Origin of the sequence: Streptomyces dengpaensis (genome assembly GCF_002946835.1) — a bacterium.
Classification (GTDB): Bacteria; Actinomycetota; Actinomycetes; order Streptomycetales; family Streptomycetaceae; genus Streptomyces; species Streptomyces dengpaensis.
The window spans coordinates 7,753,892-7,810,129 of the sequence record NZ_CP026652.1 but is presented as its reverse complement, the minus strand read 5'-3'; the positions used below and the strand labels follow the sequence as shown (position 1 = coordinate 7,810,129).

General features: G+C 71.1%; 52 protein-coding genes (2 of these 52 only partly in view). 26 read left to right on the top strand and 26 right to left on the bottom strand.

Annotated features, from left to right (window positions below; translation table 11 throughout):
• Both C4B68_RS36410 and C4B68_RS44885 read right to left on the bottom strand, forming a co-directional pair.
• Positions 1 to 1,586, bottom strand: the 5' portion of a protein-coding gene (locus C4B68_RS36410; RefSeq protein ID WP_099503204.1) for an SMI1/KNR4 family protein. It extends 331 nt beyond the left edge of the window; only the first 1,586 of its 1,917 coding nucleotides appear in the window; its start codon is at positions 1,584 to 1,586; the stop codon falls past the left edge of the window.
• Positions 1,587 to 1,774: 188 nt separating this feature from the next.
• Positions 1,775 to 2,215 (bottom strand): aldo/keto reductase, encoded by a 441-nt coding sequence (locus C4B68_RS44885; protein WP_206337100.1) that lies wholly within the window; start codon positions 2,213 to 2,215, stop codon positions 1,775 to 1,777.
• A 66-nt stretch (positions 2,216 to 2,281) separates the two neighbouring features.
• Here C4B68_RS44885 and C4B68_RS36400 point away from each other — a divergent pair, with 66 nt between their 5' ends.
• Together C4B68_RS36400 and C4B68_RS36395 are read left to right on the top strand one after the other, a co-directional pair.
• A complete protein-coding gene (locus C4B68_RS36400) occupies positions 2,282 to 2,863 on the top strand; it encodes a TetR/AcrR family transcriptional regulator (protein ID WP_099503206.1) in 582 nt (193 codons plus the stop codon).
• A gap of 146 nt (positions 2,864 to 3,009) precedes the next feature.
• Positions 3,010 to 3,441, top strand: a complete 432-nt coding sequence (locus C4B68_RS36395) for an SRPBCC family protein (RefSeq protein WP_099503208.1) — start codon at positions 3,010 to 3,012, stop codon at positions 3,439 to 3,441.
• Between the two features lie 172 nt (positions 3,442 to 3,613).
• Here C4B68_RS36395 and C4B68_RS43730 read toward each other — a convergent pair whose 3' ends face one another.
• Positions 3,614 to 3,805, bottom strand: coding sequence for a hypothetical protein (locus C4B68_RS43730; protein WP_030190387.1), 192 nt, complete (start codon positions 3,803 to 3,805; stop codon positions 3,614 to 3,616).
• A 170-nt stretch (positions 3,806 to 3,975) separates the two neighbouring features.
• Between C4B68_RS43730 and C4B68_RS36385 the strand changes: the two genes are divergently transcribed.
• The gene (locus C4B68_RS36385) at positions 3,976 to 5,109 is read left to right on the top strand and encodes a glutathione-independent formaldehyde dehydrogenase (protein WP_099503210.1); all 1,134 of its coding nucleotides are present in this window, start codon (positions 3,976 to 3,978) and stop codon (positions 5,107 to 5,109) included.
• A gap of 223 nt (positions 5,110 to 5,332) precedes the next feature.
• Positions 5,333 to 6,451 carry a PP2C family protein-serine/threonine phosphatase gene (locus C4B68_RS36380; protein WP_420824030.1) on the top strand — a complete coding sequence of 373 codons (1,119 nt, stop codon included), beginning with the start codon at positions 5,333 to 5,335 and terminating at the stop codon, positions 6,449 to 6,451.
• A gap of 159 nt (positions 6,452 to 6,610) precedes the next feature.
• Here C4B68_RS36380 and C4B68_RS36375 read toward each other — a convergent pair whose 3' ends face one another.
• On the bottom strand, positions 6,611 to 8,590 hold the full coding sequence (locus C4B68_RS36375) for an ATP-binding protein (protein ID WP_206337099.1): 1,980 nt from the start codon (positions 8,588 to 8,590) through the stop codon (positions 6,611 to 6,613).
• A 364-nt stretch (positions 8,591 to 8,954) separates the two neighbouring features.
• Between C4B68_RS36375 and C4B68_RS36370 the strand changes: the two genes are divergently transcribed.
• The 4 genes from C4B68_RS36370 (at position 8,955) to C4B68_RS36355 (ending at position 13,364) form a co-directional block, all read left to right on the top strand.
• Positions 8,955 to 9,665, top strand: coding sequence for an ATP-binding protein (locus tag C4B68_RS36370; protein WP_099503216.1), 711 nt, complete (start codon positions 8,955 to 8,957; stop codon positions 9,663 to 9,665).
• Positions 9,666 to 9,709: 44 nt separating this feature from the next.
• Positions 9,710 to 11,224 carry a LuxR C-terminal-related transcriptional regulator gene (locus C4B68_RS36365; protein WP_099503218.1) on the top strand — a complete coding sequence of 505 codons (1,515 nt, stop codon included), beginning with the start codon at positions 9,710 to 9,712 and terminating at the stop codon, positions 11,222 to 11,224.
• A 163-nt stretch (positions 11,225 to 11,387) separates the two neighbouring features.
• Positions 11,388 to 11,765 (top strand): NUDIX hydrolase, encoded by a 378-nt coding sequence (locus C4B68_RS36360; protein WP_099503220.1) that lies wholly within the window; start codon positions 11,388 to 11,390, stop codon positions 11,763 to 11,765.
• Positions 11,766 to 11,969: 204 nt separating this feature from the next.
• The gene (locus C4B68_RS36355; RefSeq protein ID WP_099503222.1) at positions 11,970 to 13,364 is read left to right on the top strand and encodes an MFS transporter; all 1,395 of its coding nucleotides are present in this window, start codon (positions 11,970 to 11,972) and stop codon (positions 13,362 to 13,364) included.
• Positions 13,365 to 13,416: 52 nt separating this feature from the next.
• Here the strand turns inward: C4B68_RS36355 and C4B68_RS36350 are convergent, their stop codons facing one another.
• The 4 genes from C4B68_RS36350 to lnt all read right to left on the bottom strand — a co-directional run bounded on the left by C4B68_RS36350 (position 13,417) and on the right by lnt (position 18,507).
• On the bottom strand, positions 13,417 to 15,342 hold the full coding sequence (locus C4B68_RS36350) for a helix-turn-helix domain-containing protein (RefSeq protein ID WP_099503223.1): 1,926 nt from the start codon (positions 15,340 to 15,342) through the stop codon (positions 13,417 to 13,419).
• A 156-nt stretch (positions 15,343 to 15,498) separates the two neighbouring features.
• Entirely contained in the window at positions 15,499 to 16,299 is an 801-nt protein-coding gene (locus C4B68_RS36345; RefSeq protein WP_099503225.1) for a 3-hydroxybutyrate dehydrogenase, read from the bottom strand.
• A gap of 61 nt (positions 16,300 to 16,360) precedes the next feature.
• The gene (locus C4B68_RS36340; RefSeq protein ID WP_099503227.1) at positions 16,361 to 16,834 is read right to left on the bottom strand and encodes an NUDIX hydrolase; all 474 of its coding nucleotides are present in this window, start codon (positions 16,832 to 16,834) and stop codon (positions 16,361 to 16,363) included.
• Positions 16,835 to 16,860: 26 nt separating this feature from the next.
• Positions 16,861 to 18,507, bottom strand: a complete 1,647-nt coding sequence (gene lnt / locus C4B68_RS36335; RefSeq protein ID WP_099503229.1) for an apolipoprotein N-acyltransferase — start codon at positions 18,505 to 18,507, stop codon at positions 16,861 to 16,863.
• A 238-nt stretch (positions 18,508 to 18,745) separates the two neighbouring features.
• Between lnt and C4B68_RS36330 the strand changes: the two genes are divergently transcribed.
• Positions 18,746 to 19,804, top strand: a complete 1,059-nt coding sequence (locus tag C4B68_RS36330; protein WP_240634580.1) for an O-antigen ligase family protein — start codon at positions 18,746 to 18,748, stop codon at positions 19,802 to 19,804.
• A gap of 29 nt (positions 19,805 to 19,833) precedes the next feature.
• Here the strand turns inward: C4B68_RS36330 and C4B68_RS36325 are convergent, their stop codons facing one another.
• Both C4B68_RS36325 and C4B68_RS36320 read right to left on the bottom strand, forming a co-directional pair.
• Positions 19,834 to 20,379 (bottom strand): hypothetical protein, encoded by a 546-nt coding sequence (locus C4B68_RS36325; protein WP_099503231.1) that lies wholly within the window; start codon positions 20,377 to 20,379, stop codon positions 19,834 to 19,836.
• A gap of 105 nt (positions 20,380 to 20,484) precedes the next feature.
• Positions 20,485 to 21,270, bottom strand: a complete 786-nt coding sequence (locus tag C4B68_RS36320; RefSeq protein WP_099503233.1) for a glutamate racemase — start codon at positions 21,268 to 21,270, stop codon at positions 20,485 to 20,487.
• Positions 21,271 to 21,328: 58 nt separating this feature from the next.
• Between C4B68_RS36320 and C4B68_RS36315 the strand changes: the two genes are divergently transcribed.
• On the top strand, positions 21,329 to 22,504 hold the full coding sequence (locus C4B68_RS36315; RefSeq protein ID WP_180289305.1) for a glycosyltransferase: 1,176 nt from the start codon (positions 21,329 to 21,331) through the stop codon (positions 22,502 to 22,504).
• Positions 22,505 to 22,508: 4 nt separating this feature from the next.
• Here the strand turns inward: C4B68_RS36315 and C4B68_RS36310 are convergent, their stop codons facing one another.
• Positions 22,509 to 23,831, bottom strand: coding sequence for a TerD family protein (locus tag C4B68_RS36310; RefSeq protein WP_099503456.1), 1,323 nt, complete (start codon positions 23,829 to 23,831; stop codon positions 22,509 to 22,511).
• Positions 23,832 to 24,132: 301 nt separating this feature from the next.
• On the opposite strand from C4B68_RS36310, the gene C4B68_RS36305 reads away from it, so the two are divergent.
• From C4B68_RS36305 to C4B68_RS36290, 4 genes are all read left to right on the top strand, one after another.
• Positions 24,133 to 24,567, top strand: a complete 435-nt coding sequence (locus C4B68_RS36305; RefSeq protein ID WP_099503237.1) for a DUF6643 family protein — start codon at positions 24,133 to 24,135, stop codon at positions 24,565 to 24,567.
• Positions 24,568 to 24,612: 45 nt separating this feature from the next.
• Positions 24,613 to 25,437, top strand: a complete 825-nt coding sequence (locus C4B68_RS36300) for an MOSC domain-containing protein (protein WP_099503238.1) — start codon at positions 24,613 to 24,615, stop codon at positions 25,435 to 25,437.
• Positions 25,438 to 25,633: 196 nt separating this feature from the next.
• Positions 25,634 to 26,239: an Rv1733c family protein gene (locus tag C4B68_RS36295; RefSeq protein ID WP_180289306.1), complete on the top strand. Its 606-nt coding sequence runs from the start codon at positions 25,634 to 25,636 to the stop codon at positions 26,237 to 26,239.
• Between the two features lie 158 nt (positions 26,240 to 26,397).
• Complete coding sequence (locus C4B68_RS36290; RefSeq protein ID WP_099503242.1) at positions 26,398 to 28,830, top strand: right-handed parallel beta-helix repeat-containing protein; 2,433 nt, start codon at positions 26,398 to 26,400, stop codon at positions 28,828 to 28,830.
• On the opposite strand, the gene C4B68_RS36285 is transcribed toward C4B68_RS36290, so the two are convergent.
• On the bottom strand, positions 28,800 to 31,163 hold the full coding sequence (locus C4B68_RS36285; protein ID WP_099503244.1) for an alpha/beta hydrolase family protein: 2,364 nt from the start codon (positions 31,161 to 31,163) through the stop codon (positions 28,800 to 28,802). The genes C4B68_RS36290 and C4B68_RS36285 overlap by 31 nt on opposite strands.
• A 280-nt stretch (positions 31,164 to 31,443) precedes the next feature.
• On the opposite strand from C4B68_RS36285, the gene C4B68_RS36280 reads away from it, so the two are divergent.
• Both C4B68_RS36280 and C4B68_RS36275 read left to right on the top strand, forming a co-directional pair.
• Positions 31,444 to 32,274: a DeoR/GlpR family DNA-binding transcription regulator gene (locus tag C4B68_RS36280; RefSeq protein WP_099503246.1), complete on the top strand. Its 831-nt coding sequence runs from the start codon at positions 31,444 to 31,446 to the stop codon at positions 32,272 to 32,274.
• 118 nt (positions 32,275 to 32,392) lie between these two features.
• On the top strand, positions 32,393 to 32,872 hold the full coding sequence (locus C4B68_RS36275) for an SRPBCC family protein (RefSeq protein WP_099503248.1): 480 nt from the start codon (positions 32,393 to 32,395) through the stop codon (positions 32,870 to 32,872).
• Between the two features lie 62 nt (positions 32,873 to 32,934).
• On the opposite strand, the gene C4B68_RS36270 is transcribed toward C4B68_RS36275, so the two are convergent.
• Positions 32,935 to 34,086, bottom strand: a complete 1,152-nt coding sequence (locus C4B68_RS36270; protein WP_180289307.1) for a PLP-dependent cysteine synthase family protein — start codon at positions 34,084 to 34,086, stop codon at positions 32,935 to 32,937.
• Positions 34,087 to 34,427: 341 nt separating this feature from the next.
• Between C4B68_RS36270 and C4B68_RS36265 the strand changes: the two genes are divergently transcribed.
• Both C4B68_RS36265 and C4B68_RS36260 read left to right on the top strand, forming a co-directional pair.
• Positions 34,428 to 34,751: a hypothetical protein gene (locus tag C4B68_RS36265; RefSeq protein WP_099503252.1), complete on the top strand. Its 324-nt coding sequence runs from the start codon at positions 34,428 to 34,430 to the stop codon at positions 34,749 to 34,751.
• A gap of 419 nt (positions 34,752 to 35,170) precedes the next feature.
• A complete protein-coding gene (locus C4B68_RS36260; protein ID WP_099503254.1) occupies positions 35,171 to 35,686 on the top strand; it encodes an ATP-binding protein in 516 nt (171 codons plus the stop codon).
• A gap of 104 nt (positions 35,687 to 35,790) precedes the next feature.
• Here C4B68_RS36260 and C4B68_RS36255 read toward each other — a convergent pair whose 3' ends face one another.
• From C4B68_RS36255 to C4B68_RS36245, 3 genes are read right to left on the bottom strand one after another with little or no spacing between them, the layout of a single operon-like run.
• Positions 35,791 to 38,352 carry an ABC transporter permease gene (locus C4B68_RS36255; protein ID WP_099503256.1) on the bottom strand — a complete coding sequence of 854 codons (2,562 nt, stop codon included), beginning with the start codon at positions 38,350 to 38,352 and terminating at the stop codon, positions 35,791 to 35,793.
• Entirely contained in the window at positions 38,349 to 39,098 is a 750-nt protein-coding gene (locus C4B68_RS36250; protein ID WP_099503257.1) for an ABC transporter ATP-binding protein, read from the bottom strand. Before C4B68_RS36250 ends, C4B68_RS36255 begins: the two co-directional genes overlap by 4 nt.
• Positions 39,095 to 39,388 carry an SHOCT domain-containing protein gene (locus tag C4B68_RS36245; protein WP_099503259.1) on the bottom strand — a complete coding sequence of 98 codons (294 nt, stop codon included), beginning with the start codon at positions 39,386 to 39,388 and terminating at the stop codon, positions 39,095 to 39,097. Before C4B68_RS36245 ends, C4B68_RS36250 begins: the two co-directional genes overlap by 4 nt.
• A gap of 221 nt (positions 39,389 to 39,609) precedes the next feature.
• Between C4B68_RS36245 and C4B68_RS36240 the strand changes: the two genes are divergently transcribed.
• From C4B68_RS36240 to C4B68_RS36230, 3 genes are read left to right on the top strand one after another with little or no spacing between them, the layout of a single operon-like run.
• On the top strand, positions 39,610 to 40,167 hold the full coding sequence (locus tag C4B68_RS36240) for a TetR/AcrR family transcriptional regulator (protein ID WP_099503261.1): 558 nt from the start codon (positions 39,610 to 39,612) through the stop codon (positions 40,165 to 40,167).
• 9 nt (positions 40,168 to 40,176) lie between these two features.
• Entirely contained in the window at positions 40,177 to 40,761 is a 585-nt protein-coding gene (locus C4B68_RS36235) for a DUF4865 family protein (protein ID WP_099503263.1), read from the top strand.
• A gap of 11 nt (positions 40,762 to 40,772) precedes the next feature.
• A complete protein-coding gene (locus C4B68_RS36230; RefSeq protein WP_099503458.1) occupies positions 40,773 to 41,705 on the top strand; it encodes a phosphotriesterase family protein in 933 nt (310 codons plus the stop codon).
• 254 nt (positions 41,706 to 41,959) lie between these two features.
• Here the strand turns inward: C4B68_RS36230 and C4B68_RS36225 are convergent, their stop codons facing one another.
• Complete coding sequence (locus tag C4B68_RS36225; RefSeq protein WP_099503265.1) at positions 41,960 to 43,201, bottom strand: ROK family protein; 1,242 nt, start codon at positions 43,199 to 43,201, stop codon at positions 41,960 to 41,962.
• An 81-nt stretch (positions 43,202 to 43,282) separates the two neighbouring features.
• On the bottom strand, positions 43,283 to 43,933 hold the full coding sequence (locus tag C4B68_RS36220; protein WP_099503267.1) for an alpha-ketoglutarate-dependent dioxygenase AlkB family protein: 651 nt from the start codon (positions 43,931 to 43,933) through the stop codon (positions 43,283 to 43,285).
• A gap of 113 nt (positions 43,934 to 44,046) precedes the next feature.
• Between C4B68_RS36220 and C4B68_RS36215 the strand changes: the two genes are divergently transcribed.
• Positions 44,047 to 45,177, top strand: coding sequence for a methyltransferase (locus tag C4B68_RS36215; protein ID WP_099503460.1), 1,131 nt, complete (start codon positions 44,047 to 44,049; stop codon positions 45,175 to 45,177).
• Positions 45,178 to 45,244: 67 nt separating this feature from the next.
• Here the strand turns inward: C4B68_RS36215 and C4B68_RS36210 are convergent, their stop codons facing one another.
• Entirely contained in the window at positions 45,245 to 46,120 is an 876-nt protein-coding gene (locus C4B68_RS36210; protein ID WP_099503269.1) for a class II fructose-bisphosphate aldolase, read from the bottom strand.
• 33 nt (positions 46,121 to 46,153) lie between these two features.
• Positions 46,154 to 47,035 carry an SIS domain-containing protein gene (locus C4B68_RS36205; protein ID WP_099503462.1) on the bottom strand — a complete coding sequence of 294 codons (882 nt, stop codon included), beginning with the start codon at positions 47,033 to 47,035 and terminating at the stop codon, positions 46,154 to 46,156.
• Positions 47,036 to 47,157: 122 nt separating this feature from the next.
• Here C4B68_RS36205 and C4B68_RS36200 point away from each other — a divergent pair, with 122 nt between their 5' ends.
• A complete protein-coding gene (locus C4B68_RS36200) occupies positions 47,158 to 47,943 on the top strand; it encodes a DeoR/GlpR family DNA-binding transcription regulator (protein WP_099503271.1) in 786 nt (261 codons plus the stop codon).
• Between the two features lie 147 nt (positions 47,944 to 48,090).
• Here the strand turns inward: C4B68_RS36200 and C4B68_RS36195 are convergent, their stop codons facing one another.
• From C4B68_RS36195 to C4B68_RS36185, 3 genes are all read right to left on the bottom strand, one after another.
• A complete protein-coding gene (locus C4B68_RS36195; protein WP_099503273.1) occupies positions 48,091 to 48,921 on the bottom strand; it encodes an alpha/beta fold hydrolase in 831 nt (276 codons plus the stop codon).
• A gap of 248 nt (positions 48,922 to 49,169) precedes the next feature.
• A complete protein-coding gene (locus C4B68_RS36190) occupies positions 49,170 to 50,456 on the bottom strand; it encodes a DegT/DnrJ/EryC1/StrS family aminotransferase (RefSeq protein WP_099503464.1) in 1,287 nt (428 codons plus the stop codon).
• 234 nt (positions 50,457 to 50,690) lie between these two features.
• Positions 50,691 to 51,806: a GNAT family N-acetyltransferase gene (locus tag C4B68_RS36185; protein WP_099503275.1), complete on the bottom strand. Its 1,116-nt coding sequence runs from the start codon at positions 51,804 to 51,806 to the stop codon at positions 50,691 to 50,693.
• A gap of 496 nt (positions 51,807 to 52,302) precedes the next feature.
• Between C4B68_RS36185 and C4B68_RS36180 the strand changes: the two genes are divergently transcribed.
• A complete protein-coding gene (locus C4B68_RS36180) occupies positions 52,303 to 53,046 on the top strand; it encodes a maleylpyruvate isomerase family mycothiol-dependent enzyme (RefSeq protein ID WP_099503277.1) in 744 nt (247 codons plus the stop codon).
• A gap of 15 nt (positions 53,047 to 53,061) precedes the next feature.
• Here C4B68_RS36180 and C4B68_RS36175 read toward each other — a convergent pair whose 3' ends face one another.
• Positions 53,062 to 53,481: a MarR family winged helix-turn-helix transcriptional regulator gene (locus tag C4B68_RS36175; RefSeq protein WP_099503278.1), complete on the bottom strand. Its 420-nt coding sequence runs from the start codon at positions 53,479 to 53,481 to the stop codon at positions 53,062 to 53,064.
• Positions 53,482 to 53,566: 85 nt separating this feature from the next.
• Between C4B68_RS36175 and C4B68_RS36170 the strand changes: the two genes are divergently transcribed.
• Both C4B68_RS36170 and C4B68_RS36165 read left to right on the top strand, forming a co-directional pair.
• Positions 53,567 to 55,048 carry an MFS transporter gene (locus C4B68_RS36170; RefSeq protein ID WP_099503280.1) on the top strand — a complete coding sequence of 494 codons (1,482 nt, stop codon included), beginning with the start codon at positions 53,567 to 53,569 and terminating at the stop codon, positions 55,046 to 55,048.
• A gap of 71 nt (positions 55,049 to 55,119) precedes the next feature.
• Complete coding sequence (locus C4B68_RS36165) at positions 55,120 to 55,350, top strand: hypothetical protein (protein WP_099503282.1); 231 nt, start codon at positions 55,120 to 55,122, stop codon at positions 55,348 to 55,350.
• Here C4B68_RS36165 and C4B68_RS36160 read toward each other — a convergent pair.
• Together C4B68_RS36160 and C4B68_RS36155 are read right to left on the bottom strand one after the other, a co-directional pair.
• On the bottom strand, positions 55,311 to 55,976 hold the full coding sequence (locus C4B68_RS36160) for a response regulator (RefSeq protein WP_099503284.1): 666 nt from the start codon (positions 55,974 to 55,976) through the stop codon (positions 55,311 to 55,313). The genes C4B68_RS36165 and C4B68_RS36160 overlap by 40 nt on opposite strands.
• Positions 55,973 to 56,238, bottom strand: partial view of a sensor histidine kinase gene (locus C4B68_RS36155; protein ID WP_099503286.1) — the 3' portion only. The gene runs 982 nt beyond the window's last position; 266 of the gene's 1,248 nt are visible here — the last part of the coding sequence; its start codon lies beyond the right edge, outside the window; it ends in the stop codon at positions 55,973 to 55,975. The genes C4B68_RS36160 and C4B68_RS36155 overlap by 4 nt, the downstream gene beginning before the upstream one ends.

The window sequence follows — 56,238 nt, the reverse complement described above, 5'->3', positions numbered from 1 at the left end:
TCGAAGGGCTCGCTCCACACCGTCACCGCACGGGTGCCCCGGGAAGCGGCGATGCCCGGGGAGACGAACCGCTGCTCGTCGAAGCTCCCGCCCGGTCGCGGCTCGAAGGCGAAGCTCCAGCCGGGACCCGCCCGGCCGACGGCGGTCAGCGCCTCGTCCTCCCACGTCGAGACGTTCCGGTTGCTGCGGAAACGCGTACGCGAGTCCCACAAGGTCATCGGTTCGTTCAGGACGGCGGTGTCGTCGGCGCCGATACGGCCGGGCAGCTCGGCCGGCTCCACTGACTCCACGAGGAGGAAGCGGTACGACACCAGGAAGTTGCCGGGATCTCCTTCCGCCAGCCACGCCAGGCCCGGCGGATCCGGGTCGGCCGCGGGAGCCGGGGCGTCCCCCCGCTGTCCGGCCCGCGGCGTGGCCAGCAGTTCCCGGCCCCGCTCCGGGGTGATCAGGGGGCCGAGGAGCGGGTCGCCGCACAGACCGAACGGGGCGAGGTGGTCCGGACCGACCGGCCGCCACTCGGGCAGCGCGGCGCGCAGCGTGTGCCAGGCCGCGTCCGTGTCGCCCCAGCGTGCCTGTTCCCGCGCCTCCTCCACGGCACGGCCGAAGTCGCCTTCGGCGGTGTAGCGGAAGGCGCCTTCCGTCACCTGCCGCAGGACCTCGTCCGCCGTCTCGCGGACCTCGTCGGAGGCGCCTCCCAGGTGGTGGGCCAACGACGTGCGGTCCCGGTGGTGCCGCACGTGCTCCGCCGCCAGCACGGGCAGAACCTCCGGCGCGTACAACGGATCGGCCGTGAGCCCGTGGAAGTACACCATGTAGGTCTCCCCGAGCAGCCGGCGGATCTGGTCGCGCAGCCCTGTCGCCCGGGGCCTGCCGTACGAGATCGCCTCGGCCAAAGCCGCCGAGGCCTGCTCGTACCGCCCGCCCAGCGCGTCCAGCCGGGCGGCGTCGACGGACGCGTCCAGTGCCCGCGTCGTCGCGTTGACGAACACCGCCCCCGCACGCTCCGAGCGGCTCACCTGCAGGCTGTGGAACTCCCGGTACATCGCCTCCATGAACGCGTGGAACGACGCGTACCGTTCAGGAGGACTCGCGCGCCACGACGCGTAGCAGTACACGGCCCACTCACCGGCGTCGTCCACGTCCCCCGGGTCCAGCAGGACGTAGACCATGTCCGACTCCACGTCCAGTTGCAGCGCCCGCTCCCACATCCCGGCGAGCAACTCCTCCTCGGGCGTGGGGTCGTCGTCCAGTTCGCCGGGGAAGAACTCGGCCAGGCCCGCCGCGTCCTCGTGCCACCGGACCTGGTCGGTACCGGCGAGCAGCCACACGAAGCCGCCCGCGTGCCGCCAGCCGTCGCTCACCGTCAGAAACGAGCGGTACGAGGGCGGCAGCCGGTGCCCGAGCCGCTCCTCCAGGGCCCGGATCCGCTCCTCGGACGCGGGCGGGAACCCCAGCCAACGCGTACGCAGGGGCTCCTCGTCCGGTCCGTACCGCTCGTCCGCCGGTGCGTCCGGGTGCTGCGCGTCCGCCCACTCCTGGCTCCAGCGCACCAGGAAGGGCCGCCAGTCCTCGATCGTGTCTGTCATACCGCCGATCGTGCCAGCCGCCACTGACAACGCCGCCGCCCTGTATGGTCGTTGGGGCCGTCTCGGCAGGTGTCGGGTCCTCAGCGCGGGGCGATGTCCCTGACGGACGCGACACCGTTGGTGCCGAACTCAGCGTTCGCGCGCCCGGTGTCGCCGGCGTCCGCGGTGGCCGGCCCGGCCGGGTTGGTCTACCGGCGGCGGAACGCGGCGTCGAGCGCGGACGTACTGGTGTGCCACATGTTGTCGGCGACGTTGACGGTGTGTCCGGGGGGCACGATCTCGTCGATGCGGTCGAGCAGGTCGCTGGACAGGTCGACGCCGTCGGCTGCCAGGTAGGACTCGAGGTGCTCCATGGTGCGCGGGCCGACGATCGCGGAGGTGACCGCGGGGTGCCGGGTGACGAACGCGATCGCCATCTGGATGAGCGTCATCCCGGCCTCGTCGGCGAGCGCCCCGAGGGCGTCGGCGGCGAGTCGTCGTGGTCGGGGTTTCCGAACGCGCCGAACATCATCGCGCCGAGGCACAGCCGGCTGACGGAGACGTCGGTACGTCCAAGAGGCCGGTAGTCCATGGAAGCTCCTCCAGTCACCGCGAACCCGTCGCGGCAGGTGGGTAGAATCAGGCCCCATGAGGAATCGGATAGCCTGTCCGGTTACCGTTCCACCGTACCGGATAACCTCTCCAGTTAGGAAGTCATGACCTCGGACCAGCCGCCTTCACCGTCGAGACGCGCCGACGCCGAGCGCAATCGCGACAAGATCCTCGCGGCCGCTCGCGCCGCGTTCGCCGAACCCGGCGCCCAGGTGTCGATGGCCGAGATCTCACGGCGCGCCGGGGTCGGCATGGCGACCCTCTACCGCAACTTCCCCGGCCGCCGAGAGCTCCTGGAGGCCCTCTACACCGACGAGGTCGACGCCGTCTGCGCGGCAGCGAAGACGGTCGACGGCGAGTCACCGGGAGCGGTACTCGCGGCCTGGCTGCACCGGTTCTCCGCCTTCTTCACCAGCAAGCACGACATCGCCTCCGAGTTGCTGACGCACTCCGACAGCGACGACCCCGTCTTCAGCGAGAACCGCACCCGGGTGCTGGCCGCCGGCCGACCGCTCCTCGTCGCCGCACAGGCGGCTCACGAAGTCCGAGATGACCTCACCCTGGAACAGATCTGCGACATGATCATCGCCATCGCCACGATTCACGGCGACCCCAGCTACGTCGAGCCGATCCTGCGGGCCGCGCTCGACGGCCTGCGCCCGGCGGGCGACGTGGAACCTGCCTAGGACCGCCGCACGGGCGATGAAGCGCGGGCCTCACGGCCGGTCACATGGTGGTCAGCCCCGTCTCGCGTTCCGGTCGACCCCGCTGGTGCTGGGCGCACACTGGAAGCAGAAGGTCATGCGTCATGAGCCGAACCTGGAGGTCAGCCATGAGCACCCTCGAAGAACACGTCGACGTCGGGGTTCCGATCGACAAGGCCTGGGACAGCCTTCACCAGGTGGAGAACTATCCGAGCTTCGTGGAAGGAGTGCGCGACGCCCGTACGGAAGCGGATGGGCGAGCGCATCTGGACGTCGAGGCCCGCGGCCGGACTCGAGAACTCGACGCCGAACTCTCCGACCGCGGAGGAGAACGCGTGATGGAGTGGCGCACCACGGGCGCCCCCGAACTGAAGGGCTCCCTCTCGCTGCAGCCGATCGACCGGGAACACACCCGGGTCCAGGCACGGGTCGAGTACGACCCCGACACCATCAGGGAGACCTTCGGCGGACCGAAGGGATTCGCTCAGGCGAACGCGGTCGAGCGGCTCGTCCGAAGCGACCTGGAGCACTTCAAGGAGCACGTGGAACACAGGCCGTGAGCGGCCGGTGAAATCAGCGGGAAGCCCGCTCTGGCGACGGGCCGCGGATACGTTCGTGGCCACGCGTCGCTCACGCTCCCGCGCACAAACGTCGGCTGCAACGACCGGACAGCGAGAGCCAGTTCGGACACGCACGGCATCCGATGCGGAGCCATGGGCGCCGCGGGAGATGTCAGCGGTCGGCGATGTCCTCGCGGAGACCGTCGGAGAATTCCCACCACGACAGAGGAAGCCAGTCTCCGTTGACGAAGGCATCGACAGTCGCGCCTCGACCGCGAACAGTCACGGTCGTCCCTGGCGGGTAGGTGGTGCCGGAGAGCCCCGGTACGGGAACAAGCAGGGTTCCCAGTCGCTGTGCTGACACGTTTCGCCTCCCTCTCCAATTTCTTGGTGCGGCGCAGGACAGTTATTCACCCGAGGTTACCGGGTTGTTCTATCGAGCAGGCCGGAGAATCATGAGACATAGGTCACGCGGAGAAAGCGGGGCGGGGGCGTGGCAACGAGAAAGCGCGTTGCCGAGTGGAGGTGGCAGCCATGAAGGCCGTCGTTTACAAGGGACCGTTCACCGTTGCGGTCGAAGAGGTTGAAAAGCCCAGCATCCAGCATCCGAACGATGTGATCGTACGGATCACCTCGACCGCGATATGCGGCTCCGATCTGCACATGTACGAGGGCCGCACCGCTGCCGAACCCGGCATCGTGTTCGGCCACGAGAACATGGGAATCATCGAGGAACTCGGCGAGGGCATCACCTCGCTCAAGGAGGGCGACCGCGTGGTCATGCCCTTCAATGTCGCCTGCGGGTTCTGCACCAACTGCGTCGACGGATTCACCGGATACTGTCTGACCGTCAATCCCGGTTTCGCGGGCGGAGCTTATGGTTACGTCGCCATGGGGCCCTGGATGGGCGGCCAGGCCGAATACCTGCGCGTCCCCTTCGCGGACTTCAACTGCCTGAAGATGCCGCCGGGAAACGAGCACGAGAGCGATTTCATATTGCTCGCCGACATCTTCCCCACCGGCTACCACGGCTGTGAACTCGCCCAGGTCCGTCCTGGCGAGAGCGTAGCGGTGTACGGCGGAGGGCCAGTTGGGCTCATGGCCGCCTACTCGGCTCTGATCCGCGGCGCGGGAAAGGTGTTCGTCGTGGACCGAGTCGCCGAGCGGCTGCAGAAGGCCGAGGAGATAGGCGCGATTCCGATCAACTTCGCCGAGGGTGACCCGATCGAGCAGATCAAGGAGCAGACCGAGGGCGTCGGTACGGACAAGGGCATTGACGCCGTCGGCTACCAGGCGATGGCACGCGGCGCGGATCGCGAGGAACCGGCGACCGTCCTGAACTCGCTCGTCGGCACGGTCCGGGCCACCGGAGCGCTCGGCGTGCCCGGCCTCTATGTCCCGGCCGACCCTGGAGGCCCGGACGATCAGGCCAAACACGGCATGCTCCTCGTCGGAATCGGCAAGCTCTTCGAGAAGGGCCTGCGGGTGGGTACGGGACAGTGCAACGTGAAGCGCTACAACCGGTACCTGCGCGACCTGATCATCGACGGGCGGGCGAAGCCAAGCTTTGTCGTCTCCCACGAAATGACTCTGGATGAGGCGCCGTCGGCCTACGACAAGTTCGACAAGCGGATCGAGGGATACACGAAGGTGGTGCTGCACCCGTAGCCCTGTCGACCGGAACCGTCGGCTGCGTCGGGGAGCCTCCCCGACGCAGCCGACTGCGCGTCGCCGCGGAAGCGTGACCCCGCCCACCGCCGGAACGCAGAACCAGGGCCGCAGGATGGCGAGTGCCGATCCGTTCCCGCGTTCAAGATCTCTGCCGTACCGCACGCCCAGGGTCTTACCCCACCAGAGAGGAATGCCCGCTTTAACCGATATGATGCGGTTTGTGATCATGTCCGGACGGCTGCGGCGCCGTCGTCCCCCCTACGGCGGCCGGTGGGAAGTTGCCCTGCTGGCACCGGTGATCCTCACCGCCCTGATCGTCGGCCTGGCGTTCTCCACGCCGAGGGAGATCGCCATCAGCCGCCTTCTGCCCGCCGCCCCCGCCCTCGCCGCAGCGATGTGGCCCGTGATCCCCACGATCCTTCTGGGCCTGTTCTGCCTGCTGGCCATGATCGGTCTCGGCCTCGTCAACACCGACCTGGGAACGCAGTACACGGCTGCCGCGATCGTCGCGGTCACCTTGGCGGCCGCGTACGCAAGCCATGTCCGACTCCAGCGGGAGGAGATGCTCCTCCAGGTCCGGCTCGTCGCCGACGCGGCCCAGCAGGTGCTCCTGCGCCCCCTCCCGCGCCGCATCGCGGACGTCGAGATCGAGTCGCTGTATCTGGCGGCCCAGGAGCAGGCCCGGATCGGCGGCGACTTCTACGAGGCGGTCGGCACACCGTACGGGGTGCGGCTGCTCATCGGCGACGTTCGGGGCAAGGGCCTGTCCGCGGTGGGGTCGGCCTCGGCGGTGATCAGCTGCTTCAGGGAGGCCGCGTACGACGAGCCGGACCTGAGGGGCATCATCGATCGCCTGGAGACCAGTATCGCCCGCCACAGCGCTGCGTTTCCCGGCCAGGATCTGCCGGAGCGCTTCGCCACCGCTCTCATCGCGGAGATCCCGCACGGCGGCGGTCACGTCAGACTTCTCAACTGCGGGCACCCCCCGCCGCTGCTTGCCCATCACGGGAAGATCCGAGTTCTGGAGCCCACGATCCCCTCGCCGCCCCTCAACCTCGCGGCGCTCATGGGTGGCCAGTACTGCGTCGACACCCGCACCTTCGCCCCGGGCGACCAGTTGCTGCTCTACACCGACGGCGTATCGGAGACCCGGGACCGCACCGGCGAGTTCTTCCCGCTGCCGGACTGGATGCGGAGGCAGAGCCTGGATTCGCCGCGCGAGCTGCTCGACCGGCTTCACCAGGACCTGTTCCACTTCAGCGGCGGAAGGCTCGACGACGACATCGCGGCCCTCGCGGTGAGGTGCCCGAACAGCCAGGGCCAGGAGCAGCCCGCGTAAGCTCCGCGTCCGGCCCCGCGCGGGCGCGAGATGTCGCGGTGCGCCACCTGAGTGGTGCACCGCCACACTCCCCGCCCTTCAACGTCTACGGCCACGCCCTGACGCACACGCCCGAGCGGCGGGCCACGCCCGCACGAGGCTGCACGGCGCACCTGGTCATCATGCCGCGCCGGTTGCGGCGGAGACCGGCGAGGACGCCACCATGCGGGGCTGCGGTACGTACGGCGTGCACAGGTGGCCGGGCGCGAGGTGGCCGGGCGTGCCGGTTTCGATGTCGGCGATCAGCTGTCGCAAAGCGGCGGCACCGTACGGGTCCGGCACGTTGGTGTCCAGGGCGGCGAGCGTCCGCTGTGCCCGGTGCCAGGCTCGGCCGCTGTGACCGTGCCGGTGATCGACGAACGCTTTGGCGTAGCGGGCGAGGACGCATGCCCAGGCGTCGCCGCGGATGTCGGTCTGGGCCAGGGCGCGGCGTGCGGTGCGGCGCGCGGCGCGCGGCGCGAAGTCGGCCTGGGCCACGGCCAGGGCGGCCAGGCTCGCGGCCGGCGAGGGGCCGCCGGATGCCCGGGCCGGGATGGTGCGTGCGGCTTCCTGGAAGTGCTCGGAGGCGGCCACCGGGTCGCCCTCACACAGGGCGATGGTGCCCTGGACATGGGCGATCCGGCCGATCGTGGCGTCGTCGCCGGCCAGCACGGCCGCCGGCCAGGCCCGGCCCAGCAGCGTTCGGGCGGTTCGCGCGTCGCTGCACGCGGTGAGCCATGCCGCCAGCCATCTGGCACGCATCACCACCGGACTGTCAGCCGGGCACAACGGCAGTAACCGCAACAGGTACCCGCGCCCTTCCTCGCCCCCTTCGCACACCGCCCACCAAAACCACAGGAGGACGACCGTCTCCAGGGCCACGGCCGCGTGTTCGGCATGGCTCAGCGCGTGTCGCAACATCGCCCTGAGGTCATCCTGTTCGTCCCGCACGAGGTGTACGGCCTCCGACTGGCAGCCGGTGCTCCACAGGTTCTCGGCGACCGCCGCCGCTTGCCGGCAGTAGGCCGCACGGCGTTCCGCGGCCACCGCGAACTCCCCCGCTTCCTGCAGCCGTTCGGCGCCGAAGTCCCGTGCGGCCCGCACCATCCGGTACCGAGGCTGGCGGGGCCCTCCCGGGTCGCGCACCGGCTCCAGCATGCCCACGGCCACGAGTTGGGCCAGGCAGGCGGGTACCTGACACGGTTCGATACCGCCACCGGCGCACAGGAACACGGCGGTTGACTCGTTGAATGCTCCGGTGAAGAAGCTGGCCCGGCCCCATACGATCCGCACCGTCCGGTCACAAAGCACGTAACTGGCACCGATGGCGTCCCGCAGAGACCGGTGCCGCCGCAGGGCCGGGCGCTGACTGCCCAGCCAGCACTGGTGGCGCTCCAGAAGTTCCGCGAGATCGCTCAACCCATGGCGGGCCACCTGCTCCGCGGCCAGCTCGATCGCGAGGGGAAATCCCTCCAGCGACCGGCAGATCCCGGCCACCGCCCGCAGGCCCGCGTCATCGGCGCGGAACCCCTCTACCGCAGCGCGCGCCCGGTCCAGGAACAGCTCCACCGCAGGCGAGGGACCGCTCGGCCTGTCCGCCGTTTCCGTGCTGAGCGGCGGCAGCGGCAGCACGCGCTCCTCGCCCAACCCCAGGGCCCGCCGCGCCGTCACCAGAACCCGGAGTCTCGGTGCGGCCATCAGCAGACGCTGCACCACTCCCACGCATTCCCGGTGGACTGGGTCGATGTCATCGAGGAAGAGCAGGATGTCCGTGGCAGGCAGGCACCGCTCCAGGCTGCCGGCATCCGAAGTCTCGGGGCGCGTGCGCGTACCCGTCAGAGCCTGGCGGACCGCGGCGGTCAGTGCGCCCGGAGCGGCGGCCCGGCCGCCGCTCCAGCGCAGCTGGACCACGCGCCGCGACGGTCCCTTCCGCATCCCGGCCGCCGCGTCGGCCGCTAGCCGGCTCTTCCCCACACCGGCACCGCCGGCCACCGTCACGAGACGGTGCCGCGCCAGCATCTCCTGGAGGTCGGCCGCCTCCCGTTCCCGGCCGACCAGCCCACCAGGCGCTTCACCGTTGACGGAAGAGGACATCTCTGGCTTGCCGACATGTTTCCGCACTCGTCTCAACCTTCACATAGTTTCGCGGCAACTCTGATCGGTGGCGCCGCGGCCCGGGGGTCGGCGAACCCGGGCGCAGAACCGTCACTCCTGCGGCGCCACGGCAATTCCAACGCGACACCCGCATCAAAGTGGCGGCGGCGTACGCCGGATCACCCAGGGCAGCGACCGTTCGACCTTCCGCACGGATAACCGGCGGGAGCAGGGCCGCTGCCCCGGCGCCCGGGACTCGGCGGAGCGGGGCTGACGAAAGGGTCCCTGTACAGGCCCAACGGGCCGCTACTCTCGGATACCGTGCACGCACGGAAGGTGACTGCGGCGGGTTCACATGGAGTTGGGGTTCTCATGGCGGCGCCCGGGACAGATGCCGGCCGAACTGACCAGCTTTGTCGGCCGCAGCGGCGAACTGGCTGACGTACAGCGGCTGCTGGGGCAGGCCCGACTGCTGACCCTGGTCGGCCCAGGCGGTGTCGGCAAGAGCCGACTCGCGCTGCGGGCCGCCACCGAGGCCGCCACAGACTTCCCCGACGGTGTGCGCCTGGCCGAGCTCTCCGGCCTGAAGGGTCCCTACCTCCTGCCCGGCGTGGTCGCCGAAGCGCTGGGGCTGCCGAGCCGGGCCGGCAAGTCGCCGATCGACTCGGTCATCGAGCACGTCGCCGACGGCGAGCTGCTGATCATTCTGGACACCTGTGAACATCTCGTCGATGCCTGCGCCCTGCTGGCCAATCTGCTGCTGTCCCAAGCCCCACGTCTGAAGATCCTGACCACCAGCCGGCAGGCCCTCGACATCCCCGGCGAGTATGTGCTGTCCGTGACGCCGCTGGGACTGCCGGAAGGCGACGCGGGGGGAGACGCGCTGGAACTGTTCGAGCAACGCGCGGCAGTGGCTGTTCCCGGCCTCAGGCTCACCGACAGCCAGCGCAGGACCGCCGCTGCTCTCTGCCGCCGCCTTGACGGCATTCCGATGGCCATCGAGCTGACCGCCGTACGGCTGCGGCCCTGTCACTGGAACAACTGGCGGCGCGGCTCAACGACAGTTTCGCGCTCCTCAACAGCGGGCGGAAAGCGGCGCTGACGCGGCATCAGACGCTGCGTACGACCATCGGATGGAGCCATGAGTTGTGCTCACCGACGGAGCGGCTGCTGTGGGCCAGGCTGTCGGCCTTCGCAGGCTCCTTCGACCTCGCGGCAGTGGAATCCGTGTGCACGGACCTCCAGCTGCCCACCGGTGCCGTGGTGGGCCCGCTGATCGGGCTGGTCGACAAGTCGGTGGTACTCCGCCTCGGCAACCGCTACCAGCTGTTAGACACCATCCGTGAGTACGGCGCCGAATGGCTGGTGGAACTCGACGAGGCCGCCACTGTCAAACACCGGATGATCGCCTACTACCGAAGCCGGCTGCACCAATTCGAGGAACGGTTCCTGAGCTCCGACCAGGCGCCCCTGCACAAGGCGCTGCTGCCTGACCACGAGAACCTGCGCGCTGCCCTGGAGTACGCCCACGCCGACGGGGAACTGCTGCCGATGGCCGCCGCGATGTGGCCGTACTGGCTGTGCAGCGGACAGCCCGCCGAGGCATGCCACTGGTTGGACCTGGCCCTGGCCCGGCAGCCGGAGGCGTCCCCCGAGCGTGTACGGGCACTGCAGTGGGCCTCCACCTTCGCCGCTCTCCAGGGCGACCAGGCCACCGCGAAGCGGCTGGCCGGCGAGATGCGGGAGCAGGCCGGACAACTGGGCGATCCGCGATGGACCGCCCTGGCCCGGATGTGTGCCGGCCAGGCATCGGGCTTCCTCGGCGAGTGCGACGAGGCGGTGGCGGACCTGAGCGTGGCCCTGGACGAACTGCACCTTGTCGGCACCGACCTGGACGTGGCACTGGCGAGCTTGCGCCTGGGCAGGGTGCAGGCGCTCGGCGGCCGGGCGGAAGCCGGGATCGCCGTCCTGTCCGACGTGACGCGGCTGGTCGGTGAGAGCAGCAAGGAAAGCTACATCCAGGGTTGCGCCTACGGCTACATGACGGTCGCCCACCTCGCCGCCGGGGACATCGACGCGGCCGAGCGGACCGGTCGCCGGGTCGTGGAACTGCATGACCTTCGCGATGGCGTACTGAACCTGGGCGTCACGCTGGACGCCGTCGCCTGGACGGCCGTCGCCCAAGGACGCCACCAACGCGCCGCCCTGATCTTCGGCGGCGTGGACGCACCGTTCTCGCTGCTCGACCAGCGACGGGCACTGGGCAATCCGCTGCTGACGAAACTGCACGAGCAGGCGCTCAAGGCGGCCGGGGAGGCGCTGGGCAGCGGGCAGCTCGAGCGGCTGCGCCGACAGGGCGCGCGGCTGCCGCGGGAACAGCTGGTGGCCTTCGCCCTGTCGCAGAACGACACGCCCCCCAATGTCCCCGCACAGCCCAAGTCGACCCGGACCAACGGTCTCACCCAGCGGGAGAGCGAAGCCGCCGCACTGATCGCGCGGGGTATGACGAACCGGGAGATCGCCGAGCAGCTGGTGATCTCCAAGCGCACTGCCGACGCGCATGTGGAACACATTCTGGCGAAGCTCGGATACTCCTTCCGGTCACAGATCGTGGCATCGATGGCGGACGAGCGCTGTCGGGACGAGAGCCCGGCCGGATAGCCACCGGAAGTGCCGCTACCGCCCCAGTGGCAAGCCGCGCTCGCACAGCAGCGCCTGAGGGCCACGGGCTCAGCGCGTGAACCGATGTGTCCAGGGTAGGCAAGGGGAACTCGGACAGGGACCGGCCGAGCGGTCACGCGAAGAGGGAAGGAACGGTTGGGTCATGACGCTGGAGCGGGCTGCCCAGGGCGTGGTGGAGGCGGTCGTCGTGTACGACGGACGGCTGCTGCTGGTGGACGCGCAGGACGGCTGGGGACTACCCTCGGGCGCTCCGGAGCTCGCCGAAACGCCGGAGGCCACCGCGGCGCGCCTGGTGTACGAGCTCACCGGTTACCTCGCTGACGGTTCAACGCTTCTGCGGCCTGCGGACGCGCGAGCGGACACACGGTCGGCCGTGGTGTGCCAACTGCTGAGCCAAGACCCGTCCACGCAGGGGCGGTTCACCCCAGAGCAGCTCCGCTGGGTTCCGCTCGCAGAAGCCATCAACTCCGGGCTGCCCGAAACCGTGCGTGACTACCTGGAGGGCCATACGCCCGTGTAGGGCGTCACCGCAAGAACAAATCGGACAGAAGCCGTGAGGGTGTCGCTAGAACCCTCTCTACGGCTCCTGCAGCACCCCCCATGTTGGGCGCACGCACTCCGGCGCGTAGAACTATGGTGTCTCACCACATACGCGTCCGACCTGGGACTTCCTACCGTGTGCCGACACGTACCCGTCCCCACCGCACACGAGGAAGTGGCGCACATGGCCTCCGCAGAAACCGCTCCCCCACCACCCTCGAACCTCCGCCGTATCGTCGCCGCGAGTCTCATCGGCACCACCATCGAGTGGTACGACTTCTTCCTGTACGGCTCGGCCGCCGCCCTCGTGTTCAACAAGCTGTTCTTCCCGGACTACGACCCGCTCGTCGGCACGCTGCTGTCATTCCTGACGTACGCGGTGGGATTCGCGGCACGGCCGATCGGCGCGCTCGTCTTCGGGCACTACGGCGACCGGCTCGGCCGCAAGAAGCTGCTGGTGCTGAGCCTGCTGATGATGGGCGGGGCGACGTTCGCGATCGGCCTGCTGCCCACGTACGCCACCATCGGCGTAGCCGCCCCCGTGCTGCTGACCGTGCTGCGCCTGGTGCAGGGTTTCGCGCTGGGCGGCGAGTGGGGCGGCGCCGTTTTGCTGGTGTCCGAGCACGGGGACGCCAAGCGGCGCGGATTCTGGGCCTCGTGGCCGCAGACAGGCGCGCCCGCCGGACAGCTCCTGGCGACCGGTGTGCTCTCACTGCTGACGGCCACGCTGTCGGACGGCGCCTTCGGCTCCTGGGGCTGGCGCATCCCGTTCCTTCTCTCCGGCGTCCTGGTGATCGTCGGTTTGTGGATACGTCTGTCTGTCGATGAATCTCCGGTGTTCAAGCAGGCGTTGGCCCAGGCGGAAGCCCGTCAGGCGACACAGGACGGACAGGCCGCGGAGGCCGAGAAGCTGCCGCTCGTCTCCGTACTGCGCCACCACTGGCGTGACGTGCTCATCGCGATGGGCGCCCGCATGGCGGAGAACATCAGCTATTACGTGATCACCGCCTTCATCCTGGTGTACGCCACCACGGCGGCCGGCGTCTCCAGGCAGACCGCGCTCAACGCGGTGCTCATCGCGTCCGCCGTGCACTTCGCCGTCATTCCGGCCTGGGGCGCACTCTCGGACCGGATCGGGCGCCGGCCCGTGTACCTGCTGGGCGCCGCCGGAGTCGGCCTGTGGATGTTCCCGTTCTTCGCCCTCATCGACACCGGCGGCTTCGGGAACCTGATCCTCGCGGTCACCGTCGGACTGATCCTGCACGGCGCGATGTACGCGCCCCAGGCCGCCTTCTTCTCCGAGATGTTCGCGACCCGGATGCGCTACTCCGGTGCCTCCATCGGCGCCCAGTTCGCCTCGGTCGCGGCGGGCGCGCCCGCACCGCTCATCGCGACCGCCCTGCTGTCCGACTACGGCAGCTCCACACCGATCGCCCTGTACGTGATCGCCGCGGCCGTCGTGACACTGATCGCGGTGGGTGTCGCGAAGGAGACACACCACCGCGACCTGGCCGACGTCGACGTCTCGACCGAGGATCGGCCCGCGGAGGCCCCGACGGCGGACGCGCGCATCGCCTGACCCTGATCCCCGCCCCGTCACGGCCCCCGTACGCAGAGGATGCGTACGGGGGTCAGTGCGGTGCGGCGGACGACAACCGGTGCAGTCGCAGGGCGAGTTGGATCTCCAGCGCGCGGGCCGGGCTCTGCCAGTCGTCCCCGAGCAGCCGCCCCACCCGCTCCAGCCGCTGCGCGACCGTGTTCACATGCACGTGCAGTTCGTCCTTCGTGCGCGCCGGGCTCATCCCGCACGCGAAGTACGCGTCCATGGTGCGCAGCAGATCGGTGCCGCGCCGTTCGTCGTACGCAACGACGCGGCCGATGGTGCGCTCGACGAAGCCGGAGATGTCCCGGTCCCCGGCGAGCAGCAGCCCCACGAAGCCGAAGTCCTCGGCGGCGGCGCCGTCCCCGGCCCGGCCGAGCAGGCGCAGGGCGTCCAGACAGCGTTGTCCCTCCGCATACGCCGCGGCCACGGCGTCGGGGCGGGTGGCGAGCCGCTCGACGGGCGCGGAGGCGCCGACGGTGACCCCCTCCCGCACGGCGGTGCCGAGGTCCTTGGCCGTGCGGCGGGCCAGACTTGTCGCCGTGTCGCCGGGCCCGAGGGGGAGCAGCAGGACGGTGCCGCCGTCGCGGGTGGCGGCCAGCCCGTGCCGGGTGGTGGCGAGATGGGAGGCGGCCGACCACAGGCGTCTGCGGGCGGCGGCCTCCTGGTCCGCGTCTGCGGACGCGGCGTCGAGCCGGGCGGCCAGCACCACATGGGGGCCGTCGAGGTTCGCGTGCAGACGGGCGGCGCGCTCGCGCAGCAGCCGCGGATCGCGGTCGCGGGAGTCGAGCAGGTCGTCCAACAGCTCGCCGCGGACGCGCTGTTCGGCCTCCGAGGCGGAGCGTCTGGCCAGCAGGAGCAGTGATGTGACCGTCGCGGCGCGCTCCAGGGTGCGCTGGTCGACGGGGTCGAGGCCCGGATGCCCGCGCAGCACCAGCGCGCCGAGCAGTTCGCCGCCCGCCGCCACGGCGGCGACCCAGTCGTCCCCGTGCCGTACGGCGTGGCCCTCGGTGCGGGATGCCTCCAGGGCGGCGGGCGGCGCGTCACCCGGCTCGGCGAACTCGACGGTTCCGTCGAGGACTTCGGACACGGCGGCGGCCACGTCGTGCACTCCGCCGCCGCGCAGCACGAGCTCGGCGAGCCGGTCGTGGACGTCCGACGCGCGCTCGATCACTCCGCTGCGGTCCCGGATGATTTCGTTGGCGCGGCCCAGGCGGTCCAGGGCGGAGCGGGTCTCTGTGAGCCAGTTCGCCGTGTCGATCGCGGCCGCGGCCAGGGCAGCGAACGAGCCGAGGAGGGCGATCTGCTCCCGCTCGAAGACCCGGGCGCGGCGGTCCGCGGCGAACAGCACCCCGATGACCTGGGGCCCGATCATCAACGGCACGCCGAGAATCGCCACGAGCCCTTCGTCGTGTACGCCCGCGTCGATGGACTGGGTGTGCTGGAAACGCTCGTCGTGGAAGTAGTCGTCGGTGACATAGGGGCGGGCGGTCTGCGCGACGAGTCCGCCCAGCCCCTCCCCCATGCCGAGCCGCAGCTGCTGGAAGCGCGCGGCGACCGAGCCCTCGGTGACCCTCATATAGGTGTCGCCCCTGGCCTCGTCGTTCAGGCTCAGATACGCGACGTCCGTGCCCAGCAGCGACCGGGCCCGCTGCACGATCGCCTGCAGCACGGCGTCGAGGTCGCGCAGGCCCGCCAGGTCGTGCGCGGTCTCGAAGAGCGCGGAGAGCTCGGCCTCACGGCGGCGTCGGCCCTCTATCTCCGAGCGGACGCGCAGGGCGAGCAGCTTGGCCTGTTCGAGCGCGGCGATGCGCTCGGGCGGCCGGCTCTCGGCGCGGGCGAGGAGCACCGGCTGCTCGTACGCGTCGGCGGACGCGCCCCTGGCCAGGAGCTCCAGAAACGGCGCCTCCGCACTGTCGGCGGAGCGCTCTGCGGACTGCACGTGATCGCGGGACATGCACACAGGATTACGCATCGGCGGCCCGGCGCCCCGGGCCCTGTGGATAACTCACGCCTGACTCCGGATCGCCGTCCGCACAGTTGTTCGCATGAATCGATGATCGTTCGCATGGACCGGCTCGATCGACAGTCATGCGCAGGGACCGGTTCCGGCTCAGTGTGCGGTCCAGCCGCCGTCCAGCGCCAGGGACGTACCGGTGATGAAGGCCGCGTGCGGACCGCACAGATAGGCGACCGCCTCCGCGACCTCCGCCGGCTCGATGAGCCGCTTGACCGCGCTGTCCTGCAGCAATACCTCGGCCAGCACGCGTTCCTCCGGAATCCCGTGCACCTGCGCCTGGTCGGCGATCTGCTTCTCGACCAGTGGAGTGCGCACATAGGCGGGGTTCACACAGTTCGAGGTGACTCCATGGGCCGCGCCTTCCAGGGCGGCGGTTTTCGAGAGCCCCTCAAGACCGTGTTTTGCGGCCACATAGGCCGACTTGAAAGCCGAGGCGCGCAGCCCATGGACCGACGACACATTGACGATACGGCCCCAGCCCTGACCGTACATATGGGGCAGCGCTCCGCGGATGAGCCGGAACGGTGCCTCCAGCATCACGGTCAGTACGGTGTGGAAGACGTCGGGCGGGAACTCCTCGATGGGGCGGACCAGTTGGAGGCCCGCGTTGTTCACGAGGACGTCGGTGCCCGCGGCGGCCTGTTCCGCGGCGTCGAGGTCGGTGAGGTCGAGGACGTACGGATCGACGGTGCCCGCGAGTCCCTGGGCCTGTCCGGTCAGCGTGTCCAGACCCGCTGCGTCCCGGTCGACCGCTCTCACCTTGGCTCCGGCGGCGGCGAGCCGCAGCGCGCACGCGCGGCCGATGCCGCTCGCGGCGCCGGTGACAAGGGCGGTACGGCCGCCGAGATCGAGTACGGGGGCGTGAGGGCCCTGAAGGGCGCTGAGCGCGGTCATGCCTTCGACCCTAGGCAGCACCCGCGCCCCAACCGATGTAGTGACCCCACACACTTGACCCTCAGGTCATAGGGTCAAACCATGTAGGTGCGTCCGTCAGCGCTTGCTTGATCCGGAAGAGTGCGTGCTCGTTGAGCTCCGGCATGGCGTCCAGGTCGAACCAGCCGACCTCCAGCGACTCGTCGTCATTGACACAGGCTTCGCCACCGACAGCACGGCATCGGAACGTGATGTCCATGTACTGGCAGGTGTCGCCGTTGTCGTAGGTGACCTGCTTCAGCGCCTGCACGAGCACGACGCGCTCGGCGACGCACTGCACGGCCGTCTCCTCGAAGACCTCCCGTACGACGGCGGCCGCCGGCTGCTCCCCCGGGTCCGGAATACCGCCGATCACCGACCATTGGCCGTTGTCGGAGCGTCGTCCCAGCAGTACTCGCCCTTCGTCGTCGAAGACGACGGCGGTGACTCCGGGCAGCCAGAGCAGCTGGTGACCGGCGGTGGCACGAATCGTGCGGATGAAGTCAGGAGTTGCCATGCACCGACCCTAACGGGCCCCCGGCGTTACACAGTTGCGGCAGCCTGGGCGGGCTGTTCTTGGACGTCGCCGCTCCGCCGTCCGCGCACCGTCGTCGCCACCGCCCAGCCGAGCCCGCCCGCCGCGGCCAGCACCAGGACCATCTCGGGAAGGATCCCGAGCGTCGTGGCCGGGGTCTGGGAGGAGCGCAGCGGCACCTTCTGGACCAGCGAGTCCGCCACGAACATCCCGGTCTTCTGGGTGATCTTCCCGTCCGGCATGATCACGGCGCTGACACCGCTCGTCACCGGCACCGTGACCGTGCGGCTGTGCTCCACGGCGCGGATGCGGGACATGGCGAGCTGCTGGTAGGTCATCTCGCTGCGGTCGAAGGTCGCGTTGTTGCTGGGCACCGAGATCAGCTGCGCGCCGTCGGTGACGGTACTGCGCACGGCCCAGTCGAAGGCGGCCTCGTAGCAGGTGACGAGGCCGACCTTGGTGCCGTCCATGGTGAACACGCCTGCCTCGGTGCCGCGGCTGAAGTCCTGGCGGACCATGCTCGTCCAGTCGCTGTTGATGGCCCCGATGAGCGAACGCAGCGGGAGGTACTCGCCGAAGGGCTGGACCTGTCGCTTGTCGTACGTGTCGACGGCGCCCTTGGCCGGGTCCCACAGGATCTGCTCGTTGAAGAGCTTGCCGTCCCGCTCCACGACGCCGCCCACCGAGATGGGGGCGCCGATCGCCCTGACCGCCCCGTCTATGACGGCGCGCGCGTCGGGGTTGGTGAACGGGTCGATGTCAGAGGAGTTCTCCGGCCACAGCACGAAGTCGGGCTGCGCGACCTTGCCCGCCTCGACCTGGGCGGCCAGCCGCTCGGTCTCCCGCGCGTGGTAGTCGAGAACGGCGCGCCGCTGCGAGTTGAAGTCGAGTCCGGCGCGCGGCACGTTGCCCTGGATGACCGCGACGGTCGCCGTCCCGTTCTCCGCCTTGTCGCTCACCACCGTCCGCGCGGCGAGCGCGCCCACGACGGGCACGGCGACGCTGAGCAGGGCCACCGCGGCGGCGCCTCGCGGGACGACACGGGTACTGCGGCCTGCGACGACGAGGCGCACGATCTCGTACAGCCCGAAGCCGCAGAGCACGACCGCGAAGCCCAGGACCGGAGTGCCGCCCGCCGCGGCGAGTGGCAGGAAGACGCCGTCCGCCTGTCCGAAGGCGATCTTTCCCCAGGGAAAGCCGCCGAACGGCGCACGCGCGCGTGCCGCCTCGCCCGCGATCCACACCGCGGCCGCCCACAGCGGCCACGCGGGCAGCCGTGAGACGAGCGTGATGCCCGCACCGACGAGCGCGATGTACACCGCCTCGATCGCGACGAGAGCCAGCCACGGCCCGGGGCCGACCTCGACACCGGTCCACACGAGCAGCGGCAGCAGGAACCCGAGGCCGAACAGATAACCGAGCCCGAGACCCGCCTTCCAGGTGCGGCCGCGCAGGCTCCAGCCGAAAACCGCGAAGGCCGGCAGGGCCAGCCACCACAGGCTCCGTGGCGGAAAGCTGACGTACAGCAGCACTCCGGAGAGCGCCGCGACAGCGGCCGGAACGAGACGGCGGGCCAGTCCGGCACCGCGCGAGGCGGGTGCGGCCTGGGGTTCGAGCTGTTCCGGCTCGTCTACGGAGGTTGCGGTGGCGGTCACTCGGGGAGTCTACGGCGCGTGATCTGGGCGCCGACAGCACGGTCTCCGCAGCCTCGGTGGGACACCGGCGGCCCGCAGGACGCCCCGCGCACATCTGCTGCAACGTTCCTGCGCAACGTGTCCACAAACCGTCGCATCACCCGTTACGGTGTGCCCGAGCCTCTGACGTGCGGCCGGATACGGCCACGACGACCGGGGCCCGTCAGAGTCGGGGGGCGACGGGATGAGGTCCACGGGGATGACGTCCACGGCCGATGCGGCGGCGGGCGAGAGACGCAACGCATCGGATGCCACGGGCATGATCGTGCTCGCGGCGTGCGCCGTCTGGTCCTTGATCACGGCGGCCGCGCACGGCGGCAGGCCCGAGGGAGTCCTGCTGGCGGTGCTCGCCGTGGCGGCCGGATACGCCTCGGGGCGGATCCTCGGGGCGCTCCTGCCGGTCGCCGCTCCGTGTGCCGGCGCGCTCGCTGGACTGGGCCTGGCGATCGCCACTCCCGGCCCGCAGATCACCTGGCAGCTCGGACACACGGGCGCCACGACCGCACTGCTCACCCTCGCCACCGGAGCCGCGTGCTGCGCGGCCTGGGCAGCACGTCCGCCGGCGCTGCGCCTTACACTGAGGCTGCTGGCCGCCGGGATCACGGTGACCGCGGCGGTGCTGGGGTCGACCACGGGGTTCGTCACCTGCGCCGGGGTCCTGCTGTGCTCGCTGGCCGCCGCCCGTATGCGCAGCCGCGCCCTGGGACTCGGGGGCCTCGCGCTCGCCGCGGCGCTGGTGACGGGAACGACCTGGGCGATCGCCGAGGACGTGCTGCCCGACGGCCTGTCCGTCTCCTTGGAAGGGCATCTCACCCAGCACCGGGTCCTGCTCTGGCACGACGCGCTCAGCATGGCCCGGCAGGAACCGGAACTGGGCGTGGGGCCCGGGCGCTACGGAGAACTCAGCCCGACGGTCACGCAGTCGCTGGTTCCCGACGGCAAGCCCCACTCCGCGTCGCTGCAGCAGGCGGCCGAGCAGGGCGTGATCGGAGTGGCCCTGCTCGCGGCGGTGTTCTGCTGGGTCCTGTACGCGCTCTGGCGCACGCCGCGTGCCACGCCGATCGCGCTGACGGCGGGCGCGGCCCTGACGGCGCTGGCCGCCATCGCGTCGATCGGCAACGCGCTGAGCTTCACCACGGTGACCGCCGGTGCGGGCCTGCTCGCGGGGATCGCGACGGCACGGCCGCTGACCTACGAGGGGCCGGAGCACGTCATGGACGGCGCGGAACGTCCCCACGGCGACCGTCTGGAACCGTAAGCGGGGTGCGTCGCGGCAGGCAGTCCGGGTCAGACCAGGTTGCCGGAAGTGGGCGGGCGCAGACGGGCACGGATGATCCTCACCATCACCTCCGCGTTGTCCACCGTGATCGTGAAGGTGTGGCCGTCACTGAGCTGCAGCACCACGCCCTCGCCGCGCCGGACGATGACGGCGGTTCCCTTGTCCGGCCGCCAGCGGTAGCCCCACCCACCCCACTGGCGAGGCGTGACGCGCGGCTCGAAGTCGGCGCCGACGACGTCCGACAGCGGGATGTGGCGGCGCGGCAGACCGATGTGGCCGCAGCGCACCTCGAGGGAGTCCTTGTCGACCTTCACGGAGACGTGCACGAAAGCGAGCGTGCCGAAGAGGATGAGCAGTCCCGCCGCGATGCATCCGACGACGGACATGGCGAGCGGGGCGGTGTCCGGCGCCCACGCGGAGTTGACGGCCAGCTCGATGCCGAGGGCCAGGCAGGCGGCACCGGCGAGCGCGGGCAGCCACTGGACGCGGTTGGTCGCGCGCCCGGTCCAGATCTCCGGGTTCGCGGAGTTTTCGCCGTGGGGATGGTCCCTCATGGCCTTGAGACTACTCAGCTTCCGCTGCGACGGCACCGGGTTGCGGAGTGTTACTGCTCCGGGTGGACGATCGCCGTACGGAGGGTTTCGGCCGGTGACCGTCGGTCAGCGTGCGGGGCTGACCGAGGTCAGCAGGCGGCCTTCCTCGTACTCCAGCGCGGTCGCGGGCAGCGCGCCCTCGCGGCCGCTGCGGAGCACCGTGACGACGGAGTCGGCGATGGCCTCGGCGTCCGGGAGCTCACCGATCCTGCGCAGCGCCTGGGCGGCGACCGCCCCGGCGGAGCCATGCAGCACGAGCGGCGGGCGGCCGGGCTGCTGTACGGCCGCGCGGATGCGCTCGGCGACCAGCTCGTAATGGGTGCAGCCCAGGACGACGGCCCTCACATCCTCGTGAGTGCGCGCCGCGGCCGCGGCGATCGCGGCGTCGATGGCCGCCTGATCCGCGTGTTCCACCGCGTCGGCGAGCCCGGGGCAGGCCACTTCGGTGACGGTTACTCCATCCGCGAACTCGCGGATGAGTCCCCGCTGGTAAGGGCTGCCGGTGGTGGCGGGCGTGGCCCAGATCGCGACAGGGCCGCCACCGGCCGCGGCCGGCTTGATCGCCGGGACCGTGCCGATGACGGGCACCTCCGGCTCCAGGCGGGCGCGCAGCGCGGGCAGGGCGCGCACGGAGGCGGTGTTGCAGGCGACGATCAGCGCGTCCGGCCGGTGCTGCGCGGCGGCCTCGGCGACGGCCAGGGCTCGTGCGGTCACGTCTTCGGGCGTGCGGGGTCCCCAGGGCATGCTGCCGGGGTCCGAGGAGAGCACGAGATCGGCGTCGGGCCGCAGTCGACGTACCGCGGCGGCAGCAGCGAGCAGTCCGATACCGGAGTCCATGAGCGCGATCTTCACCCGGTCACCTTAGACGATGCGCCTCAACGGGCGGCTGGGGTGGGGCAGACTGCGGCGGGTGAGCGCCGTTGTGTGGACCGCTGTGGGATCACTGGCCGCGTGGCTGTGGCTGCTGCTCGGCCAGGGCCTTTTCTGGCGTACGGATGTACGGCTGCCACCGCTCGGAGAGCCGGACGACTGGCCGTCGGTCTGTGTCGTCGTCCCTGCGCGGGACGAGGCCACCGTCCTGCCCGAGAGCCTGCCGTCGCTGCTCGCGCAGGACTATCCGGGGCGGGCCGAGGTCTTCCTTGTCGACGACGGCAGTTCGGACGGCACCGGGCAGCTCGCCCATGAGCTCGCGCGCACGCACGGCGGGCTGCCGCTGACCGTCGGCTCGCCCGGGGAGCCGCCCGCGGGCTGGACGGGCAAGCTCTGGGCGGTGCGTCACGGCATCGGCCTGGCACGCGCGCGTGCACCCGAATATCTGCTGCTGACGGACGCGGACATCGCCCACGCCCCGGACAGCCTGCGCCAATTGGTGGCGGCGGCGCGCACCGGTGGCTACGACCTCGTCTCGCAGATGGCGCGGCTGCGCGTGGAGAGCGTGTGGGAGAGGCTCGTCGTGCCCGCCTTCGTCTACTTCTTCGCGCAGCTCTACCCCTTCCGCCGCATCGCGGTGGCCGGCTCGCGGACGGCGGCCGCGGCGGGCGGATGCGTGCTGCTGCGCGCGGACGCCGCGGAGCGGGCGCGGATTCCGGAGGCGATCCGGCATGCCGTCATCGACGACGTGGCGCTCGCCCGGGCGGTCAAGCGCGGCGGGGGTCACATCTGGCTGGGGCTCGCCGAGCGGGTGGACAGCGTGCGGCCGTATCCGCGCCTGCACGACCTGTGGCGGATGGTCTCGCGCAGCGCGTACGCCCAGCTGCGGCACAACCCGCTGCTGCTCGCCGGTACGGTCGCCGGTCTTGCCGTGGTCTACCTGGTGCCGCCGGCCGCTCTCGGCGTCGGTCTGGCCACGGGGAATGCGGGGGTGGCGACGGCCGGAGGGCTCGCGTGGCTGTTGATGACGGCGACGTATGTGCCGATGCTCCGCTACTACCGGCAGCCGCTGTGGCTTGCTCCGCTGCTGCCGGTCACCGCGTTTTTGTACCTCCTCATGACGGTCGATTCCGCGGTGCAGCACTACAGGGGGCGCGGCGCGGCCTGGAAGGGCCGCACCTACGCGCGCCCCGACACCGCCCTCGACGAGAGCTGACGGCTCACTTCCTGCCGGGAGTCCAGTTCATGCCCCACCCGTAGGCGTAGTCGACGGTGCGCTGCGGGCTCACGCCGCGCTCGGGGACCAGATAGCGGGCCTCGCGCTGGACGACCAGGTCGCCGCCGTGGTTGGTGATGAGGGCGAGGGCGCAGACGGTCGAGGGCACCGTGCACTCGTCGAGCGAGAAGTCGACCGGAGCTCCGTTCAGCGGCTGGAGGGTGACCGTGGCGTGCAGGTCGGCGAAGGATCGCGCTCCTTCGTAGATGGTCACGAAGATGAGGATGCGCCGGAAGCTCCGTGTGTGGTCGAGGTTGATCGACAGGTTCTCGCCACTGGCCACGGCGCCGGTGCGGTCGTCGCCGTCGAGATGGATGTACGGCGGCTGGTGCAGCGCCCCGAAGGCGTTGCCGAGTGCTTGGACCACACCCTTGCTGCCGTCGGACAACTCGTACAGGGCGCACAGGTCGAGGTCGAGGTCGGCGTGCATCGCGACGGCCCGGCCCAGTTTGCTGCCCCACCCGGAGAACTGTTTGCGCACCTGCCAGTTGAGGTTCACGCGCAGGGCACCGGACGTACCGCCCTGCTTGGTCAGCGAGACCGAAGGAGCCTCCTTCGTGAGCGTGACCTTGGTCAGGCGCACCGGGGCCGCGGGAGAGGCGGGCGGCGGAACCATCAGGGGCGGCGGCGGGGTCACGGGCGGGGCCACCGCCGGAGGCGGGGTCATCGGTGGAGGCGGGGTCATCGGTGGAGCCACGGGCGGCGGACCCTGCACCCGCGTGCCGGGCACGGGTGGTGCGGCGTGCTGCGGCTCGTCCACCGTGATCCCGTAGTCCGTGGCCAGTCCTTCGAGTCCGCTGCCGTAGCCCTGCCCGACGGCACGGAACTTCCAGGCGCCCTGACGCCGGTAGAACTCGCCGAGCACGAAGGCGGTCTCAACGGTCGCGTCGGCGCTGTCGAAACGCGCGACCTCCGTGCCCCCCTGCGTGTCGAGCACCCGGATGTGCAGGCCCGGAACCTGTCCGAAGCTGCCGCCGTCCGTCGAGGCGGCCAGCACCACGGTCTCGATCGCGGGCTCCACGCGCGTGAGGTCGACGACCAGCGCGTCGGTCACCTGGCCCCCCGCGTCCCGCTTGCCCTCGTGCCGCACGGCGCCGGAGGCGTGCGCCGGCTGGTTGTAGAAGACGAAGTCGCCGTCCGAACGCACCTTTCCGGACACCAGCAACAGCGCGGAGGCATCCGCGTCGGGCACTCCGGGTCCTGAACGCCATCCCAATTCGACGCGTAGTGCGGTCGTCGGGACGGCAACATTCGATCCCTTAGGCATGGACATGTACGCCCCCATCGCGTGTCTCCGCGCCGGTCCGCGCCTCGGGCGGTGCGCCGGCCCCGTTTCCCGCCAAACCTAATCCCCCGACCCATCGAACTCCCATGCCTCGCACAGGAACACTCCATGGCCAACCGCCGGTAACCCGCCAGGAACTCGGCCTTTACGCGACCCAAACCCCGTTTGGCGCCCTTTTTCGCCGAGTTCGCTCGCATTGGGGATCCCGAGTCACTGCCGACACGGAAAAGAACCCTCTTATCGGTCTCCCCAACCAGCACATCGTGGGCTTAACTTATGTGCCATGACCTCCCCCCGCTCCACCTATGGCGGCGGTTACTACTCCGCCTTCCAGGACACCCCGATCTACGACTCCCTCGTCGCCGAACGGGGTACCCCCCAGATCGCTCCGATCCGGGTTCCCGCCGCCTACGACACGGGCAGCCATCTGCCTGCCCTTCCGTCGGCGCTGCCCGCCCTGCCCGCCGGACCCTCCCATCAGGCTCCCTCCTACGGCTACCCGCAGGCCCAGCATCCCGCGCCGCTGCAACAGGCCCCCGCGCCGTACATTCCGCAGCAGGCGGCGGGACCGCGCGGTTACCCGGGCGCCCAGCCGCCGCAGCAGCCGCGCCCGATGGCGGCCGGCACGGGCTACGAGGCCATGCGCCCCGCGGCTCCCCGTCCCGCTCCGGCTCCCTACCAAGATCCGTACAACGGTCAGCAGTACCGCGGCTACTGAGGCATTCGTTCGGGATTGTCAGTGCCTGCTGGCACCATGGAAGTCATGGGGAACGCGGAGCTGCACTCAATCCACATCCATCCGGCCAAGGCGTTCCGGGGCCAGTCGCTCCGGGAGGCTGTCGTGGAGCCCTGGGGTCTGGCCGGGGACCGGCGCTGGGTCCTGATCGACGACGGGGGAAAGGTCGTCACCCAGCGCCAGCACGCGCGTCTGGCGCTGGCCGCCGCCGAGCTACTGCCCGGCGGCGGCATACGGCTGTCCGCACAGGGTCGTGATGCGGTGAGCGTCGCCGTGCCGGAGCCGATCGGCACGACGACGGTGGACATCTTCGGGGACAAGGTGGAAGCCGTCCTGGCCGAAGCCGCCGCGCACGTCTGGTGCAGCGACTATCTGGGCACCGAGGTGCGCCTCGTCCACATGGACGATCCCGCCACCCGCCGCCCCATCGATCCGGACTTCGCACACCCGGGCGAGACCGTGAGCTTCGCCGACGGTTATCCCCTGCTCGTCACCACGCTGGCCTCACTGGACGCCCTCAACTCCTCGATCGCGCTGGGCGATCAGGCCCATGAGGGTCCACTCCCGATGAACCGGTTCCGCCCGAACGTGGTGGTTTCGGGCACGGAAGCCTGGGCCGAGGACGACTGGTCCCGGATCGCCATCGGTGAGGTCATCTTCCGGATCGCCAAGATGTGCGGCCGATGCGTCGTCACCACCACCGACCAGAGCACGGCCGAGCGCGGCAAGGAGCCGCTGCGCACCCTCGGCCGGCACCGCCGTTTCGGCGGCAAGTTGGTCTTCGGGCAGAACCTGGTCCCCGAGTCCACCGGCACGGTGCGTGTCGGCGATCCGGTCACCGTCCTCGAATAGCCCGCGCGATCGGCGTCGGCGAATGAGGGCCCGCGAAGGGAACCCGGGCCCCGGTCACGGTCGTTGAGACGTTGAGACTTTATGAGAAGTTCATGAGAGACCCATGGCCGAGGTGATTTCACTCTCTCTTCCCGGGGCTCTCGCGTGAACGGCTCGGCTGCGGGTTATCACGGACGCGGAAGGGGGGTGCGGGACGGTGCGAGCTATCAGCGGGCTCTGGCGCTGGCGGCACAATCCACTGCGCCGCACGACCGATCTCGCCGAGGCCGGGCTGGCCCTGGCGGCCGTCATGATCGCCCTCGTCGCCGCGCCCCTCGTCGGCGCCGTCGTCGCGGCCACCGCCCAGGACGCCCTGCAGCAGTCCGTGCGGGACCAGCGTCACCACCGCCACGAGGTGCGGGCCACCGTCGTCAGGAAACTGTCCCGCGGCCCGCTGGAGGCCGACCCCGAATCATCGTCGGCACGGAACGCCCACAGCCGTGTCCTGGCCGACTGGACGGCGCCGGACGGCACCGCACGTCACGGCACGGTGATCGCCGCCCTCAAGTCCCCCCGCCCCGGGGACGACTTCACGTTATGGACCGATTCCCACGGCCGAATAGTCAGCCGCCCACTGGACAGTGCCACCGCGACGACGCACGCCGTACTGGCCGGATGCGGCGCGGCCCTGATGACGGCAGGGCTCGTCGAGGCCGGCAGACGGCTGATCGTCTGGCGCATGGTCCGGCGCCGGTACGCCCGTTGGGACCAGGCCTGGGACAAGGCGGGCCCCGACTGGGGCAGGACCGGTACCGGCAGCTGACCGCCTTGCGGCTCCGGTCAACCCGGCGTCCCCGCGCACGCTACGGTGGACCGGCCGAACTGTTCGGCACCGTCGTGAGAGGCTGTCCTTGATCCCGACGGGGTTTCAGTACGGCCTCGCAGGACCCGCGTACGACGAGGTGGGGGCACGACAACGCCATGGCACAGGGCACGGTCCAGGTGACGCACACCGGCACCTCGCGGTGGCGGCGCCGCACGGGAGAGTACGCATCGCTGGCCGCCGCCTTGGAGGCCGCGGCAGACGGCGACGTGCTCACCGTAGCCCCCGGTACCTACCGGGAGAACCTGCTGGTGCAGCGCGCGGTGACGCTGCGCGGCCCCGAGGGCTCCCCCGGCTCCGTGCGCATCGCGCCGCTGGACGGGGTGCCGCTGACCGTGCGTGCCTCCGCCGTGATCCAGGACCTGCATGTGGAGGGCCAGGACTCGGCGGCGCCCGCGCTGCTCGTCGAGGAGGGCACTCCCGAGCTCCTGGACGTGCGGATCGTCACGCGGTCCGCTGCCGGGATCGAGGTGCGCGGCGGCGCCCGCCCGACCGTGCGCCGCTGCACGGTCGACAATCCGGCCGGAATGGGCATCGCCGTACTCGACGGCGGCGGTGGGGTGTTCGAGGAGTGCGAGGTCGTCGCGGCCGGTCAGTCCGGCGTCGCGGTCCGCGGGGGTGCCCGACCGCGCCTGGAGCGCTGCCGGGTTCACCACGCCTCCGGAGCGGGCCTGTCGGCCACCGGTGAGAACTCCTCGCTGGAGGCGGTCGGTTGCGAGGTGTACGAGGTCAAGGGTTCCGGGGTGCAGGTCACCGGGCGGGCCACGGCTCATCTCACCGACTGCGATGTGCACCGTACGACTGCCGACGGCGTCACCCTCGACACGGACGCGGTGCTCACCCTCGCCGACTGCCGCATCCACGACATCCCGGAGAACGCGGTGGATCTGCGTTCGCGCTCGGTCCTCACGCTGACGCGCACGAGCGTGCGGCAGTTCGGGCGCAACGGCCTGTCGGTGTGGGACCCGGGCACGCGCGTGGACGCCAACCAGTGCGAGATCTTCGACAGTACGGGCGACTACCCCGCGGTGTGGGTCAGCGACGGCGCGACCGCGGTGCTCGACTCGTGCCGGGTGCACGACGTGCCGGACGCCCTGTTCGTCCTCGACCGCGGTTCGCGCGCGGACGTCGTCGACAGCGACCTCTCGCAGGTGCGCAACACGGCCGTCTCGGTGAGCGACGGCGCGACCGCGCAGCTCGACGACTGCCGTATCCGGGACGCCGCGACGGGCGCCTGGTTCCGTGACCACGGCAGCGGGGGCACGCTGTCCGGATGCACCGTGGACGGCACGCAGACCGGCGTGATCGTCACCAAGGGCGCCGATCCCACCATCGAGCGCTGCACGGTCACCTCACCGGCCGAGGCGGGTTTCTATGTGTCGGCGGGTGGCCGGGGCAGTTTCCTCAACTGCCGTGTGACGGACAGCGGAGGCTATGGCTTCCATGTGATCGACGGCTGCCGTGCGACGCTGAAGAAGTGCCGTACGGAGCGATGTGCGCGCGGCGGTTACGAGTTCGCCGACGGCGCGGCGCAGGGCGCGGGCGGCGGCCCGGTCGTCGAGGACTGCACGAGCGACGAGAGCGCCGGCCTCAGGCCCCCGATGCACGAGACAGCCGTACAGACGTCTGGCCCGTCGCCGAGTCTGCTGGGTGCGATCCCCGGCCAGCGCACCACCGAGCAGGAACCTCTCGTCCCCGCCGCGGAGCCCGTGGAGCCGGCGCGCACGTCGAAGGCCGTTCTCGGTGAACTCGACGCGCTGGTGGGCCTGGAGAGCGTCAAGCGCGAGGTGCGGGCCCTCACCGACATGATCGAGGTGGGGCGCCGACGGCAGGAGGCGGGCCTCAAGGCGGCATCCGTCCGCCGCCACCTGGTCTTCACGGGCTCCCCAGGCACCGGCAAGACGACGGTCGCCCGGCTGTACGGCGAGATCCTCGCCTCGCTCGGCGTCCTGGAGAAGGGCCATCTCGTCGAGGTGTCCCGGGTGGACCTGGTCGGCGAGCACATCGGCTCCACGGCGATCCGTACCCAGGAGGCGTTCGACCGGGCGCGCGGCGGCGTGCTGTTCATCGACGAGGCGTACGCGCTGTCGCCTGAGGACTCCGGCCGCGACTTCGGGCGCGAGGCCATCGACACGCTCGTGAAGCTGATGGAGGACCACCGGGAGGCGGTGGTCGTGATCGTCGCGGGCTACACGGCCGAGATGGAGCGGTTCCTCACCGTCAACCCCGGTGTGGCATCCCGCTTCTCACGGACCATCACCTTCAGCGACTACATCCCCGAGGAACTGCTGCGGATCGTGGAGCAGCAGGCCGAGGAACACGAGTACCGGCTTGCCCCGGGCGCGGCCGAGGCCCTGCTGAAGTACTTCACGGCCATCCCGAAGGGACCCGCGTTCGGCAACGGCCGCACCGCGCGGCAGACCTTCGAGGCGATGGTGGAGCGGCACGCGGGGCGGGTCGCCCAACTCGACGAGCCGAGCACGGACGACCTCACGCTGCTCTATCCGGAAGACCTGCCGGAGCTGCCCTGAGCGTCCCCTTCGGGACGTGGGCCCGGCACGTCCGGCCGCAGCCGCGACAGCAGCCGTTCCCGTTCCTCGGCGAAGGCCGGGTCCGCCTGGTAGTCGGAGTGCCCGAGGATCGGCGCGGGCAGCGGCTGCCGTTCGGTGCGTCCATGGGCGAGCGGGTCCTTGAAGGGCTCGCTGTCGACCTGGGGACCGCAGTCGCCGGGCAGCCGGACGGGTCCCCCGATGGGGTCGGTCAGGCGGTACAGATTGCGCCAGCAGGCGACCTCGCGGTGCAGCGAGGTCAGGGCGGCCGTGCCGAAGTGGGCCGGGAACCAGCGCCCGTACAGGCGCTCCAGCGGTGAGCCGTAGGTGAGCAGGGCGACCCGTTTGCGTTCCGAGGGCTTCAGCTGCCAGGCCGCGGCGGCCGCCAGCACGCTGCCCTGGGAGTGCCCGGACACCACGAGACGTCCGCCGGTGGCACGGGTCCAGGTGGCCATGCGCCAGGTCAGGTCGGGCACGGCGCGCTCGGCGTAGCAGGGCGGTGCGAAGGGGTGGGCGGCGCGCGGCCAGAACGTGCCGACGTCCCACAGGATGCCGATGGTGCGACGGGCGGCGGGATCTTTGTAGGCGCGGCGGCCCCAGGTGACGAACAGTATGAAGCCGAAGCCGATCAGCCAGGAGCCCAGCGCCTCCGCGGTCTCGGCGGCGCCCCGGACGAAGGCGTACGTCCCCCGCGCGGCCTCGCCCGGAGGGTCCTCGGTCGCCAGGGCGCCCGCCAGGGCTCCGGTGCCCAGGAGCAGCGTCACGGACGAGATGACGCCGACCATGAGGGGCGCCCGGTCCGTGAGCGCGGCCACCGCGCGCGTGCTCGCGATGCGGCGGGTGCGGGCGGTGTCCTTGGCCTCTCCCTTGTAGTCGGCCTTCACGGTGCTCATCTCCCGGCGCCGGAGATTCCAGGTGCGCCAGGCCAGCCGGCCGATGAGGACGACGAGCACGAGGAGCAGCGGCGGGATCGCCGAGGCCTGCCAGGTCAGCAGGACGGGCGGGCCCGGGATCGACTGCCGGGTGCCGTCCAGCCAGTCGGCGACGCGCTGCGACACTCCGCCGGACATCACGCCGCCCAGCGCGCAGGCGAGCATCGCGACGGCGGGTCCGGCGAGGCCGCGCAGCGCGGTGCGCGTGTTGGGGAGGGCGCGGTACAGGATGTGGGCCACCACGCCGAGCGCGATGACAAGCAGCCCCTGGACGAGGGCGATGCCACCGAAGGTCATGTCGCCGGGCAGTCGCCCGGCCGAGTGCCAGTCCGGCCGTGACCACCCGGCGTACACCAGCGTCAGGATGAGCAGCACGATCGCGCCCAAGGGCAGCCAGCGCACGAGGGTGCGGTCCAGTTCCTGGTCCAGCCGGTTCTCGCTGCGCCCGCGACGGCAGACGACCCAGAGCACAACGGCCGCTCCCACAACGAGGGTTGCGTCCAGGAGCCACCCCAGTGCGTCGAGTACGGCGGGACCGCCGGGGGCGCGGTCGTAGCGGGCCGCAGAGGTGCCGACCGCCGCGGCGACCGTCAGGAAGCCCGCGGCGGTGTGCGCGGCGCGCAGCCGGGCCACCAGGCGGCGCCCGTACCAGAAACCGGGTCGGCCGAGCCCGGTGCGGCCGGTCTCGTCGTCGGGTTCGGCCCCGCGGGACATCGGCTGCTGCGACTCGTACGCGCTCCAGGTGCGGTGGGACAGGTACCACAGGAGGCCGGTCAGCGCGGCGGGCACCAGGCAGGCCAGGGCGAGGCGGCGGCCCGGCTGGCTCCACCAGCCGTCGTCGGAGCCGGACGGTGAGAGGAAGCTCAGCCAGGTGTGCTCGCGGGCGCACGCGCGCGTGCCCGCGCACTGCCAGGCGGCCAGGTCGAGGGCGACCTCGCAGACGGCGGCGACCAGCAGCACCGTGAGGGTGACTCCGGCGAGGCGGACGAGCAGGCCGTACAGGCGGATCGTCCGCTTGCGGCCGCGGGTGGTGGGGCGCATCCAGTGCGCGAGGTTGACCACCATGAAGGGCAGCAGCAACAGCCACAGGGCGCGGGTGCCGTTGCCCGAGGTGAGGTTGGACCACACGTAGGCCTCGCGCACCGGTCCGCCGCGGTAGTCGTCGGGGCGCGTCTCCGCGTGGACGTCGTCGGCGCGCCGGTAGACGGCCGCTGTCGTGTCGCCGGTGATCCTGACCGTCCGCGGATCGTTCAGCATCTCCTCTGGTGTGGTACCGCCGACGCCGTGGACCAGGAGTTCCAGGTCGGTCTCGGACCCTTCGGGCCGCTGTGCGGGGGTGTCGAGCTCCCCCGTCGAGGCGCGTTCTCGTCGTACACGTTCCACTGTTCTGCACTTCCCCCGTGCCGCGCGTATGGCGTGTCATGAGCAGGCACAAGGATCTCCGCTCCGGGAAGTGCGCACACCCGAACTCACGGAATCTCCCCGATACGTGTGACAGCGCCGAAACGAGAGGGGATCCGGTGTCGGTACGGGCAGTCGCGCCACTGTCGGCGGGCCGTGCGAGGATGGAACGCCCTCCCGGCCTCGGGAACGGAGAATGTCCACGTGGGAGCGGGTTTGGGCGAAGTGTCGGGCAGCCAGTGGCGAAAGGACCGGAGCGGGCGTGAGTGAGAATCAGAACCTCCTCGCGGAGCAGCGTCGCGCCCTGATCATCGACGAGGTGCGTCGCCGCGGTGGCGTCCGTGTGAACGAGCTGACGCGGAAGCTCGGCGTCTCCGACATGACGGTCCGCCGCGACCTCGACGCTCTCGCCCGTCAGGGCGTCCTGGAGAAGGTGCACGGCGGCGCGGTGCCGGTCGTCGAGGCGAGCACGCACGAGCCGGGGTTCGAGGCCAAGTCGGCTCTGGAGCTGACCGCCAAGGAGGACATCGCGCGCGCCGCGGCCGAGTTGGTCGCGCCGGGCTCGGCGATCGCGCTCTCGGGCGGTACGACGACGTACGCGCTGGCCCACCAGCTTCTGGACGTCCCCGACCTGACCGTGGTCACCAACTCGGTGCGCGTGGCGGACGTGTTCCACTCGGCGCAGCGCACCTCGGGTCAGCGGCAGGGCGCCGCCACGGTCGTCCTGACCGGTGGGGTGCGTACGCCCTCCGACTCCCTCGTCGGGCCCGTGGCCGACCAGGCCATCGCGGCGCTCCACTTCGATGTGCTGTTCCTCGGCGTGCACGGCATATCGGTCGAGGCGGGCCTGTCGACGCCGAACCTGGCCGAGGCCGAGACCAACCGGCGACTCGTGCAGTCCGCGCGGCGTGTCATCGTGGTCGCCGACCACACCAAGTGGGGCACGGTGGGCCTGAGTTCGTTCGCCGCGCTCGAGCAGATCGACACACTGGTCACCGATGCCGGGCTGCCCGCCGAGGCACGCGCGGAGATAGCGGAACACCTGCGGCGCCTGGTGGTCGCCGGTGAACCCGAAGACCGTACAGACATCTGACGGTCCGCCAGCTATGGTGACGCTGCCCGCGACGCACTCGACGCCGCTCGCGCAGCGGGCGCGCCCACGTCATGCCCGTCGCCGCCCGGAACTCCGATCACGCCAGGGGGTTTTGTCCATGGCACGCCGTCTGCGTCCGGTGGGACTCGACTTCGTCGAGACCGCTCCGCTGCGTCTGGTGTTCGCCCGGGAAGTGGCCGCCCCTCCGGAGGCGGTCTTCCGTGCGCTGGCCGAGGACGTGCCCGGCTGGAGCGAGTGGTTCTCGGCGGTGACGTCCGCCCGGCCTACCGCCGACGGCTCCGGGCGCGAGGTCCGGCTCAGGGGCGGCACGCGTTTCGAGGAGACGGTCCTCGTGGCCGAGGCCCCCAAGGTGTACGCGTACCGGGTGGACGTCACGAACGCGCCCGGGGCCCGCGCCCTGGTCGAGGAGTGGCGGCTCACGCCCGCCGGGACGGGCACCCGGGTGCGGTGGACCTTCGCCGCCGACGGGACGGCTTTCTTCCGAATGGCTCTCCGTCTGGGCCGGGCAGGCTTGGGCCGCGCGTTCCGCGACGCGGTGACGGCGCTGGACCGGCGACTGGCGTCGACGCACGACTGACGTCACCACCGGCGACGGTCATACGCCCGACCGGGATCAGGCCGGCGTACGCCGGACCGAGGTCACTCCGGCCAGACGCCCGTCTCCAGCAGCGACGTGATCGCCGCCGTGTAGGGCGCGATGTCCAGCCCCTGCTCGGTCAGCCACGTGTCCGAGTAGTACTTGTCGAGATAGCGGTCCCCGGGGTCGCACAGGAGCGTCACCACGCTGCCCGTACGCCCGTCCGCCACCATCTCGGCGACGATCTTCAGCGCGCTCCACAGGCCGGTGCCGGTCGAGCCGCCCGCCTTGCGGCCGATGGCCTGCTCCAGGGCACGTACGGCCGCGACGCTCGCCCCGTCCGGCACCTTCATCATCCGGTCGATGGCGCCGGGCACGAAGCTCGGCTCCATGCGCGGCCGGCCGATGCCCTCGATACGCGAGCCCCAGTCGCAGGTGACGTCCGGATCGCCGGTGGTCCAGCCCTCGAAGAAACAGGAGTTCTCCGGGTCGGCGACACAGATGCGGGTGTCGCACTGCATGTAGTGGACGTAGCGCGCGAGGGTCGCCGAGGTGCCGCCGGTGCCGGCCGTGGCGACGATCCACGCGGGTTCGGGGAAACGTTCCAACTCCAACTGGCGGAAGATGGATTCGGCGATGTTGTTGTTTCCGCGCCAGTCCGTGGCCCGTTCGGCGTAGGTGAACTGGTCCATGTAGTGGCCGCCGGTCTCGACCGCGAGGGCGGCGGACTCCTCGTACATCTTGCGCGAGTCGTCCACGAAGTGGCACTGCCCGCCGTGGAACTGGATCAGACGGCACTTCTCGGCGCTCGTCGTGCGCGGCATGACCGCGATGAAGGGGACGCCGATGAGCTTCGCGAAGTAGGCCTCGGAGACGGCTGTCGAGCCACTGGACGCCTCGATGACGGGGCAGCCGGGCCGGATCCAGCCATTGCACAGGCCGTACAGGAAAAGTGAGCGGGCCAGGCGGTGCTTGAGGCTGCCGGTGGGGTGGGTCGACTCGTCCTTGAGGTACAGATCGATGCCCCATTTCTCGGGCAGGGGGAAGCGCAGCAGATGCGTGTCGGCCGAACGGTTGGCGTCGGCCTGGACCTTGCGGACGGCTTCTTTGAGCCAGATCCGGTACTCCGCGTCGCTGTGGTCGACGTCCAGGGTGCCGAGGGGGGTGCCGGTCCGGGTCTGCTGTGGGGTGCTCACGGCGGGCTCCTTACGCATCGCGCCGACGCCGGTTCAGCTGGTCGGACGCCTCGATCATAAGCACCTTCCGCACGCTTCGGACCTGCATAAACAGACCTTTGAGCAGCTCAAAGGCACCCCGGGGGGCGGCGTTGCGAGGCGGCGGGGGCGCATCCCGGCGTGTGCTCCCGCCGGGGCGGCCACCTCGTCATGCGCACTGGTGCTCGTGGCTGCCTGCGGGCAGACTGCACCGCACGGGACGGTTTCCGTGCGGCGGCCACATCGCGCGGGGCGGCGATCGGAGCGGGTGCACACTCGATCACGGCCCGACACGGGATCACGACGGAGCACAGCCGAAGCGCACTAGGGGGCGGGACATCATGGCGGAGCCGGAGTTCACGGCCACGGGCGTGCGGATCGGGAAGAGGCTGCGCTCGCTCACCCGGGCCGGGCAGGTCCGGATCAGCGACGGCAGGCTGCAGTTGCTCACCAGTTACGGCAGCGAGATCGACAGCGCGCCGGTACAGGCGGTGCGCGCGTCGAGGCCCTGGTTCGCACACGAGGACCGGGCGTTGGCGGACGTCAATGGCACGCGTTACTCCCTCACCCTCGGCGAACACGACCCCGCGCCCGGCAAACCGGGGCCGCCCTCGGCGCGCCGGTTCATCGAGGCGGTACGCAAGGCGGCGGGGCGCAGCGGCTGAAGCGGGAGCCGCACGCCGGCTGAAGCGGGGGCCCGTGACCGAAGCGGGAGCCGCGCCGGTTCCGGACCCGCGACGGCCGAGACGGGAACCGGGCCGGTTCCGGAACCCGCGACGCCCGAGCGGGCACCACACCGCCCCGGATCCCCGACGCCCGAGGCGGGCACCACCAGCCGAGCAGCCGACGCCCCGCACGGGCAACCCCGCGACGGCTCACGCGGGCCCGCACCAGCAGAGAGTGCCGCGAGTTGCAGGACGGCACCCCCTGAGTCACTCTGGTCTCACATCACTCTGGGTTTACCGGCGATAACGCTGCGAACCAGCCCGCCGGCCACCACAGCAGGCGGCCGTTCCACTCAGCCACACTGCTGGATCCGATCTCCGTCTTCTTCTTCCGGACCTCAATTCGGGGAGTCGCAGCCGTGATCAGCCAGCCAAGCAGGCATTGCACGGTGGAGCTCCAAGCCCTGCCGTCGCGGATCGGCCAGGTCCGCAGAATCGTCTCTGCGCAGTTGCGCTACTGGCATCTGGACGCCTTGATCGACCGGGCCGCGCTCTGCGTGACCGAGCTGCTGACCAACGTCCACCGGCACGCTCAGCCCGACAAACTGTGCACCGTGGAGATCGAGCTGCTGCTCGACCGGCTCACGGTCTCGGTGCACGACCACGACCCCCGCCTTCCCGAGATACGGGACGACGTCGACCCCACCGCCACCTGCGGACGCGGCCTCGCGATGGTCGCCGCGGTGAGCGAGAGCTGGGGAGTGCGTCCCGACGGCGACGCGGGCAAGGTCGTGTGGTTCACGCTTCCGGCGCCGACGGCCGTGGTGGCGTCCGCCCGTCCGTCGTACGTCGCGGCCCGCGACACCACCCGCAGGCACGCCGTCGACGAGCGCAGGCCGGAACACGCTCCCGCCCGGTCCGCCGTTGTCGGCTGACCGGGCGGTGACCTCCGTCTCGTACAGCGGTCGACGACGGAGCTCGTTCACCACTCGACGACGGAGCCCGTACGCCCCTCAGCGGCCGTCCGTCCCCCTGTGGCTCACTCGGTGGCGATGGCGCGCAGCACGTCCAGGCGTGCCGCCCGCCGGGCCGGGCGCAGGCCCGCGAGGGCTCCGGCCGCGAGGCCCACGAGCGCCACGACGACGAGCTGTACGGGTGGGATCGCGAAGGCGAAGGTGCTGTCCGACGCGCCGTCGGAGGCCGTGACGAGCACCCAGCCGAGGAAGACGCCGAGGGTGAGGCCACCCGCCGTGCCGAAGGCGGCCACCAGCACCGACTCCCAGCGGACCATGGCGCGCAGCTGCGCCCGGGTCTGTCCGACGGCCCGCAGCAGACCCAGTTCGCGGGTGCGCTCGTGGATCGCGAGGGTGAGCGTGTTGGCGATGCCGAGCAGGGCGATGAGCACCGCGAGGGCGAGCAGCGCGTACACCAGAGTCAGCATCATGTCGATGCCACCGGCCGAGGACTGCGCGTATGCGTCGCGGGTCTGCACCTCGGGGTTGCCGTACTGTTCCGCGACCTTCTCCACCGCGGCCTTGCCGTCGGCCGTGCTCACGCCGTCCTTGAAGGAGACGGCGACGAGCGTGTCGGAGTCCTGGGTGCGGTGCGGGGCCCAGGCGGCGCGGGTGATGACGTAGTCGCCCGCGAGTTCCGACCGGCCGTAGACCGCGCGGACGGTGAAAGTCTCCTTCTTGCCGTCGGTGAAGGCGAGTTGGACCGTGTCGCCGGTCGTCAGGTGCTGCTTGTCGGCCTCCGTCTCGGTGATGGCGATGCCGTCGGTGCCCAGGTCGTCCAGCGAGCCGCGCACGTCGCCGAGGTCGAAGACCTTGCCGAGCGTGACCGGGTCCGTGACGGTCAGCGCGCGCCCCTTGCCATCGACTTCGGCGACACCGCGGCCCAGCCCGACGGCGTGCTCGACCACCGGCTGCCGCGTGATCTCGCCAGCCAGTTTCGGGCTGAGTCCGCTGCCGCCGGCGCCGAACGACGGGGTGCTGACGGCGACGTCGCCCGCGAAGGACCGGGAGACCGTCTGGTCCATGGTGGCCTTGAGCGAGGCGCCGAAGACGGTGAACAGCGAGACGACGGCGACGCCGATCATCAGGGCGCTGGCGGTGGCGGCGGTCCGCTTCGGGCTGCGCAACGCGTTGCGCCGGGCGAGTCCGCCGGTCACGCCGCGCAGTCTGTCGAGGGGACTGCCAAGGACCCGTACCGCTGTCGAGGACGCGACGGGGCCGAGGACCACGAAGGCGGCGAGGGCCAGTACGGCACCCAGGCCCGCGAGCCACAGCGACGGATTCGCGAGGACGCCGGTCAGGGTGGTCCCGACCGCCAGTGCCGCCAGAGCGCCGCCGACGACCGCGCGCGGGCGCGAGGCACCGGACTGGTCGACGGCCGTCTCGCGCAGCGCGGCCAGCGGGGCGGTGCGTCCGGCGCGTACGGCGGGCAGCAGCGCGGACCCGAGGCAGACGACGATGCCGACCGCGAGCGGGAGCAGCATGGACACGTCGCCGATCACCAAGTCGCCGTCGGGGAACGGGAATCCGATGGCCGGGAAAAGCGCCTGCAGTCCCGCCGCGATGCCGATTCCGCCCGCGAGACCCACGGCCGACGCCGCCACCGCGACGACGCTCGCCTCGACCAGGGTCGAGACCGTGACCTGCGAGGTGGATGCACCGAGCGCGCGCAACAGGGCGTTCTCGCGGGTGCGTTGAGCGACCACGATCGCGAAGGTGTTGTGGATGGAGAAGGTCGCGACGAGCAGCGCGACGCCGGAGAACACGAGGAGGAAGGTCGTGAAGATGGTCAGGAACTGGCTGGAGATCATGTCGGTGTTCTCCTGGGCCGACTCCTGGCCGGTGATGGCCTCAACTCCCTTGGGCAGCACGGGAGTCAGGTCGGAGACGAGCTGCCGCTGACTGACACCGGGGCCGGCCCGCACCCGGATGCCCGCGGCCTCGCCGGGCTGCGCGGTGAGGTACTTCTCGGCGTCGGCCTGCGTCATTCCGGTGAACGTCACCTGCGCCATGCCGTCCTCGCCGCCGAAGGTCGCGAGGCCCACGATGGTCACCTGGACGGGATCGGGTGTGCGCAGGGTCGTCGTGTCTCCGATCCTGAGGTCGCCCTGCTCGGCGGCGCCCCGGTTGACGACGACCTCGCCGGACTTCTCCGGGGCACGGCCTTCGGCGAGCTGGTACGCGTTGAGCTTCGGGTCGTCGATCCAGTTGCCCGCGAGCGTGGGCGGACCCTGGCCGCCGATGGGCTTGCCGTCGGAGCCGACGAGTTGGCCCGCTCCCTGGATGTCGGGCACGGCGGCCGCCACACCATGGGTCTGCTCGACGGTCTTCACCAGGCCGGTGTCGACGGGCGCGCGGACGCCCTCACTCTCGCCGGGCGTAGTGATGGTGTCGGCGCTGCGGACGACGGCGTCGGTGCCGCTCGTCGCGTTGCCGAACATCGAGTCGAAGCTCGCCCGCAGCGTGTCGCCCATGACCAGCGTACCGGCCAGGAAGGCGACGCCGAGGAGCACCGCCAGGAACGTACCGGCGAAGCGTCGTTTGTGGGCGCGCAGGGAGGACACGCTCAGGCGCACGGAGGCGTTCATGACGGCACCTCGAAGGCTTTCATGCGGTCCAGGACCTTGTCGGCGGTCGGGGATTCCATGCGGTCGACGAGGCGTCCGTCCGCGAGGAAGACGACTTCGTCGGCGTGTGCGGCCGCCACCGGGTCGTGCGTCACCATGACGACCGTGCGGTCCATCTGGCGCACCGCGCGGCCGAGAAGGTTCAGCACCTCCTCGCCGGAGCGGGAGTCGAGGTTGCCGGTGGGTTCGTCGGCGAAGACGACGTCGGGCTGTCCGGCGAACGCCCGTGCCACGGCGACGCGTTGCTGCTGTCCGCCGGAGAGTTCGCTCGGGCGATGGTGGAGCCGGTCACGCAGGCCGACGACGTCGACGAGCGTGTCGATCCATGCGCGCGAGCCCTTGGACCCGGCAAGGTCCAGCGGCAGGGTGATGTTCTCCGCGACGGTCAGCGTCGGGACCAGGTTGAACGCCTGGAAGACGAAGCCGATGCGGTCGCGGCGCAGCAGCGTCAGACGGCGGTCGTCGAGCGTCCCCAGCTCGGTGTCGCCGATGAACGCGGCTCCCGAGGTGAGCGTGTCCAGGCCGGCCGCGCAGTGCATCAGGGTGGACTTGCCGGAGCCCGAGGGCCCCATGATCGCGGTGAAGCGCCCGGCCGGAAAGCCGACGCTCACCCTGTCCAGGGCCCTCACGGCGGTGTCTCCGCTGCCGTACACCTTGACGGCGTCGGTGACACCCGCGGCATGACGCGTCGTGGTCGCGGTCGTCACGCCGCACCTCCCTTGCCCGTACGCCCGAACTGCTCGTCCAGGACGGAGAGCCGGCGCCAGTACTCGTCCTCGTCGATCTCTCCGGAGGCGAAGCGGCGGCCGAGCACTGCGATCGGCGAGTCGCCGGACGGGCGGGAGTCGGTCATCGCGCGCCACGGTCCGCCGCGGCCGCGCCAGACGGTGCGGCGCAGGACGGTCACGACGCCGATCACGACGGCCGCCCAGATCAGCGGGAAGAACAGGATCCACGGGCCGGGGCCGCCGCCGTCCCAGTTCGCCAGGGTTTGCATCTCGAGTCATCTCCTCGATGGGTCTTCCGGTGATGCCTCGAGACTGGCTCCGGGGAGGGGTCCGGGTCGTCGTACGGCCAGCGGCAGTGGGCGTACTTCACGGGGAGTACGCGGGCCCGTCCCGGCTGCTTCCTGGAGTTCCCGACCTCTGTACCTACTGGTGTGTACTTCTGTACCTACCAGGATGCACTTATGTACCTACCGGTAGGTACAGTGGCGTCATGAGCACCCCGGAGCGATTGATCGAGTCCACCCGCGAGCTGTTGTGGGAGCGCGGCTACGTGGGCACCAGCCCCAAGGCGATCCTGGAGCGCGCGGGCGCCGGGCAGGGCAGCATGTACCACCACTTCAAGGGCAAGGCCGATCTCGCCCTGGCGGCGATCCGGCGGACAGCCGAAGACATGCGCGCTACCGCCGAGGGAGTACTCGACGGGCCGGGAACACCGTACGAGCGCATCGAGGCCTATCTGCGGCGCGAGCGTGACGTGTTGCGCGGTTGCCCGATCGGACGGCTCACGATGGATCCGGAGGTCTTCGCGAGCGACGAGCTGCGCGCGCCCGTCGACGAGACGCTCGACTGGATCCGCGAGCGGCTGGCCGGGATCGTCGAAGAGGGCCAGGAACAGGGCCAGTTCGCGCCCTCCCTGGACGGCGAGGAGATCGCGGCGACGATCGTCGCCACCGTCCAGGGCGGTTACGTCCTCGCCCGCGCGTCCGGTTCGCCCGCCGCCTTCGACGCCGGCGTCCGGGGACTGCTCTCCCTTCTCTCGCCGCGATAGGAGTCACGTATGCACGCCCTGCAGTACGAGCTCACCTTCCCCGCCGACTACGACATGGACATCATCCGCGGCCGTGTCTCCCGCATCGGGCATCTGCTCGACGACTGGGACGGGCTCGGATTCAAGACGTATCTGATACGCGAGCGCGGGGTGGACGGCTCGCCGGTCAACCAGTACGCGCCGTTCTACCTGTGGAACGGCGCCGAGGGCATGAACCGCTTCCTCTGGGGCGGCGCGTTCCAGGGGCTCGTCAACGACTTCGGGCGCCCCGTGGTGCAGCACTGGACCGGTCTCGCGTACGAGGAGGGCGGCGCCGCCGGTTCGCCCGCCAAGGTCGCGGTGCGGCGGCGGGAGCGTGTACCGGAAGGTGTGGAGCTGTCCGAGGTGATGGAGGAGGCCGTGCGCGAGGCGGGGCGGCTGGCCGCGCTGGACGGCGCGGTCTGCGCCGCGGCGGCCGTCGATCCGCGGCACTGGGAGCTCGTGCACTTCTCGCTCTGGGACCACGACTCCCCCAAGGCACCGGGGGAGATCTTCCGCGTGCTGCACATGTCGGCGCCGGAACGGGACCGGCTGCCGCGGGGCGGGCAGTGGTGAGCACGGCGGCGGTGAGCACGCCCCCGACCGGCCTCGCGGGCACGGTCCGCACGGTCCTCGGGGACATACGCCCCGAGGACCTGGGCGTGTGCGACGCGCACGACCACCTCTTCTTCAAGAGCCCCCAACTCCCCGGCCAGGAACTGCGCGACGCGTTCGCCGCACGGGCCGAGCTGGCCGCGTTCCGCGCGCAGGGCGGCGGAGGCGTGGTGCAGTGGACGCCGTACGGCCTGGGCCGGCGCGCCGCGGACCTGCCGCCGCTCACCCGCGACACCGGCGTACACGTGGTCGCCGCGACCGGGCTGCACCAAGCGGCGCACTACACCCCGGAGTCGCTGACCGAGCTGCGCGGCAGGCTGGCCGAGGTGTTCGTGTCCGAGCTGACCACGGGCATCGGTACGTCAGGGGTGAGGGCCGGGCTGATCAAGGTCGCGGGCGGCTTCCACGCCCTCGACGCGCACGCCCGCTGGACGATGACCGCTGCGGCCGAGGCGCACCACGCCACGGGTGCGCCGATCGCCGTCCACCTGGAGCTGAGCACAGGCGCGCTGGACGTACTCGACCTTCTGTGCGGCGAGTTGGGCGTGCCGCCGCACCGGGTGATCCTGGGCCACCTCAACCGTTCACCGGACTTCGTGGTGCAGCGCGTGGCCGCCGAGGCGGGCGCGTACCTCGCCTTCGACGGGCCCTCCCGGGCGCACCACGCCACCGACTGGCGCATGCCCGACGCCGTACGCGCCCTCGCGGACGCCGGTTTCGGCCGTCGCCTGCTGCTCGGCGGCGACACGACGACCGCCGCCGCCCGCTCGGTCGACGGCGGCCCCGGGATGCCGTATCTGCTGCGGCGGGTGCGCCCGCGGCTCGAAGTCGCCCTGGGCAAGGAGCTGGTGGACCGCATCCTCACCGAGAACGCCGGGCGCGCTTTCGCGGTGGAGTGGCGCTAAGCGGTCTCGGGGAAATGAGGCACGCCCCCACGCCGCCCGGCACGCTCCCCCACTGCCTTAAGGGCGTGGGAGGTGCCCCCACTCGCCGCACCGGGCGAAGACCCCAGTACATCCAGTACGAGGGCCTTCGCCCGGCACGCCGAGAGCACGCACCGGCTGTGACAACAGCCGCTGCCGCGGCGGGCGTGGGAACGCACCCCACTTCCCCGAGACCGCTCAGGTCTTTTCGCGGAGTCCGGCCGGTGCGTGGCCCCTCAGGCCGCGGCCAGCGCCGCCAGCGGGTCGTCGAGCACCGGCTGCCACGCCAACTCGGCAGCCCCCACCAGGCTGTTGTGGTGCAGCGTGCAGGCGAGGATCGGTACGCCGCCGCTCTGCCCCCACAGGCTGCGGTCGGCCACGACGGCGCGCAGTCGCTCCGGGTCGGCGTCGAGGAGGGTGCGGTGCAGCCCGCCGAGGATGATGCGGTCCGGGTTGAGGATGTTGACGAGGCCGGCGAGTCCGAGGCCCAGCCGGTCGATCAGCTCCTCGGTGGCCGTGCGGATGGCCGGGTCGGCGTAGTGGCCGCGGATCAGGTCGTTGGCCTGCTGGAGCAGCGACACCTCGGGGCCGGGGTCACGGCCCGCGGCCGTGAGGAAGGCCAGCGGGTCCGCCTCGACGTCGAGACAGCCGCGGCTGCCGCAGTAGCAGGGGCGGCCCTCGGCGTTGACGGTGAGATGGCCGACTTCGAGGGCGAGCCCCGAACTGCCCGTGTGCAGCCGCCCGTCGAGCACCAGCGCCCCGCCGACGCCTCGGTGTCCGGTGGCCACGCACAGCAGGTCGCGGGCGCCCCGGCCCGCGCCGTGGCGGTGCTCGGCGAGGGCGGCGAGGTTGACGTCGTTGGCCGCGAACGCGGGTCCCCGGATGCCGGCCGCGCGCACCCGCTCGGCGAAGATCCGGCGCACCGGAGAGCCCGCGGGCCATGCCAGGTGCAGCGGGTTGAGGGCGAGCCCCTCGGGTTCGGCGACGGCGGACGGCACCGCGAGGCCGGCACCCACACAACGCCGCCCGGTCTGCCGCAACAGCTCGGCGCCCGCTTCGACGACCGACCCGAGCACCTTCGCCGGATCGGCGTCGACGGTCTCGCAGCCGGGCGCGGTGGCCACGATCCGGCCGCCGAGACCCACCAGCGCGGCGCGGAACCCGTCGGCGTGCACCTGCGCGGCGAGCACGACGGGCCCGTCCTCGGCGACTTCGAGGCGGTGCGAGGGCCGGCCCTGCGAACCGAGCGCGGCTCCGGGCCGTGCGTCGACCCGGATCAGTCCGAGCGCCTCTAGCTCCGCGGCCACCGCGCCCGCGGTCGCCCGGGTGACCCCCAGCTCGGCGGTGAGCACGGCACGCGTCGGCGCACGCCCGGTGTGCACGAGCTCCAGCGCCGGCCCGAGCGCTCCGCGCCCCCGGTCCAGCCGCGTCCGCGTGTTCCCTTCCCCCGCCGCCCGGGGGCCCGCCTTGCCGTTCATGAGGGGGAGTCTCCCATGATCCGCTCGTCCGGTGGCCTGTCCGGCCGACGGGAAACCTCCGCCCGGACAGGTTCGTATCGGCTAGAAGCCACTCACCCGCAACGTGACGTTCAGCCGTCCTGTCAGCCCCAACTCCGACGGCGCCGTGCCCGCGTGCACCCGCGGAACCCCGTGATACGCGAGCCGCGACGCCCCGCCGAAGACGAAGAGGTCGCCGCTGCGCAGCTCGACGTCCGTGTACGGACGCGCGCGGGACTCCGTGTTCCCGAACCGGAAGACGCAGGTGTCGCCGACGCTCAGCGACACCACCGGTGCGTCCGACTTCTCGTCGCTGTCGCGGTGCATGCCCATGCGGGCGTCGGCGTCATAGAAGTTGATCAGTGCGATGTCGTACGGGGCGGTCGCGGCGGCATCCGGGCCGAGGGCCTCGGTCACAGCGTCGCGGCCCAGGTCGGCCAGCCAGGCCGGGAAGGGTTTCACCGGGGAGCCGTCGCCGTCGACGACCGTGCGCGCGTACCCGTACGGATACCAGTGCCAGCCGAGGCAGACCTGCCGGGAGGTCATCGTGCCGCCGCCGGGGGTGCGGACCGTGCGCAGACCTGCCGGTGGGCGGGCCCAGACACGGCAGGCCTCGAGGAGCTGCCGCTGGCGGTCGGCGTCCAGCCAGTCCGGCAGGTGCACCGCGCCGGGCGCGATCTCCGTCCGGCTCCGGGGGAACAGCTCGGCGTCCATGGACATGGCTCCATCCTCGCGCACCCGGGCGTCGCGCAGCCAAGCCTCGCGCACCTGGGCCGACCGGCGCTGAGCTGCGGCTCGGCTAGCCTTGAGCCACGATGAACGACCGGATGACCACACCCTGGGGCGAGTACGCGCTCGCCCGCTTCCCCGAGGACCCGCGTGAGCGGCTGCGTGCCTGGGACGCCGCCGACACCTATCTGCTGCGGCACCTCGCGGAGAGCGAGACCCCGCTGACGGGTGCGGTCGTGATCGTCGGCGACCGGTGGGGCGCGCTCGCCACGGCGCTGTCGGCGCACCGGCCGACGCAGATCACCGACTCGTTCCTCGCGCTGGAGGCGACCCGGGCGAATCTGGCGCGGGCTGGTGCCGAGGAAGGTGCGGTACGGCTGCTGACCACGCAGGACCCGCCGCCCGACCGTATCGATGTGCTGCTCGTACGGGTGCCGAAGAGCCTGGCTCTCCTGGAGGACCAGTTGCACCGGCTGGCTCCGGGTGTGCACGAGGGGACGGTCGTCGTCGGCACCGGGATGGTCAAGGAGATCCACACCTCGACGCTGCAGCTCTTCGAACGGATCCTCGGCCCGACCCGCACCTCGCTGGCCGAGAAGAAGGCCCGGCTCATCTTCTGCACCCCGTACCCGGACATCGCACGGGACGCCAATCCGTGGCCGTACAGCTACGAGCTCGAAGACGGCATCGGGCCGGTCTCCGGCCGCACCGTCGTCAATCACGCCGGTGTCTTCTGTGCCGACCGTCTCGACATCGGCACCCGGTTCTTCCTCCAGCACCTGCCGCGCAGCCGGGGTGCCGAGCGGGTCGTGGACCTGGGATGCGGCAATGGCGTCCTCGGTACGGCGATCGCGCTGGCCAATCCGGAGGCCGAGGTGCTGTTCGTGGACGAGTCGTTCCAGGCGGTGGCCTCGGCGGAGGCGACCTACCGGGCGAACGCCGACGGGAGCGCGGAGTTCCGCGTCGGTGACGGGCTGGCGGGCGTCCCCGCCGGAAGCGTCGACCTCGTACTCAACAATCCGCCGTTCCACTCGCACCAGGCGACGACGGACACGACGGCCTGGCGGATGTTCTCGGGGGCCCGGCGCGCGCTGCGGCCGGGCGGCGAGCTGTGGGTGATCGGCAATCGCCACCTCGGCTATCATCTGAAGCTGCGCCGCCTCTTCGGCAACAGCGAACTCGTCGCCGGTGACGCGAAGTTCGTGATTCTGCGGGCCGTCAAGAAGTAACTCCGCGCAGCTCGGGCGGTGCGGGCCCTGGGGGCCGGGTGGGCGGGCCCGCCAAGGCCTCCTGAGATCATCCGCGGAGTACGCCGATGAAGCGCGCCACCATGCGCGCCATCGCCTCCCGTCCCACGCCGAGGTACTTCCGTGAGTCCACCGCTTCGGGGTGGGCGGCGAGGAACTCCCTGATGGCGCCGGTCATCGCGAGGTTCAGCGCCGTACCGACGTTGACCTTGGCGATGCCTCCCGCGACGGCCGCCGCCAGCTCGTCGTCCGGCACTCCGGAGGAGCCGTGCAGGACGAGGGGCACACCGAGCGCGGCCGTCAGGCGTTTGAGGAGGCCGTGGTCGAGGGTGGCGGTGCGCGTGGTCATCGCGTGCGAGCTGCCGATGGCGACGGCGAGGGCGTCCACGCCGGAGTCGGCCACGAAGGCGCGGGCCTCGCCGGGGTCGGTGCGGGCGCCGGGGGCGTGCGCGTCGAGCGGCGGCACGGCCGCACTCCCCCGCCCGCCCGACCCGGGCTTGCCGCCGACCTCCCCCAACTCGGCCTCGATCCACAGGCCTTGGGCATGGGCCCAGTCGGCGGCGGCGCGGGTGGCGGCGAGATTCTCCTCGTACGGCAGTCGTGCCGCGTCGTACATCACGGAGCTGAACCCGGCGCCGGGCGCCTGCCGCAGCAGTTCGTCGCTCTGGACGTGGTCGAGGTGCAACGCGACCGGCACCGAGGCGCGTTCGGCCGCCGCGGTCGCGGCGCGGGCCAGCGGGAGCAGCCGTCCGTAGCGGAACTTCACCGCGTTCTCGCTGACTTGGAGGACGACAGGCGCGTCGACGGACTCGGCTCCCGCGATGACGGCCTCGACGTGTTCCAGGGTGATGACGTTGAACGCGGCGACGGCGGTCCGCGCCCCGGTGGCCGCGAAGACCAGGTCCTCGGTTGCTGCGAGGGGCACAACTCCTCCTTCTCAGTGGATGGTTGAGCCGACTCAATGGCTCAGGATCACCGAGCGGGTGAGGTGACGCGGCTGGTCGGGGTCCAGTCCACGGACGGCGGCTACGGCGACCGCCAGCCGCTGGGCGCGGACGAGTTCGGCGAGCGGGTCGAGATCTCCGGCCACCCACAACCCGCCGGTCCCCCGCACCTGTTCGGCCAGTCCGTCCGGCGCCTCGCCGAAGATCCAGGTGGCGGTGCCCTGGGTGGTGATGCTGATGGGGCCGTGCCGGTACTCCATCGCCGGGTAGGCCTCGGTCCAGGCGAGCGAGGCCTCCCGCATTTTGAGCCCGGCCTCGTTGGCGAGCCCGACGGTCCAGCCGCGGCCGAGGAAGGTGAACTGCGCGCAGTCGACGAGCCCTTCGGGCAGCGGGGCCGTGAGCGCGCTGCGCGCGTCGGCGACGACGGCGTCGGAGTGCAGCCCGAGATGGGCCCGGAGCAGGGTGAGCGCGGTGGTCGCGAAGCGTGTCTGCACCACGGACCGCTCGTCGGCGAAGTCGAGCAGGACGAGGTCGTCCGCGGACTCCATCACGGGGGTCTTGGGGTCGGCGGTGACGGCCGTCGTCCGGGTACGCCCCCGAAGGCGCCCGAGGAGTTCGAGCACCTCGGTGGTGGTGCCGGAGCGGGTGAGGGCGACGACGCGGTCGTACGGACGCCCGTGTGGGAACTCCGACGCGGCGAAGGCGTCCGTCTCGCCCTGCCCGGCGTGTTCGCGCAGCGCGGCCGCGGCCTGGGCCATGAAGTACGAGGTCCCGCACCCCACGATCGCGACCCGCTCCCCGGCCGCGGGCAGCGCGGCACCGTGCGCGGCGGCCTGCTCGGCCGCGCGGATCCAGCACTCGGGCTGACTGCTCAGCTCGTTTTCGACATGTGTCATGCCGTAACCCTCCCAATCGTGCTTGTACATGCAAGATAGAGCGCGTTTTCAAGCACAATCAAGCATTCAAGCGCGACCGGGGTGCGTTAAAGTCGCGGAAGATCGAGGAACGGAGGGTGCGGATGTCGCGCGACGCCCGCTGGAAGGCGCTGCTGGAACTGCTCGTGGAGCGGGGCCGGTTGGACGTCGAGGAGGCCGCGGCCCAACTGGCGGTGTCGGCCGCGACGATCCGGCGCGACTTCGACCAGCTCGCCGAGCAGCAGATGCTCGTCCGCACGCGGGGCGGCGCGGTCGTCCACGGCGTCTCGTACGAACTTCCCCTGCGTTACAAGACCGCCCGCCACGCCTCCGAGAAACAGCGCATCGCCAAGGCGGTGGCCGACCTCATCGCGCCCGGCGAGGCGGTGGGCCTGACCGGCGGCACCACGACCACCGAGGTGGCCCGCGCCCTGGCTGTACGCCCCGACCTCGCGACCGGGTCCCCCGCGCTGACCGTCGTCACGAACGCGCTGAACATCGCCAACGAGCTCGCCGTTCGCCCGCAGTTCAAGATCGTGGTGACCGGCGGGGTCGCGCGCCCGCAGTCGTACGAGCTCATCGGCCCCCTGGCGGACGGTGTGCTCGGCCAGATCACCATCGATGTCGCCGTGCTCGGCGTGGTGGCCTTCGACGCCACGCACGGCGCGGCCGCCCACGACGAGGCGGAGGCCGCGATCAACCGCTTGCTGTGTGAGCGCGCCGGGCGCGTGATCGTCGCCGCCGACTCCAGCAAGCTGGGGCAGCGCGCGTTCGCCCGGATCTGCTCGGCCGAGGCGGTGGACACGCTGGTCACGGACGCGGGGGCGGGGCCGGAAACGGTCCGCGTGTTCGAGGAGGCGGGCGTGCGGGTTCTCACGTGTGACGGCTGATAACTCGGTTCACAGCCCAGCGCTTGGATTGCGGTGGTCACGGGCGGGGCGGCCGGTCATGGCCCCACATCGCCCGACGGGTGAAAACTCTGTTCGGCTTCGCGGGCTGACCGGGGGCTTCACGGTACGGCCGACTGACCGGGGGCTTCACGGTATGTCGGGATCGGCCGGGTGCTCGATGTGGTTCTCGAAGGCGGCGATGTCGGCGACCACGCGTTCGGGCTGTTCCCAGTGGACGGCATGGCCCGCACCCTCGTAGACGTGCAGGCGCGATCCATGGATGGCGTCCAGGATGATCTGCTGGTCGCCGCGCGGCAGTATGTCGTCCTGGTCGCCCCAGATGACGAGCGTGGGCACCAGGATGCCTGCCAGGGTCGCGCGGAGATCGGTCTCCATCAGACCGCGCACCGTCTCCCTCCAGACGTACGAGGGGAGTTTGAGGCTTTCGTCGATCATGGTCTCCAGGAGGCCCCTGGCGACCTGCCGGGACGCCATGACGGCCATGAAGTCCTCGACGAACTCACGGGGGACGGGGTCGGCAAAGACTTCGACGGTCTCCCGCATTTTGGTCAGCGCCGGCTTGTCCGCGAGGGTGCTGGGGACGCCGATCAGTACCAGCCCCGAGACCCGGTCCGGGTAGCCGCCCGCGACGATGCGGGCGGGCACTCCGCCGCTGGAGGCTCCGACCAGGAGGGTGTGGTCGATGTCGACGGCGTCGAGGAAGGCCACGAGGTCGGAGGCGAAGTCGTCGGGGGCGTAGCCGTCGCGAGGGCGGTCGGCGTCGCCGTGGCCACGCTGGGTGGGGGCGTAGCCGTGCAAGGACGCGGGGAGGCGTCTCAGGAGGGGCTCGAAGGACCACCACGAGTCGGCGAGACCGTGCATGAAGACGACCGGCGTGCCACTGGGGCAGCCCGCTTCGGCGTACGGGAGCGTGAGCCCTCTGCGTACCGGCGCGGACCTCAGGGAGATCACGGTCACGGCACCCTGCCTCCTTCGCTCGGCCGCCCGAGTCCAGGCACCGGGGGGAGAGACGCGAGCGGCGCTCACTTCCGACAGTACCGATCGGCGGTCCGGGCCGCGGCGTGGCGGGCTGGGCCGGGCTGGGCCGGGCTGGCGACGGCCTCGATGCCGGGGACCGCGGACATGAGGCCCGGAGACATGCGCTCGGTCGATCCCGTATGACCCGGCGCGTGGGGGGCGCAGTGTCCCTGGTGGTCTTGATCCGGTTACTGCCGGGTAGGGTTGTCGGCCGCCTGAGTCGCCGTGATCGCCGAGTTCGGTTCGCCCCTCGGTGTCGGTGGCATCGTGTCCGGGACGGGGCTGGGGATCGACGGGTGCGCGGTTGTCGCCCGTTCGCGCGTCAGGGCGTTGGTGATCGCGTGGGCCAGGAGCGGATCGGCCGGCAGCACGTGGGAGGCGAACCAGCGGGCCGCCGAAGGGTCGGGGGACGGTTCGACGAACTCCGCGCCCGCGTAGTCGTCGAGCGGGGGATCGTAGACGTACCCGGCGACCACGCCGTGTCGCACCAGCCGGTCTATGAGTGCGTCGCGGTCCTGGACCAGGAGGGGAACCCGGAAGAGGGGCAGAGGGCCGTCGTGCGCCACACGGGCGCTCAGGGCCGGGGAGGCCCAGGCGGTGCCCGACAGCAGCGAGACACCGGCCCTGCGCCGGGCAAGGTCGCCGTCGAGCCGAGCCATCCGCAGCCTCAACTGCCCGCGGACCAGGGCCCCGTGGCGGGACCGGAAGCCGTGCAGGTCGACGCGCACCCACGGCTCGTACGCGGCCAGGCTCGGCGCCTGGCGCGCACAGCCCGCGAGCCGCGGCGCGTGCAGGGCCATGCGGAAGTCGTCGCGTTCCAGCAGCCCGAGGCGCTGCATCGTCCGCCACACGGGACGCACCAGGTGGAGGGTTCGTACGGCTGAACGCGCCAGCGGCCGCAGGGTGGCGGACAGGTCGCCGCTCAGGCGGCCCGGCACCAGGAGATCGTCGCGCAGCAGCTCCAACTCCCGCCGGGTACGCGCGTCCTCGACGGCGAGGAACCCGCCGGCCATCGCCGCCACGTGCTTGGACAGGCTGAAGGCCGCCGCCTTCCCGAAGGTCCCGATCGGCTGCCCGTCCACGTGCGAGCCGATCGCGTGCGCCGCGTCCTCGAACAGGGGGATCCCCAACTGCTCGCAGCGACGCCGCAGTTCGACGATGCGGTCGGGTATCCCGTACAGATTCGTGGTCAGGACGGCGTCCACGCTCCGCCAGGTCGATTCCGGTACGGCGGCCGGGTCGATGTTGCCGTCCGCCACGGACACGGGCGCCTGTACCGGGCGCAGCCCGGCCGCGAGGACCACGAAAAGAATCACATCGTCGTTCACCGGCGACATGAGCACCCGTGCGCCCGGCCGGCACCAGCGCCGCAGTGCCAGGTACAGAGCCAGCCGCGCCGAGGGCGTGTAGACGCATTCGCGTCCGAGTCGCCGCGTCATCGTCGTAGCGAGCCGCGATCCGTACGGCATCGTCATCTCTTCCGTCGAAGGGCCGTCGAAGAGTCGTCGGAGGGACGCGGTGCCCGCGTTCCGGCCTTCCCGCATTCCCGCAGGGCGGGCCCTCGTCCGCCGCGTGGGGGAGGCCGCGAGGCGCGGTGGAGACGACGGCAACGCGGTGCGAAAGCCGGGAGTGGGGAACGCGAGCCGCCGAGTCAGGGACGCGAGAGCCAGGAGTGGGGAACCCGAGAGCCGGGAGCGCGGGACGCCTGTTCAGCGTGCGTGGGGTCCTGCCCTCTCGGAGTCCGCGCGGCCCGACGTGCGCAGCGTGCCGACCGTCTTCAGCAGCCGGTCGGCCGGTTCCCGCAGCGTGGGATGGGCCAGGACCAGGTTCCGCAGGCCGCGCACCGGTCTGCGCCACAGCCGGTGCGCCGCGGCCACCGGGTGGGGGCGGGTCGCGAAACCTTCACCCACGCGCAGCTCGCGGGTCTTGAGCCAGTCCTTGTACTCCTTGTCGCCGCGTCCCAGATCCAGCATGCTCACGCCGTGCCGGGCTGCCGCCTCGGCGATCCGCAGGTGCATCATCAGCCCCGGCGAGTAGCGGTGGAACTCGGGGTCGTACGCCGTGAACCAGGCCGCGAGCACCGTACGCGATCTCGGCCCGAAGTGCGCGGCCACCGGCCGGTCGCCGGCGTACAGCACGGACAGCACGCCGGTGAAGTGCTCTTCGCGGACCTGGAACAGGTGGTCCACCAGGTCGACGATCCACGGCCGCGCGAACCGGTCCATGCGCCCCGTCCTGCGGTACTGGGCGGACTTCCACTGCATGAGCGTGCGCAGCAACCGAGGGTCGCGCTCGTCGAAAACGAACCGCACGTCGCCCACGTCGCGCCCCAGGCGGCGTTCCTTCTTCAGCGTCGTCTTGGCCTGCCCCGGGTACGCGGCGCGCAGCCACTCCGCGTAGCCGCTGTCGCCGGGCTTCAGGTCGACCACAGGTGAGGCGAACGTCCCCGTGACGTATCTCCCGAACGGCTTCTGCTCCTCGACGAGATGGTCGAACTCGAGGATGGACAGCCCGCAGGCCCGCAACAGCTCCTGTGCGTCCCAGGTGACCCCGGGGCAGTGCACGAGGGCCTGGCAGTCGGAGAGACCGAGACCGATGGCCCGGCCGGCGCCGACGACATTGCGCTCGTACGGGAAGAAGCCGACGGGTTCCCCGTTCTCACGCAGTACCGCCACCTGTGTGCCACCGCGGTACCTGCCGATCCCGGCCGCGAACTCCGGTGCCAGGAAAGGGTTGGCGTACTCGGGCGATTCGTCCATCGCCCGGTGCCAGGCGTCTTGAATCGAGGCGCTCAGGTCGTCGGGTCTGTGGATGGTGATGTCCACTTCGGATCAACCGCCCTTCCGCAGGCTCAGCGAGGGATGTACCGGTCGCGGCGCAGGCCCGGCCCGTAAGGCGAGTTGATCAGTCTTCATGGATCGCATGGGCGACCGCTCCCCCCAGTTCCCCCCGTGACGCGCTGTCCGCGCCCCGTCCTGCCACTTCTCTGGCTGTCCGCACATCCACGCCGTGTACATGTCGTTCCGCCGTGCACATGCCGTTCCGCCGCACGCATGCCCACTCCACGGTCGACGACCGAGACTCGCACCGTTGGGCGGGGCTCAAACGTCGCGAAACAGTACGCACGTTGTCAAGGTGTCCGCCGCAACGGAAAGAGTGAGGATCGGATGGCCGAGGCGACAGTGGCCTCCACTCGCGGTCTCGCCCGGGACTCCTGGTGCGCGCGCATCCCGCCGTGAGCCTGCGCGACTCCCCTTGCCCGACCCCCTTCACCCCCCTAACCTGACGCCTCGACCGCACTCCATCCGTCACACTCGCCGCATGGAGATTACGGAGTTCGTGGAAGCCCTGGACAGGGAGGGCCAGTTGCTGGCCGCGACGGCCGAGGAGGCGGGGACCGACGCCAAGGTCGCGACCTGCCCGGGCTGGCAGGTGGGGGATCTGGTGCGGCACACCGGGATGGTGCACCGGTGGGCCACGGCGTTCGTCGCCGAGGGGCACACCTCGTACCAGCGCGACGGCGGGCTGCCGGATCTCGACGGCGATGAACTCCAGGCCTGGTTCCGGGCGGGCCACCGGCGGCTCGTCGACACGCTGGCCGACGCCTCGCCCGACGTACGGTGCTGGAGTTTTATGCCGGCGCCGTCGCCGCTCGCCTTCTGGGCGCGGCGGCAGGCGCACGAGACGACCGTGCACCGGGTCGACGCCGAGTCGGCGCTCGGCGGGGAACCGACCCCCGTGGCCACGGACTTCGCCCTGGACGGAATCGACGAGTTGCTGCGCGGGTTCCACGTACGCGCGAAGAGCAAGGTGCGGACGGAGGAGCCGCGCGTGCTGCGGGTACGGGCCACGGATGTGGACGCGGACGCGGTGTGGACCGTACGGCTGTCGCCGCAGCCGCTGGTCAGTGACCGGGATGCGGGCGGAGACGCGGACTGTGAGCTGGCCGGACCGGCCGCGCGGCTCTACCTGTCGTTGTGGAACCGGCTGCCGTTCCCGAGTGTGACGGGTGACGCCTCGCTCGCCGAGCTGTGGCGGGAGAAGTCCGCGGTCACCTGGGGCTGAGCGGGCCGGCCCCGGTCAATCGCAGGCTGCCGGGGCGGCCGGGTCGCCCGCCAGCATGCGCGTCAGCACCGCGCGCTGCACGGGCAGCACCTCGCCGTGCAGCGCGCGCCCCTTCGGCGTGAGGCAGACGCGTACGCCCCGCCGGTCCTCCTCGCACATCCCGCGCGTCACCAGACCGTCCTTCTCTAGGCGGGCGATCAGGCGGGACAGTGCGCTCTGACTCAAGTGGACGCGCTCGGAGATCTCCTGGACCCGGTAGGAGGCGCCGCCGTCCGACGCGGTGGTCTCGGCCAGTACGTCGAGCACTTCGAAGTCGCTGGCGCCGAGGCCGTGTCGGTGCAGTTCGCGGTCGAGCTCGCAGAGGGTGCGCGCATGCACCCCGAGGATGTCGCGCCACTGGTTCACGAGCCCTTGCTCGGCCTTCTTCGCCGCCATGGGCGCACGGTAGCAAAGAATCGACTTTGTTGCGCCGGAATTAAATGCGCTTGCATTGAATGCATGCGCATGTAGTGTCGGGGTCATGACCTCTCCGCTCACCCACCCCGCGGCCCAGGAACGCTGGACCCCTCGGCTGTGGGGCACCCTGCTGGTGCTCTGCGCCGCGATGTTCCTGGACGCGCTGGACGTGTCGATGGTCGGCGTCGCCCTGCCGTCCATCGGCTCCGAACTCGATCTCTCCACCTCGACGCTCCAATGGATCGTCAGCGGCTACATCCTGGGATACGGCGGACTGCTGCTCCTCGGCGGACGCACGGCCGACCTGCTCGGCCGCCGTCAGGTCTTCCTCGTGGCCCTCGGCGTCTTCGCGCTCGCCTCGCTGATCGGCGGGCTCGTCGACTCCGGCCCGCTGCTGATCGCCAGCCGCTTCATCAAGGGCCTGAGCGCGGCGTTCACCGCGCCCGCAGGCCTGTCGATCATCACCACGACCTTCGCCGAGGGCCCGCTGCGCAATCGCGCGCTCTCGATCTACACCACCTGCGCGGCCACCGGTTTCTCCATGGGTCTCGTCCTGTCCGGTCTGCTCACCGAGGCGAGCTGGCGGCTGACCATGCTGCTGCCCGCGCCCATCGCCGTCATCGCGCTGCTGGCCGGGCTGAAGCTCATCCCGCGCAGCGAGCGCGAGAAGGACCACCGCGGCTACGACATCCCGGGCGCCATCATCGGCACCGCCTCGATGCTGCTGCTCGTCTTCACCGTCGTGCAGGCGCCCGAGGTGGGCTGGGGTTCCGCCCGCACTCTGCTGTCCTTCGTCGCCGCCGCCGTGCTGCTCACCGTCTTCGTGAGCGTCGAGCGACGCAGCCCGAGCCCGCTGATCCGGCTCGGCGTCCTGCGCTCCGGCAGCCAGATCCGGGCCCAGCTCGGCGCGATGGCGTTCTTCGGCTCGTACGTCGGTTTCCAGTTCCTGGTGACGCTGTACATGCAGTCGCTGCTGGGCTGGTCGGCCCTGCACACCGCGCTCGCCTTCCTGCCGGCCGGTGCGCTGGTGGCGCTGTCCGCCACGAAGGTGGGGGCCGTGGTGGACCGGTTCGGGACCCCGCGGCTCATCCCGGTGGGCTTCGCCCTGATGGTCGCCGGGTACGCCCTCTTCCTGCGCGTCGACCTCGACCCCGTGTACGCGGCGGCCATCCTGCCGACCATGCTGCTGATCGGCGCCGCCTGCGCGCTGGTCTTCCCCTCGCTCAACATCCAGGCCACCAACGGCGTGGACGACCATGAGCAGGGCATGGTCTCGGGGCTGCTCAACACCTCGGTCCAGGTGGGCGGTGCGATCTTCCTGGCCGTAGTGACGGCGGTGGTGACCGCCAACTCCTCCGAGGGTTCCTCGCCCCAGGCCGTCCTCGACAGTTACCGGCCCGGCCTGATCGTGGTGACCGGCATCGCCCTCGTGGGCCTGCTGATCACCCTGCCCGGACTGCGGACACGGCGTCCGCGACAGTCCGTCGTCGTCGCCAAGTCCCTCCAGAAGGAGGCGGAAGCGGAACGCGTGCCGGTCCGCGACTAGTGACGTGGTTGTGAGTTGGTTCGGCACCACATGAGTCGCTTTCCGTACTGATTCATAGGTTCGGCTGACGGATGCCGGTCGGCTTCGGTCTGCTGTCGGTTGTGGGTGACAGCAGGCTGGAGCCGCTGGTGCTGAGTGAGACCGAGCGGCAGGTTTTGAACAACTGGGTCAAGCGCCGCAGGACCTCGCAGGGGCTCGCTCTGCGAGCGCGGATCGTCGGCACCGTCACCGTGCTGTTCCGCTTCGGGCGTGCGGGTGTCGGTCAGCCCAGCCAGCCCGGCCGCACCAGGCCCGACTCGTAGGCGAGCACGACGAGTTGGGCGCGGTCGCGGGCGCCCAGCTTGACCATGGTGCGGCTGACGTGGGTCTTCGCGGTGAGCGGGCTGACGACCAGGCGGCGGGCGATCTCCTCGTTGGACAGGCCGATGCCGACCAGGGCCATCACCTCCCGTTCCCGTTCGGTGAGTTCGGCGAGGGCGTCGGCGGCGGCGGGCTCCTTGGAGCGGGCCGCGAACTCGGCGATCAGCCTGCGCGTCACGCCCGGCGAGAGCAGCGCGTCGCCCCCGACCACCGCCCGTACGGCGCGCAGGAGTTCGTCCGGTTCCGTGTCCTTGACCAGGAAGCCGGAGGCACCCGAGCGGATCGCCTCGAAGACGTACTCGTCGAGCTCGAAGGTGGTGAGCATGACCACCTTGACGTCCTTCAGGTCCGCGTCGTCGGTGACCCGGCGGGTCGCCGCGAGGCCGTCAAGCAGGGGCATCCGGATGTCCATCAGGACGACATCGGGGCGCAGTTCGCGCACCTTGCGCACCGCCTCCTCGCCGTCCGCCGCCTCGTCGGCCACCTCGATGTCCGGCTGCGCGTCGAGCAGTGCCTTGAAGCCGGCCCGGACCAGCGACTGGTCGTCGGCGAGCAGTACGCGGATCACCGGTCCTCCTTGACCGTCAAGGGCAGAACGGCGAGCACCCGGAAGCCGCCGTCGGGGCGCGGGCCCGCTTCGATCGTGCCACCCAGAGCGGCGGCCCGCTCCCGCATTCCGGCCAGGCCGCTGCCGCTGCCGCCCGCGTCGGCACCGGTCGCGGGCCCGTCGTCGTCGATGCGCAGCCGCAGCGCGCCGTCGTCGTGATCGAGGTGCACGCGCGCGTGCCGCGAGCCCGAATGCCGTACGACATTGGTGAGGGCTTCCTGGA

Bases quoted from the DNA above. Each gene is read 5' to 3' on its own strand.
- C4B68_RS44885 (WP_206337100.1), bottom strand. From the start codon at position 2,215: ATGGGGCCTGATTCTACCCACCTGCCGCGACGGGTTCGCGGTGACTGG.
- C4B68_RS36400 (WP_099503206.1), top strand. From the start codon at position 2,282: ATGACCTCGGACCAGCCGCCTTCACCGTCGAGACGCGCCGACGCCGAG.
- C4B68_RS36395 (WP_099503208.1), top strand. From the start codon at position 3,010: ATGAGCACCCTCGAAGAACACGTCGACGTCGGGGTTCCGATCGACAAG.
- C4B68_RS36385 (WP_099503210.1), top strand. From the start codon at position 3,976: ATGAAGGCCGTCGTTTACAAGGGACCGTTCACCGTTGCGGTCGAAGAG.
- C4B68_RS36370 (WP_099503216.1), top strand. From the start codon at position 8,955: ATGCCGGCCGAACTGACCAGCTTTGTCGGCCGCAGCGGCGAACTGGCT.
- C4B68_RS36360 (WP_099503220.1), top strand. From the start codon at position 11,388: ATGACGCTGGAGCGGGCTGCCCAGGGCGTGGTGGAGGCGGTCGTCGTG.
- C4B68_RS36355 (WP_099503222.1), top strand. From the start codon at position 11,970: ATGGCCTCCGCAGAAACCGCTCCCCCACCACCCTCGAACCTCCGCCGT.
- C4B68_RS36350 (WP_099503223.1), bottom strand. From the start codon at position 15,342: ATGTCCCGCGATCACGTGCAGTCCGCAGAGCGCTCCGCCGACAGTGCG.
- C4B68_RS36345 (WP_099503225.1), bottom strand. From the start codon at position 16,299: ATGACCGCGCTCAGCGCCCTTCAGGGCCCTCACGCCCCCGTACTCGAT.
- C4B68_RS36340 (WP_099503227.1), bottom strand. From the start codon at position 16,834: ATGGCAACTCCTGACTTCATCCGCACGATTCGTGCCACCGCCGGTCAC.
- C4B68_RS36330 (WP_240634580.1), top strand. From the start codon at position 18,746: ATGACGTCCACGGCCGATGCGGCGGCGGGCGAGAGACGCAACGCATCG.
- C4B68_RS36325 (WP_099503231.1), bottom strand. From the start codon at position 20,379: ATGAGGGACCATCCCCACGGCGAAAACTCCGCGAACCCGGAGATCTGG.
- C4B68_RS36310 (WP_099503456.1), bottom strand. From the start codon at position 23,831: ATGCCTAAGGGATCGAATGTTGCCGTCCCGACGACCGCACTACGCGTC.
- C4B68_RS36305 (WP_099503237.1), top strand. From the start codon at position 24,133: ATGACCTCCCCCCGCTCCACCTATGGCGGCGGTTACTACTCCGCCTTC.
- C4B68_RS36300 (WP_099503238.1), top strand. From the start codon at position 24,613: ATGGGGAACGCGGAGCTGCACTCAATCCACATCCATCCGGCCAAGGCG.
- C4B68_RS36290 (WP_099503242.1), top strand. From the start codon at position 26,398: ATGGCACAGGGCACGGTCCAGGTGACGCACACCGGCACCTCGCGGTGG.
- C4B68_RS36275 (WP_099503248.1), top strand. From the start codon at position 32,393: ATGGCACGCCGTCTGCGTCCGGTGGGACTCGACTTCGTCGAGACCGCT.
- C4B68_RS36270 (WP_180289307.1), bottom strand. From the start codon at position 34,086: ATGCGTAAGGAGCCCGCCGTGAGCACCCCACAGCAGACCCGGACCGGC.
- C4B68_RS36265 (WP_099503252.1), top strand. From the start codon at position 34,428: ATGGCGGAGCCGGAGTTCACGGCCACGGGCGTGCGGATCGGGAAGAGG.
- C4B68_RS36255 (WP_099503256.1), bottom strand. From the start codon at position 38,352: ATGAACGCCTCCGTGCGCCTGAGCGTGTCCTCCCTGCGCGCCCACAAA.
- C4B68_RS36245 (WP_099503259.1), bottom strand. From the start codon at position 39,388: ATGCAAACCCTGGCGAACTGGGACGGCGGCGGCCCCGGCCCGTGGATC.
- C4B68_RS36240 (WP_099503261.1), top strand. From the start codon at position 39,610: ATGAGCACCCCGGAGCGATTGATCGAGTCCACCCGCGAGCTGTTGTGG.
- C4B68_RS36235 (WP_099503263.1), top strand. From the start codon at position 40,177: ATGCACGCCCTGCAGTACGAGCTCACCTTCCCCGCCGACTACGACATG.
- C4B68_RS36225 (WP_099503265.1), bottom strand. From the start codon at position 43,201: ATGAACGGCAAGGCGGGCCCCCGGGCGGCGGGGGAAGGGAACACGCGG.
- C4B68_RS36220 (WP_099503267.1), bottom strand. From the start codon at position 43,933: ATGGACGCCGAGCTGTTCCCCCGGAGCCGGACGGAGATCGCGCCCGGC.
- C4B68_RS36215 (WP_099503460.1), top strand. From the start codon at position 44,047: ATGACCACACCCTGGGGCGAGTACGCGCTCGCCCGCTTCCCCGAGGAC.
- C4B68_RS36205 (WP_099503462.1), bottom strand. From the start codon at position 47,035: ATGACACATGTCGAAAACGAGCTGAGCAGTCAGCCCGAGTGCTGGATC.
- C4B68_RS36200 (WP_099503271.1), top strand. From the start codon at position 47,158: ATGTCGCGCGACGCCCGCTGGAAGGCGCTGCTGGAACTGCTCGTGGAG.
- C4B68_RS36190 (WP_099503464.1), bottom strand. From the start codon at position 50,456: ATGACGATGCCGTACGGATCGCGGCTCGCTACGACGATGACGCGGCGA.
- C4B68_RS36180 (WP_099503277.1), top strand. From the start codon at position 52,303: ATGGAGATTACGGAGTTCGTGGAAGCCCTGGACAGGGAGGGCCAGTTG.
- C4B68_RS36175 (WP_099503278.1), bottom strand. From the start codon at position 53,481: ATGGCGGCGAAGAAGGCCGAGCAAGGGCTCGTGAACCAGTGGCGCGAC.
- C4B68_RS36170 (WP_099503280.1), top strand. From the start codon at position 53,567: ATGACCTCTCCGCTCACCCACCCCGCGGCCCAGGAACGCTGGACCCCT.
- C4B68_RS36165 (WP_099503282.1), top strand. From the start codon at position 55,120: ATGCCGGTCGGCTTCGGTCTGCTGTCGGTTGTGGGTGACAGCAGGCTG.